The organism is Pseudomonas sp. ASL3, assembly GCF_056680425.1.
Genome location: NZ_CM155281.1, coordinates 1,530,001 through 1,587,671, shown reverse-complemented (window position 1 = coordinate 1,587,671; position 57,671 = coordinate 1,530,001). Strand labels below are relative to the sequence as shown.

Sequence of the window (57,671 nt, the reverse complement as noted above, 5' to 3'; positions counted from 1 at the left end):
ACATTGGTATCTTCTTTGACTTTTTGGAAGTCAGCGCTGGCCTGCTGCAATGCCTGCTCACTGCTCTGATGCCCCGCACAGCCATAAAGGCCAGCCGAACCCAACAACATGAACACACTGATCACGCGAGGGATACGATTCACTGAGCGACTCCCTCAACTTCTCCCACTTGCTTGCGCAGGCGATTGAGCCGGGTATTGAGTTGGCTCAATTGCTCCTGACTCTTCTCGGTCAGAACCCGGGCTTCGGCGAGCCGCGCATCGAGTTCCGACTGCTCGGCCTGCATCCGCGCGTCCTTGAAAGACTCGTCAGCCATGTCGGCGTGGGCCTGAATCAATTTCGACTGAGCCAGTGTCATCTCTGGCATTTCTTCGGTGGCGCCCACCGCTTTGGCTTGTTCGACCGCCTGGTCGGTCAGTCGCAACTGTGCGATCGGTGCCGGATCGTTGGCACAGCCGACCAGGGCAGCAAGGGCCGTGGCGACGAATAAAGGTCGAATACTCACGAAAACATTCCTACTTGTTTGAGACGCTCGCCGGCTGCAACAATTGCGCGTTCCAGAGCTCTAGATTGCGCTTCACCGCTTCACCTGCCAGGCCAGAAGCGGCCAATTCTGTCATCTTTCTCGCCAACTGTCCGCGCAACCACGGTTCATTGCAGGCCGAGTTGAACGACAATCCCAGATACAGGCCCGGCTTATCCAGTGGCAAAGGCTGGGCAATAACGGCCGCCGACAACCCCAGGGTATGGGTCATCGCCAACCCGGCGTAGCGACCCGCCAGTACGTATTCGACCTGACCCAGCATCAGTTTTTGAAATGCCTGGGTCAGATTCGCCGTGTGTTCCAGGCTGAGATGCTCCGTGACTGCCGCCTCGAAGGGCGGAGTCAGGCGGATCCTTTCCGACATCGCACCCGGATGGCCGTGCAGATCGGCCAGCGCATTGAATGGCTGCGCATGATCGCTCCGGGTCCAGACCAGGATTTCGTTCTGGGTGATTGAAGGATGGATGTAATCCAGCGACTCGAGTTCGGATGCCATCAGTGGCGCATCGGCCAACAGGTCCATGCGTCCGCTGCGCACTTCGTCCAGCGCCTGACTGCGCTTGCCGGCATACAGCAATTCCACTTTCAGGCCAATTTCCTGCGCAGCCTGTTTGAGCAGATCGGCATTGGCCCCCATCAGGTGTTTCGGATCCTGAGGATCACGCCAGAGATAAGGTGGCGCATCGGGGCTGCCGGTCACGATCAGGCGCTCACACTTGCCCGCAGCAAAACCCGACGTCGGCAACATGAACAGGCCTAAAAGAAGCGATGGCAATAGCAGCCGAGGCTTGCTCATGGGTCAATCCTTAATCGAATCCAATAAAAAACCCGCTCATCAAAGACCGTGGAAGTCTGCGGCGCATCGAAGTACTCGGCGCACCGCCAGTTCACACAGCCCGAAATGAACGGGTTCTCTTTATAAGTTAAGAGCCTGGATTAAACCAGCTTCTCAAACTCAGGTATGGCTTCGAACAAGTCCGCCACCAGACCGTAATCGGCGATCTGGAAGATCGGCGCTTCTTCGTCCTTGTTGATCGCAACGATCACTTTGGAGTCTTTCATACCAGCCAAATGCTGGATCGCGCCGGAAATACCGACCGCGATGTACAGCTGTGGCGCAACGATCTTGCCGGTCTGACCGACCTGCATGTCGTTCGGTACAAAACCTGCGTCGACTGCGGCGCGAGAAGCACCGACAGCAGCGCCCAGCTTGTCGGCCAGAGCGTACAGGTGTTTGAAGTTGTCGCCGTTCTGCATGCCACGACCGCCGGAAACGACGATTTTGGCAGCGGTCAGTTCGGGACGATCGGACTTGGCCAGTTCTTCGCCAACGAAGGTGGACTTGCCTGCATCGTGAGCCGCCGCAACCGTTTCAACCGAAGCCGAACCGCCTTCAGCCGCCACCGGATCAAAACCGGTGGCACGCACGGTGATCACTTTGACCGCAGCGCTCGATTGCACGGTAGCGATGGCGTTACCGGCGTAGATCGGACGCTTGAAGGTGTCAGCGCTTTCAACGGTGATGATCTCGGAGATCTGATCGACATCCAGCTGCGCGGCAACCCGTGGCAGGATGTTTTTACCGTTGGCAGTGGCCGCAGCCAGGATGTGGCTGTAACCAGCTCCCAGCTCAGCAATCAATGGCGCGACGTTTTCTGGCAACTGATGCGCGTAAGTCGCGTTATCAGCCACCAGCACTTTCGAAACACCCGCGATTTTCGCAGCGGCTTCAGCCACGGCACCCACGTTGGCGCCCGCCACCAGCAGGTGAATATCACCACCGATTTTTGCAGCGGCAGCCACGGTATTCAGGGTTGCCGGAGCAACGACACCGTTCTCATGTTCAGCAATAACCAAGATAGTCATTTAGATTACCTTCGCTTCGTTTTTCAGTTTATCGACCAGCTCAGCCACCGACTTGACCTTGATACCTGCGCTGCGTACCGCTGGCGCTTCGACTTTCAGGGTCTTGTTGGTGGAGGCGGTAGACACGCCCAAAGCGTCCGGAGTCAGCACTTCAAGCGGCTTCTTCTTGGCTTTCATGATGTTTGGCAGCGAGGCGTAACGTGGCTCGTTCAGACGCAGGTCGGTGGTCACAATCGCCGGCAGGCTCAGGGAAACCGTCTGCAGGCCGGCGTCGACTTCACGCGTGACGCTGACTTTATCGCCCGACACTTCGACCTTGGAGGCGAAGGTGCCCTGGGCGTAGCCGCTCAGCGCCGCCAGCATCTGGCCGGTCTGGTTGTTGTCGCTGTCGATGGCCTGTTTGCCCAGGATCACCAACTGCGGTTGTTCTTTGTCGACCACTGCCTTGAGCAGCTTGGCCACCGCCAGGGAGTTCAACTCATCGGCGCATTCAACGAGGATGGCGCGATCGGCACCCAGTGCCAGAGCGGTACGCAGCTGCTCTTGAGCAGTGGTCGGACCGATGGAAACGACGACGATCTCGGTCGCGACGCCTTTTTCTTTCAGGCGTACGGCTTCTTCCACAGCGATTTCGCAGAAGGGGTTCATCGACATTTTGACGTTAGCGAGATCGACGCCGGAGTTGTCCGCTTTGACGCGAACCTTGACGTTGTAGTCGACCACTCGTTTGACAGCTACAAGAACCTTCATGGATTCCTCGTTACTCTCCGGTGAAAAGAAAGTCGCCCGGGCGGACCTGGCGATTGATACACGTCGGTAAAAAGGACACCTCTAAAAACAACTGCACCTGTGCAGGCAGTACCCATCAAGGCATGTAAACTACGCAATCCGCGGTTTGTCGCCGAAATTGCCTGCACCGCGCTCGCAACGCTTTTTAGAGGTGCCCTTGAAACCAGCGGTCAGCCTACGGCGAGCGCAAAACCGCCCGTATCTTGACCGGAACGTCTTTTCTGGTCAATACGGCAAAATGGCCAGTCATAAGCCGCGCCTCTTTGATTTATCTGGCCTACAGCAAATTCAAACAAACGTTTGTATTGGACCTGCGCGACGGTGTAGATATAATGCGCCCCTTTGCGACGCGGATGGCAGCGAATGTCACTTGCGCCCCGCTTCACTCGCTTCATATAAAAAAATACTGTTGAGCCTTGAGTAGGAGATAGCCTGTGGAACGCGAATACATGGAATTCGACGTGGTCATCGTCGGTGCCGGCCCCGCGGGCCTTTCCGCCGCATGCCGCCTGAAACAGAAGGCTGCCGAAGCCGGGAAGGAAATCAGCGTCTGCGTGGTGGAAAAAGGTTCCGAAGTAGGCGCTCACATCTTGTCCGGTGCCGTGTTCGAACCTCGCGCCCTGAACGAATTGTTCCCGGACTGGAAAGCACTCGGCGCTCCGCTGAACACACCGGTCACCCGCGACGATATCTTCGTACTCCGAAGCGCCGACAGCGCCACCAAAGTGCCTGACCTGTTCGTGCCCAAGACCATGCACAACGAAGGCAACTACATCATCTCCCTGGGCAATCTGTGCCGCTGGCTGGCTCAGCAGGCGGAAAACCTCGGTGTCGAAATCTACCCGGGCTTCGCCGCTCAGGAAGCACTGTTCGACGAGAACGGCGTGGTCCGCGGGATCATCACCGGTGATCTGGGCGTCGACCGCGAAGGTCATCCCAAAGAAGGCCTCTACACTCCCGGCATGGAACTGCGCGGCAAATACACGCTGTTCGCCGAAGGTTGCCGTGGTCATATCGGCAAGCAGCTGCTCAAGCGCTTCAACCTCGACACCGAAGCCGACGCCCAGCATTACGGCATCGGCCTGAAAGAAATCTGGGAAGTCGATCCCGCCAAGCACCAACCGGGTCTGGTGGTGCACACCGCCGGCTGGCCTTTGGACGTGATGGGCACCGAGAACACCGGCGGCTCCTTCCTTTATCACCTGGAAAACAATCAGGTGGTGGTCGGTCTGATCGTCGACCTGTCCTATAGCAACGCGTTCCTGTCACCCTTCGATGAGTTCCAGCGCCTCAAGCACCACCCGGTGCTGAAACAGTATCTGGAAGGCGGCAAGCGCATCAGCTACGGCGCCCGCGCCATCTGCAAGGGCGGCCTGAATTCGCTGCCGAAAATGGTCTTTCCCGGCGGCGCGCTGATCGGTTGCGACCTCGGCACCCTGAACTTCGCTAAGATCAAGGGCAGCCACACGGCGATGAAATCCGGCATGCTCGCCGCGGAGTCGGTCGCGGATGCACTGTTCGCCGGCAAGGAAGGCGGTGATGAACTGACCACGTACGTCGAGGCGTTCAAAGCCAGCTGGCTGTACGAGGAACTGTTCGCCAGCCGCAACTTCGGCCCGGCCCTGCACAAGTTCGGTCCGATCCTCGGTGGCGCGTTCAACTTCATCGACCAGAACCTGTTCGCGGGCAAGATCCCGTTCACCCTGCACGACACCAAGCCGGACTACGCCTGCATGAAGCTGGCCGCCGACTCGACGAAGATTGCCTACCCGAAACCGGATGGCAAGCTCAGCTTCGACAAACTCAGCTCGGTCTTCCTCTCCAGCACCAACCATGAAGAAGAACAGCCTTGCCACCTGAAGCTGGCCGACCCGAGCATCCCGATCGGCACCAACCTGCCGCTGTATGACGAACCGGCACAGCGCTACTGCCCGGCTGGCGTGTATGAAGTGATCACCCAGGAAGACGGCGAGAAGCGCTTCCAGATCAACGCGCAGAACTGCGTGCACTGCAAGACCTGCGACATCAAAGACCCGTCGCAGAACATCACCTGGGTGGCACCTGAAGGCAGCGGCGGCCCGACTTACCCGAATATGTAGGTTTGCAGCGACAAGCTTCAGGCTTCAAGTGGCAAGAGAAAGGCTCCTTCGGGGGCCTTTTTTTCGCTGACAGTAAACGCAATCCTTTGTAGGAGCGGGCTTGCCCGCGATTAGCTTGATGCGGTGTGTCAGTCACGCCGCCATCGCGGCGGGACGCGTAGTTGCAAGCCCGCTCCTACAAGGGATCCGTGATCAACACATTCTTTTGAACATCCGGCGCAGAGAATGTGTCAGACAACCACATGCCTGCAGGATCAGGCATATCACCCGGAGAAATGGTCATATTCGGCAACGCTCTGCGCAGCCAAAATGGTCCGCTACACCCCAGTCATTGTCTTGCGAGGTTCAACATGATCAAAGCCATCGGTTACGCCGCTCAAACGTCGACCGCTCCCCTTGCCCCCATGACCTTCGAGCGCCGCAGTCCGCGAGCCGATGATGTGGCGATCGAGATTCTTTACTGTGGCGTCTGCCACTCCGACATCCACCAGGCACGCAACGAATGGGGGTTTGCCTCGTATCCATTGATGCCCGGCCATGAAATCGTCGGCAAGGTCAGCGCCATCGGTGCGAACGTCAGTCGCTACAAGGTCGGCGATGTCGTCGGTGTTGGCTGCCTGGTCGATTCCTGCCGCCATTGCGAAGCCTGTGAAGCCGATCTCGAGCAATACTGCCTGGAAGGTCCGACACAGACTTACGCGTCCCGCGATCGCGTCGACGGCAGCCTGACCATGGGCGGATACTCCAGCAGCATCGTGGTCAGCGAACGCTTTGTCGTGCGCATTCCCGAGAAACTGGACCTGGCCAGCGCAGCGCCGATTCTGTGCGCCGGCATCACCACCTACTCGCCGCTCAAGCATTTCGGCGTCAAACCGGGCCACAAGGTCGGCATCCTCGGCATGGGCGGTCTGGGCCACATGGGCATCAAGTTCGCCAAAGCCATGGGCGCGGAAGTCACGCTGTTCACCCGTTCCGAAGCCAAGGCTGAAGAAGGCCGTCGTCAGGGCGCCGACCATGTGATCGTGTCCACCGATGCCCAACAGATGAAAGCCGTTGCCGGCAAGTTCGATTTCCTGCTGGACACCATTCCGGTGCAACACGACCTCAACCCCTACCTGCAAACCTTGCGTTTCAATGGCGTGCACATCCTGGTCGGGCTGGTCGAGCCGATTACCCCCCCAGTGAATGCGGTCAATCTGGTGATGAAACGCCGCGTGCTGGCCGGCTCGATGATCGGCGGTCTGGCGGAAACCCAGGAAGTACTGGATTTCTGCGCTGAACACGACATTACCTGCGACATCGAGATGTTGGACATCAACAACATCAATGAAGCCTTTGAGCGCGTGGTCGCGGGCGATGTGAAGTACCGCTTCGTGATCGACATGGCGACCTTGAAAGCCTGATTCAGGCTTTCGCCCCCAACTCGGCCGAGAGTCGCGCTGCGGTCTGTTTGATCAGCGGAATCAACTCGGCCATTTTCTCCAGGGGCATGTAAGGCACGGTACTGGCGATACTGATGCCGGCAACGATGGCGTTGCTGGCATCCCTTACTGGCGCCGCGACACAGCGAATCGACGGTTCGTTGTCTTCCAGATCGAATGCGTAGCCGCCCGCTACATAGTCCAGCATTCGTTGCTGGAACTGCTCCCAGGACTGCTCCTGATGCTGTGGCCACACGGCAGGCTTCCCATCCACCGGCAGGCTGATCTGATACAGACGCTGCCACTCGTCCTGCGGGCAATCGATCATCAACGCCTTGCCAATCCCGGTGCGCGCCAGCGGCATACGGTGGCCGACCCGCGAGCGCATTTCCGGGCCATTGCGGCCGGGGTTCTTGTGCAGGTACAGCACATCGTCGCCCTCACGAATCGCCAGGTGCACGGTATCGCCGGTCAGCGCTGACAACTCGTCGAGGTACGGACGCGCCAGAATCGCCAGCGGTACTTCTTCGCGAGCCTGAAAGCCCAGCTCGATCAGCTTGGGCCCCAGCAGGTAGCCGACGTGCGGCAAGACCCGCAGGTAACGCTCGTCTACCAGACAACTGACCAAACGGTGGGTCGTGCTGCGCGTGGTACCGATGATCCGCGCGATTTCCTTGAGGTCACGGGCGCCGCTGGCCACGGCCTGGACCACGCCCAAGCCACGAAGCAGGGTCTGGGTGCCAGTGGGCGCGGTGTCCTTGGGGGCGCCGCTTTTCGCAGGGTCGATTGAATCGTGCTGCATATCACGCCTTATCAAGTCAGAAAGCTGGCGGCATTATCGTCGCCAGCTTGCAGCGGTTACAACTCGATGCGTTCGACCTTCCCCACCAACAGGATGTACGACAGCGCACCCAGCAGCGCCAGCACCGCGACGTAGGTGATCGCCGGCGCAAAGGAATCCCCCGACGCCAGAAAGCCGATCACGATGGGCGTGGTGATCGCCGCCAGGTTGCCGATGAAGTTGAAGGTGCCTCCGGTCAATCCCAGCAAGCGCGCAGGTGCCAGGGTGGAGACCAGCGACCAGGTGATCGAGGCCAGCCCGTTACCGAAGAATGCCAGCGCCAGAAAGGCAATCACCAGCGGCGTCGACTCGACGTAGTTGGCGCCGATGATCGAGGTTGAAATCAACAGCCCGCCAATAATTGGCAGCTTGCGGGCAAACCCCACGCTACTGCCGCGACGGATCAGCCAGTCGGAGAAAAACCCCGAGCACAGCACACCGATAAACGCGGCGAGAAACGGCAGTGACGCCAACAGACCGGACTTGATGAAGTCCATGCCGCGGTACTTCACCAGGTAGGTCGGGAACCAGGTCAGGAAGAACCACAGCGTCGAGTTCAGGCAGAACTGGCCCAGGTAGATGCCCCAGAGTTTGCGCTTGCTCAGTACGATCCCCAGATCCAGCCAACTGAAACCACGTTTGTTTTTCTCGGTGCTGGCCTGAATGTCCACCAACCCGCCGCCGTCGCGAATCAGCTCGATTTCCGCTTGATTGACACCTTTGAAGTCACGCGGCTCGCGATAGATCAGAAACCAGATCAACGCCCAGACCACGCCCACAACGCCAGTACTGACGAAGACCATGTGCCAGCCGAACTGCGTCTGCAACCAGGCCAGCACCGGCGTCAGGAACGCCAGACCGACAAACTGCCCAGACGTGTAGAAGCCAATGGCGGTCGCCCGCTCACGCTCAGGGAACCAGGTGGTCACCACGCGGCTGTTGATCGGATAAGCTGGCGCTTCGAGAGCGCCCACCGCCATGCGCAGAACAAACAGCGCGATAAAACTGGCAGCAAAGCCGAGCATGATGGTTGCCAGTGACCACAGCAGTAGCGCGACGCTATAGAGAATGCGCGGTGGCACGCGGTCCACCAGCCAGCCACCGGGGATCTGCATGGCGGCGTAGGTCCAGCCGAACGCGGAGAAGATCAAGCCGACATGAATCGGATCGATCCCCAGCTCGGTGGTCAATGCCGGGGCGGCAATCGACAGGTTGCTGCGATCCAGGTAGTTGATCACTACCGTGATGAACAACAGCACCATGATGAAAAAACGCTTGCGGCTTGGCGTCACAAGCGACGCCTTGCCTGTGAAGGCTTGAGATTGCATGGGGGTGCCTCTTTTTTATGGTTATTAAGGCTGGGGATCGACACCCCTGTAGGAGCTGCCGAAGGCTGCGATCGGCTGCGAAGCAGTCGTAAAGTTGATTACGATTGAACGCCGTGCCGACGTTATCGCAGCCTTCGGCAGCTCCTACAGGGGATTAGTGGCGACCTGTTACCACTCGGCAAAACTGCCGTCGGCATGGCGCCAGATCGGGTTGCGCCAGCGATGACCGATGGCAGCGCGCTCCTTGACGTATTCCTCGTTGATTTCAATGCCCAGACCCGGCCCGTTGGGGATCTTCACGAAGCCCTTGTCGTAGTCGAACACTTCCGGGTTTTTGATGTAATCGAGCAGGTCGTTGCTTTCGTTGTAATGGATGCCCAGGCTCTGTTCCTGGATAAACGCGTTGTAGCAGACCGCGTCCAGTTGCAGGCAGGCGGCCAACGCAATGGGCCCCAGTGGGCAATGCAGCGCCAGGGCGACATCGTAGGCTTCGGCCATGTTGGCGATTTTGCGGGTTTCGGTAATCCCGCCAGCGTGCGAGGCATCGGGTTGAATGATGTCGACGTAGCCTTCGCTCAGTATCCGTTTGAAATCCCAGCGCGAGAACAGCCGTTCCCCAAGGGCAATCGGCGTGCTGGTCAGCGGCGCCAGTTCCTTGAGGGCTTCGTAGTTTTCGCTGAGCACCGGCTCTTCGATGAACATCAGTTTGTACGGATCAAGCTCCTTCATCAGCACCTTGGCCATGGGCTTGTGCACCCGGCCATGGAAGTCGACGCCGATGCCGACGTTGGGGCCGACCGCATCACGTACGGCGGCGACGTTGGCCAGCGCCAGGTCGACTTTTTCGAAGGAATCGAGAAATTGCAGCTCTTCGGTACCGTTCATCTTCACAGCGGTGAAACCACGTTCGACGGCTTCTTTGGCGGCGCGTGCGGTGTCCGCCGGGCGATCGCCGCCAATCCAGGAATACACACGGATCTTGTCGCGCACCTGGCCGCCGAGCAAATCGCTGACCGAGACACCCAGAGCCTTGCCCTTGATGTCCCACAGCGCTTGATCGATCCCGGCCAGAGCGCTCATATGCACTGCCCCACCGCGGTAAAAACCGCCGCGATAGAGCACGGTCCAGATGTCCTCGATGTTGCGCGGATCCTTGCCAATCAGGTAATCGGATAGCTCATCCACCGCCGCCGCGACGGTGTGCGCACGCCCTTCGACCACGGGTTCGCCCCAACCGGTCACGCCTTGGTCGGTTTCGATCTTGAGGAATAACCAGCGCGGCGGGACGATGAACGTGGTGAGTTTGGTAATTTTCATGTGTGCCTTCTCTTATTGGATGCAGCGCTCAGGGCGCCTGATCAGCTCAATTCATTCCATGCCGACACATAGGCCTTGGCCCGCTCGGCAACATCAGCCGCGCTCATGCCCGGTTTGAACAACCCGGAACCAAGGCCGAACCCGGCCACGCCGGCATCGATAAACACCTGCATGTTGTCCGGGGTGATCCCCCCTACCGGGATCAGTGCCGTGCCGGCCGGCAATACCGCCAGCAACGCCTTGACCACCGCCGGGCCCATCTGCTCGGCCGGGAACAGCTTGAGCACGTCCGCACCCTCAGCCAGTGCGGCGAAGGCTTCGGTCGGTGTGGCGACACCCGGCGACAGAAACAACCCCGCCGCTTTGGCCGCGCGCAGCACCTTGGGATCGCTGTGTGGCATGACGATCACCTGGCCGCCCGCCTCCTTGACCAGGCCGACCTGCTCAGGCGTCAGCACCGTGCCAGCACCGATCAGGCAATCGGCGGGCAGCGTCGAGCGCAGAATGCGGATGCTGTCGTAGGGTTGTGGTGAGTTGAGCGGTACTTCGATGACCCGGAAACCCGCCTGATACAACACCTCGCCGATGGACGCCGCTTCTTCCGGGCGCAAGCCGCGAAGGATGGCGATCAAGCCGTTTTTAACCAGTGTTTGTTTAAGCATGTCAGACCTCTGCAAGAGTGGGATTGAGCAAGTTGGCCTGCACCGCCAACTGCCACAAACCGCGTTCGGTGGCCTGTTCGGCCAAGGTCACCTGAGCGAAACCGCAGGCGGCCAGCGCACGTGAATAACGCGCGCACAGCTGGGTATTGCCAATCAGGATGATGGGAGGCAGTGGTGTTCCGGGCTGCGGCCGCTGCAAAGCAGCAAGCGCGACCAGTTCGTGGCCGATCAACAGGCCGGACAGATAGTCGGGTTGCGCGCGAGCGCTGAGTTCGCCGGTCAAACCGAGGGTCCGACAGCTGAACATCGTCGACAGCGGCCCCGCTGCGCCATCGCTCGACAGCGCAATCCTCACGCCGCGATCAAAGGCTTCGGCGTCGAAGGTGTCGCTGGCCTGCATCGTGCGGCCGAGGATGGTATGGGTACTGAGCGCGGCGTAGACCTCGCCGGTCATGAAGGTATCGAAATGGACAATGCAGCCCTCGGCGACCTGCACCCATTTCGAATGACTGCCAGGCAAACCGATCAACAACGACTGGCGGGGCGTTGCGCTGGGCAGACTGGCGAGAACGCCCAATACCTGGGTTTCTTCGCCGCGCATCACATTGGGCAAGGTCGAGCGCTGCAGCACGCCGGGAACGATGTGTACATCGACCCCACGCAGACTACGCACAGTCTGCAAGGCGGCGCTGAGGCCGGCGACATCCGCCGGGGTTTCCCGATACACCGCCTCACGCCAGCCCTGGGCGCTGCCAACCATGCCGCAGGCAATCACTGGTGTCCCGGGTTGCGCGTCGAGCCAATCACCGCACGCCTGATCGAACGCCAATTCGAATCCATCGGCACACATCACGCCAGCAATCAGCCGTGGCGCGGTCGGCAACTGCATGATGCCCGCGCTCAATGAGCGCTGTTCCAGCACCTGGCCGTGTTCGCCGAGCAGATAGGCACGAAGAGAGGTCGTCCCCCAATCGAGCGCGATCAATTGCGCTTGCATCGCTTCACCTGTTTTATTTTTCGGATATGAAGTCATGCGACGACTATAAACCTGAAGCACAACTTATCTCAATATGTAAATTCATATCCCATATATCGGGATATTAAAAGTGACGTGCAAACTGACTCGCCAAGCGGGCATTATTCGGGCGACAGTTCATCCACCGGCCAGGACGACCGCAATGAAGCCATTCCAGGTGCTCGACAGTGTTCGGGGGTTGTTTGCCCTGTTCATCGTGGTGCATCACTCCCACGTGCTGCAAAGCGTCACGGAGTTGGCGCTGTTCAGGAACGCCAACTATCTGGTCGAGTTCTTTTTCGCGCTTAGCGGCTTTGTGCTCTCTCAGCAGTACGCCAGCGCACTGGGTTCAGGGCAGGCATTGCGGCAGTTCATGATCACCCGCACCTGCCGTGTGTACCCGCTGCATGTGGTGATGCTGGTGGTATTCATCGGTTTCGAGGGCATCAAGCTGATCACCTCCAGCCCCAGCTTCGGCGGGGATCGCGCGCAGGGCGAGATACTGCCCAACCTGCTGCTGCTACAGGCGTGGTGGCCTGGAGCCAATGCACTGTCGTTCAATTACCCGTCATGGTTCGTCAGCGTCCAGTATTACGTGTGGCTGCTGTTTGGCTTGATCGCCCTGGCTTTGCCCAGACACTCGGGCAAGGTCTTCGCTGCCATCGCCGCGTTTGCCTTGCTGGCGCTTTATTTCAAGGGCACGCCACTGACCGATAACGTGTTGAGGGGCTTGGGTTGCTTCTTCGCTGGCGGCGTGACGTATCAGGTCTACAACCGGCTGCAAGGTCTGCGTCTGAGCCTGCTGCTCGGCAGCGTGCTGGAGGTGCTGATCCTGACAGTGATCTATCTGGTAATGACCCGTAGCGACACCCCACAGGACGCCCTGCTGGGCTTGTTGTTCTGCCTGGCGGTCGGAGTGTTGGCGTTCGAAGCCGGCTGGATCTCGACGCAGTTACGCAGAGGTCTGTTTACCTGGCTGGGCACGCGCTGGTTTTCGATCTACATGACCCATGCGGCGGTAATTTTCGTGACGTCTATCGGTGTGATGGTGGCGGCCAAGGTCACCGGTCGGACACTGATGATTGATCTACCCGGTGAAATCGTGGGGCTTACTACTCGTTACATCAGCACGGGTAGCGTGGTGCTCGACAATCTGCTGATCGTCGTTGAGCTGGTGGTGGTGCTGGGCGTTTCAGCGCTGACCTACCGCTACATCGAACGGCCCGGCATGGCGCTGGGCAGGAAATGGAGCAAGGAACGTATAGAGGCGCACGCCTGACCTGCCGCCTTCAACCCCTGTAGGAGCTGCCGAAGGCTGCGATAAGGCCGGAACGGACTTCCCTAGATAAACCTTCGCAACCGGTCCCCGGTTGATCGCAGCCTTCGGCAGCTCCTACAGGGGAATTGTGTCGGGCATCCAGTTTTCGGCGTACCCCCATCCGTGAGCGAATTCATTCGAGAGGGCGATTTGCCAAGCAATAAAAAACCCGCGTCTCGATTGAGAAGCGGGTTTTTCATTTGGAGTCGTTAGCGGATCAACGTTCCAGCAGGATTCGCAGCATGCGGCGCAGCGGTTCGGCCGCGCCCCACAGCAACTGGTCGCCGACGGTGAATGCGCCCAAGTATTGCGAGCCCATGTTCAGCTTGCGCAGACGACCGACCGGGATGTTCAACGTGCCGGTGACGGACGTGGGGCTCAGCTCCTGAATGCTCGCCTCACGGTGGTTCGGCACCAGCTTCACCCAAGGGTTGTGCTGGCTGATCATGCCTTCGATATCGGCAATCGGCACATCCTTGTTCAGCTTGATGGTCAGCGCCTGGCTGTGGCAGCGCATGGCACCGATACGCACGCAGATACCGTCCACAGGGATCGGGCTCTTGAAGCGACCCAGAATCTTGTTGGTCTCGGCCTGGCCCTTCCACTCTTCGCGGCTCTGGCCGTTCGGCAGTTCCTTGTCGATCCAGGGGATCAGGCTGCCAGCCAATGGCACGCCGAAGTTTTCCGTCGGGAAGGCTTCGCTGCGCATGGCTTCAGCGACCTTGCGGTCGATGTCGAGAATCGCGCTGGCCGGGTTGGCCAGTTCGTCAGCCACGGCGGCGTGAGTGGCGCCCATCTGCTTGATCAGTTCACGCATGTTCTGCGCGCCGGCACCGGAGGCCGCCTGATAGGTCATGACGTTCATCCACTCCACCAGACCGGCTTCGAACAAGCCGCCCAGGCCCATCAGCATGAGGCTGACCGTGCAGTTGCCGCCGATGTAGTTCTTGGTCCCGGCATCGAGCTGCTGGTCGATAACCTTGCGGTTCACCGGGTCCAGCACGATCACCGCGTCATCCTGCATCCGCAGGCTGGAAGCGGCATCGATCCAGTAACCCTGCCAACCGGCTTCGCGCAGCTTCGGGAACACCTCATTGGTGTAGTCGCCACCCTGGCAGGTCAGAACCACGTCGAGGGTTTTGAGCTCTTCGATGCTGTAAGCATCCTTCAGGGGCGCAGTATCCTTGCCCACGGCCGGGCCTTGGCCACCGACGTTGGAAGTGGTGAAGAACACCGGTTCAATCAGATCGAAATCCTGCTCTTCCAGCATCCGCTGCATGAGCACGGAACCGACCATACCGCGCCAACCGATCAGACCTACACGTTTCATCGCAACTACACCTTTTACAAAAAAGTGGGGCCGCTGCAGTGCAGCGGGCCCGAGATATTACAGATTGCGCAGCGCGGCGACTACCGCATCGCCCATTTCCTGCGTACCTACCTTGACGTTGCCGGCCGACCAGATGTCGCCAGTACGCAAACCTTGATCCAACACCAGGCTCACCGCCTTTTCAATCGCATCAGCCGCAGCCAGCAGGTTGAAGCTGTAACGCAGCATCATCGACACCGACAAAATCGTCGCCAACGGGTTGGCAATGCCCTGCCCGGCGATGTCCGGGGCCGAGCCGTGGCAAGGCTCGTACATGCCCTTGCTGTTGGTATCCAGCGACGCCGAAGGCAGCATGCCGATGGAGCCGGTGAGCATTGACGCCTGGTCGGAAAGGATGTCGCCGAACATGTTCTCGGTGACGATCACATCAAACTGCTTGGGCGCCCGCACCAGTTGCATGGCGGCATTATCGACGTACATGTGGCTCAGTTCGACGTCCGGGTAATCCTTGGCAACCTGTTCGACCACTTCACGCCAGAGCTGGCTGGCCTCCAGGACGTTGGCCTTGTCCACCGAACACAGTTTCTTGCCACGCAGCCGGGCCATGTCAAAACCTACGCGGGCGATCCGACGGATTTCGCTCTCGCTGTAAGGAAGTGTGTTGTAACCCTCACGCTCGCCATTGTCGAGTGTACGAATGCCTCGTGGGGCACCGAAATAGATACCACCGGTCAGTTCACGAACGATCAGGATATCCAGGCCAGACACCACTTCCGGCTTCAAGGTGGACGCTTCGGCCAGTTGCGGATACAGAATCGCCGGACGCAGGTTGCCGAACAGCTTCAGTTCCGAGCGGATTTTCAGCAGGCCTTTTTCCGGACGAATCGCACGGTCCAGCGTGTCCCATTTCGGACCGCCGACAGCACCGAGCAGTACCGCATCAGCCGCCTGCGCGCGAGCCAGGGTTTCATCGGCCAAGGGCACGCCATGCTTGTCAATGGCCGCGCCACCGATCACGTCGTGGCTGAGCTCGAAGCCCAACTGATACTTGTCATTGGCCAGTTCCAGCACCTTGACCGCTTCGGCCATGATTTCAGGACCAATGCCATCACCTGGGAGAATCAGAATCTGCTTGCTCATGCTTTCCTCAATTCATTCAAACGGCGCCTGAAAGTGCGCCTGAAAAGATAACCGTCACTGTTCTTGAAAGAACAGCAGACTAACGCTCGGCCCACAACACCAGCACATCGGTGCTGAACGAGCCGTCGTCAGTAATTTCGAAATACTCGCGCACTTCTGCGCCCATTGCCTGCTGCAAATCGAGAATCGCGACCCGAAGCGCCGGTGGCGTGCGCATGCGCTCGACCCAGGAGGTGTATTCCAGGCGCAGGCGTTGGCGGCTGTGGCTACGGGTGAATAAACCGGCCTCGCTGACGTGGCGCAACCACTCACCCGCAGAATAATCGCGTACGTGACTGGTGTCGCGCAGCACTTCAACGCTTTGCAGGTAGGTATCGAACAGCGGACTGCCCGGCGACATGACGTCGATGAACGCCGCGACACCACCCGGTTTCAGCACCCGACGCACTTCACGCAAGGCCAGACCCAGATCGCTCCAGTGATGCGCCGAGTACCGACTGAACACGAAATCGAATTCGCCATCCTCGAACGGCAAGCGCTCGGCCGCTCCACACACGATCCGTACGTTATTCAAACCACGCTCGGCTGCAGCACTGGCAACCACATCGAGCATCTGCTGCGACAGATCGTAAGCCACCACTTCGCCCACCGACGGCGCGACATTGAAACTCACGTGTCCTGCGCCACAGCCCAGATCCAGCACTCGCGCATCGCCACGCCCGGCCACTTCAGCCTGTAGCAGAGCAAACTCGGTGCCTTGAGCGTGCACGGCGCTGCTCAGATAGGCCGCGGCCTGATCACCGAATTGACGCTGGACGACTTGGGTGTGGGCGGTGTTGGTCATGGGAGATTCCTTGAATTTTTTATCTGTCAGGACGCTATCGCGGGCAAGCCCGCTCCTACAGGGGTACGTGTTCAGTCTGTGGGAGCAGGCTTGCCTGCGAATAGATTGATCAGTCGCGAAACAGCCACGGCTGGCTAGCACGGTGTTTGCTCTCGAAAGCAGCAATGGCCTCGCCATCCATCAGGGTCAGACCGATGTCGTCCAGGCCGTTGAGCAGGCAATGCTTACGGAAGGCATCGACCTCGAAGGTCAGGACTTTGCCATCAGGACGGGTCACGGTCTGTGCTTCCAGATCGATGTTCAACTGGTAGCCCGGATTAGCCTCGACCTGCTGGAACAGCTCATCGACTTCCGCGTCGCTGAGGATGATCGGCAGCAAACCGTTCTTGAAGCTGTTGTTGAAGAAAATATCGGCATAGCTCGGTGCGATGATGCTGCGAAAGCCATATTCTTCCAGCGCCCATGGCGCGTGTTCACGGCTGGAGCCGCAGCCGAAGTTCTCGCGGGCCAGCAATACACTGGCACCTTGATAACGTGCGTTGTTGAGCACGAAATCCTTGTTCAGCGGGCGCTTGGAGTTGTCCTGATACGGCTGCCCCACATCCATGTAACGCCACTCGTCGAACAGGTTCGGACCAAAGCCGGTGCGCTTGATCGACTTGAGGAACTGCTTGGGAATGATCTGATCGGTGTCGACGTTGGCACGATCCAAAGGAGCGACAAGGCCGGTGTGCTGAGTAAATGCTTTCATGCTGGGCTCCTTAGTGTTGGATCAAGTCACGGACGTCGACGAATCGACCGTTGACCGCCGCCGCTGCCGCCATGGCCGGGCTGACCAGGTGGGTGCGGCCACCGGCACCTTGACGGCCTTCGAAGTTGCGGTTGGAGGTGGACGCGCAATGCTCGCCGGACTCCAAACGGTCCGGGTTCATCGCCAGGCACATGGAGCAGCCTGGCTCACGCCATTCGAAACCGGCCTCGATGAAGATCTTGTCCAACCCTTCTTTTTCAGCCTGCGCTTTCACCAGACCCGAGCCCGGCACCACGATGGCCTGCTTGATGGTGGAAGCGACTTTGCGACCTTTGGCAATGTCCGCTGCCGCACGCAAATCTTCGATACGCGAGTTGGTGCAAGAGCCGATGAACACACGATCCAACTGGATATCAGTGATCGCCTGATTGGCTTTCAAGCCCATGTACTTCAGCGCACGTTCAATCGAGCCACGCTTGACCAGATCGGTCTCTTTGGCTGGGTCCGGCACATTTTGATCAACGGCCAACACCATTTCCGGCGAGGTGCCCCAGCTGACTTGTGGCTTGATCTGGGCGGCATCGAGCTTGACCACGGTGTCGAATGTCGCGTCGGCATCGGACACCAGGTCTTTCCAGGCTTCAACGGCCAAATCCCATTCCGCGCCTTTCGGAGCGAACGGACGGCCCTTCACGTAAGCGATGGTTTTCTCATCGGTCGCCACCAGGCCGACGCGAGCGCCTGCTTCGATGGACATGTTGCAGATGGTCATGCGCCCTTCGACGGACAGGTCACGAATCGCGCTACCGGCGAACTCGATGGCGTGACCGTTACCGCCGGCGGTGCCGATCTTGCCAATCACGGCAAGTACGATGTCTTTGGCCGTCACGCCGAACGGCAATTTGCCCTCGACCGACACCAACATGTTTTTCATTTTCTGCGCGACCAGGCACTGCGTAGCAAGCACATGCTCGACCTCGGACGTACCGATCCCATGAGCCAACGCGCCGAACGCGCCGTGGGTCGAGGTGTGCGAGTCGCCGCAGACCACGGTCATGCCCGGCAAGGTTGCGCCCTGCTCCGGGCCAATGACGTGAACGATGCCCTGACGCGGGTCGTTCATTTTGAATTCAGTGATGCCATATTCGTCGCAGTTGTCATCGAGGGTCTGCACTTGCAGGCGCGAGACCTGATCGACGATGGCCTCGATACCACCTTTGCGTTCAGGCGTGGTCGGCACGTTATGGTCCGGGGTGGCGATGTTGGCATCGATCCGCCATGGCTTGCGCCCGGCCAGACGCAGACCTTCGAAGGCTTGCGGCGACGTCACTTCGTGAATGATGTGACGGTCGATGTAGATCAGCGCCGACCCATCGTCGCGCTGTTTGACCACATGCGAATCCCAGAGCTTGTCGTAGAGCGTTTTGCCGGCCATCAGACGTTTCCTCATCAACTTGTTTCTATGCCGGTTATCGAGGCCCGGATTTTTTAACCCGTTAGCCCAATAACCTCTCGGCTTGTGAGGTGAATCCTATGAGGTATGATTAAATAACTCAAATTCATATTTTTCATGCTTTGGATAACCAACTGGAATACAACTATGGATCTGGCCAATCTCAACGCGTTTATTGCCATTGCCGAGACCGGAGGCTTCTCTGCGGCGGGGGAACGCCTGCACCTGACGCAGCCGGCGATCAGCAAACGAATCGCCGGTTTGGAGCAGCAACTCAAGGTCCGTCTGTTCGACCGCCTGGGCCGCGAAGTCAGCCTGACTGAGGCTGGCCGGGCCTTGCTGCCCAGGGCCTATCAAATCCTCAGCGTGCTGGACGACACCCGCCGGGCGTTGACCAACCTGACCGGCGAGGTCAGCGGGCGCCTGACTCTGGCCACCAGCCATCACATTGGCCTGCATCGCCTGCCGCCTCTATTAAGGGAGTTCACGCGGCGATACCCCGAGGTGGCGCTGGACATCCAGTTTCTCGACTCGGAAGTGGCCTACGACGAAATCCTCCACGGCCGCGCCGAGCTGGCGGTGATCACCCTCGCCCCGGAACCGCACACGCTGGTCAAGGCGGTGCTGGTCTGGGACGACCCGCTGGATTTCGTCGCGGCCCCCGAGCATCCTCTGGTCAACAGCGGCGCCGTGAGCCTGATGGACGTCGCACGTTATCCCGCGGTGTTCCCCGGCGAAAATACCTTCACCCACCACATCGTCAGCCGCTTGTGCGAAGCTCAGGGCTTGAAACCCAACATTGCCATGAGCACCAACTATATGGAGACCATCAAGATGATGGTCTCCATCGGCCTGGCGTGGAGCGTTTTGCCCCGCACCATGCTCGACGATCAGGTGGCGCGCATCCCGTTACCGGGCATACAGCTCACGCGCCAGCTAGGCTACATCGTGCACACCGAACGAACCTTATCCAATGCCGCACGGGCGTTCATGGCTTTACTGGACGCGCAGATAATTCAACCCTGCCAGGCCTGACAAGTGCTAAAAGGATCGACGTGTTTGCCAACTTTCTCAAGGTTTGTTGACCGATGCCCAAAACTGCTGAAAGTCTCCCGTTCCTAGCGCTCAGTCAGGCAGCTGACCTCAGCGAGTCGGAAAAGCGCTTTGCGACCCTGTACAACCTCAGTCCCAATGTCGTGCTCCTGACCCGCCTGGAAGACGGCTTGATCTGCGAGGCCAACCGACATTTCGAAAGCCTGCTGGGCTGGCCGATCAAGGACATTCTGGGCCGCACCACCCTGGAAATAGGCCTGTGGGTTCAGCCGGCACAACGCCTGCAAGTACTCGAACTGGTTCAGGGCAAACCCAAACCGATCAGCCTCGAAGTCCAATTACACGCCAACAATGGCCGTGTGCACGATGGCATTCTCTGCGCACAGAAGATCGAGCTGGACGGTTGCGCCTATATTCTCAGCACGTTTCTCGATAACACCGAACACAAACGCGCCGAACAGGCCCTCAAAGAAAGCCAGGAGCGCCTTGATCTGGCGCTGGATTCGGCGCAATTGGGCACCTGGGACTGGCACATCCCCACGGGCATGTTGTATGGGTCGGCCCGCGCCGCGCAATTGCACGGCCTGGAGCCCGAACCCTTTCATGAGTCGTTCGATGCTTTTTTCGAGGGTGTACCGGGCGAAGACCGAAACACCATGCGCCAGGCCTACCGCAGTCTGCGTGAGGGCCCGGCGGGCAATTACCAGATCACCTACCGCATTCAACTGGAAAACGGTACCACGCGCTTCCTCGAAAGCCGTGCCCGTCTCTACCGTGACGCCAACGGTGAACCGCTGCGCATGGCCGGCACGTTGCTGGACATCACCGAGCAGGTCGAGCGCGAACAACGCTTGAGCAGTTCCGAAGAAAAATTCGCCAGCCTGTTTCAGGCCAGTCCCGATCCGGTCTGTGTCACCCATTTCGAAACCGGCCAGTTCATCGAAATCAACCCCAGCTTCACCCAGACGTTTGGCTGGGAAGCCGATGAAATCATCGGCCTGAGCGTCGGTGAAGTCCGTTTCTGGGCTGACCCTGCGCACCGCCTTCAACGCAACCAGCAGATCCTCCGCGACAACGGCCTGGACAATTTCGAGGTGTTCCTGCAGAACAAGGACGGCGAACAGCTGACCTGCATCACCTCCAGCCGCTTGATCGTGGTCGACGACCAACCGTGCATCGTCACCACCCTACGCGACATCACCCAACAGCAGCGTGCCGAAGCCGCGCTCAAGGCCAGCGAAGAGAAATTCGCCAAAGCTTTTCACTCCAGCCCCGACGCCATCACCATCACCGAGCGAGATTCGGGTCGCTATCTTGAGGTCAATGACGGTTTCTGCCGTTTGACCGGCTACAGCAGTGAAAGCGTGCTGGGGCGCACCGTCTACGAAGTAGGCATCTGGGCCGACCCCAAGCAGCGCGCCTTGCTGATCAGTGATTTGCAGGAAAAAGGCCGGGTCCATCACCGGGAAATGCAGGGGCGCAATAAAGACGGAGAGCTCCTCACGGTCGATGTGTCGGTCGAACCCATCACCTTGAACGAAACCGCGTGCCTGTTACTGACGGCCCGCGACGTCAGCCAATTGAAGAACGCCCAGGCGCAGATCCAGCATCTGGCCTACCACGACCCGTTGACCGACCTGCCCAATCGCGCGTTGCTGATGGATCGCCTGAGCCAGCAGATCGCCCTGCTCAAGCGCCACAACCTGCGCGGTGCCCTGCTGTTTCTCGACCTCGACCATTTCAAGCACATCAACGATTCCCTTGGGCATCCGGTGGGCGACAGCGTGTTGAAAATCATCACGGCACGGCTGGAGGCCAGCGTGCGCATGGAAGACACCGTGGCGCGCCTGGGCGGGGATGAGTTCGTGGTCTTGATCAGCGGCCTGCACGGCACGCGGGCCGAGGTCACCCATCAGGTGCGTGGTCTCGCCGACACCCTGCGCGAACTGTTGGCCCAACCGATGTTCCTCGACGGCCAGCGCTTGCAGGTCACCCCGAGCATTGGCGTGGCCTTGATCCCGGATCACGGCTCGACCCCGGCCGATCTGCTCAAGCGCGCCGACATTGCCCTGTACCGGGCCAAGGATTCAGGGCGTAACACCACACAACTGTTCCACAGCACCATGCAAAAAGCCGCCAGCGAACGCCTGCGCCTGGAAAACGATCTGCGCCTGGCCCTGGCGCGCGGCGAGTTCAGTCTGCATTACCAACCGCAGGTGGACGCACGGGACGACCGCATCGTCGGCACTGAGGCGTTGCTGCGCTGGCAACACCCGCAACTGGGCGCTCTGGCACCGACCCAGTTCATTCAGGTGCTGGAAGAAAGCGGGATGATTCTGGAAGTCGGCACCTGGATTATCGATGAAGCGTGCAAGGCCGGTGGTCAGCTATTGCGCGAAGCGTTGATCGACCCGGACGACTTCAGTATGTGCGTCAACATCAGCCCCCGACAGTTTCGCCAGAATGACTTCGTCGAGCGCGTCGAACGCAGCCTGCGTACTCACCACCTGCCCGCCAGATTGCTCAAACTGGAGATCACCGAAGGCATCGTGATTCAAAACCTGGACGACACCATCGCCAAAATGCGCCGCCTGAAGAAAATGGGGGTCAGCTTCGCCATGGATGATTTCGGCACGGGTTATTCTTCATTGACCTACCTCAAACGCCTGCCGGTGGACGCACTGAAGATCGATCAATCCTTCATCCGCGACGCAACCACCGACCCCAACGACGCCGAAATCATCCGCGCCATCGTCGCCATGGCTTCCAGCCTGAACCTGGCAGTGATTGCCGAAGGCGTGGAGAAGCCGGAACAATTGCGGTTTCTTGAGCAACTGGGCTGTCATTTGTATCAGGGGTATTTGTTCAGTGAACCGTTGGGATTGGCGGACTTTGTGGCGATGCTGAGTCAGGAAAAAGAACTGTAACCCCGGCTTGAGCGGAATAAAGGAAGGCGCCCATCGGGCGCCTTCCTAGTTTTTAGCGCTTCAATCAATGTTGCAGCACTTTCTGCTCATTGATCGGGATACGCTTGGCCTTGGCTTCTTCTGGCACAAGACGCACCAGATCGATATTCAGCAGACCGTTTGCCAGGCCGGCGTTTTGCACCTCGATGTGGTCAGCCAGGCGAAAAGACAGTTTAAACGCGCGCTGAGCGATGCCTTGATGCAAATAAGTCACGTCGGGCGCGGTGTTTTCGCGCTTACCGCCGCTGACGGTCAACACGCCGTTCTCCACTTGCAGTTCCAGGTCTTCTTCCAGGAAACCCGCAGCTGCGATGACGATGCGGTATTGGTCTTCAGCGTGCTTCTCGACGTTGTATGGAGGGTAGCTACTGGCCGAATCATTGCGGGCAGCGGCCTCGAACAGGTCATTAAGACGATCAAAACCAACGGAGTGGCGGAACAACGGAGCTAAAGAAAAAGTAGTGGTCATGATACTTCTCCTGAAAATCAGCAAGGGTTAAATTCGCGACCCTATTTCGGCATCGCATAATTCCTAGATAAGGATCGCCATTTGATTTTCAAGAGAGGGGTTTCAGAATTTTATCGAATCCCTTGTAGGAGCTGCCGAAGGCTGCGATAAGGCCGGCACGGCCTTCAAAAGATCAACCGCGCAACCGGTTCCCGGTTGATCGCAGCCTTCGGCAGCTCCTACAAGGGATCGTATTTTCACTGAGGACCTCAGGCAGCTTCGCGCTGATTTACGCCCAGCAACCGCCCGATGCGCTCGCAGTCGGTTTCACGTCGCAGTTCGTTGAACAGCAGGGTCGCTTCGGGATAGCTCTTGGTCAGCAACGCCAACCATTGCTTCAAGCGGCCCGGCGCCTGGATCAGGGTCATTTTGTTCACCGCCTGCTGCCAGAAATCCAGCAGGAAGGGTTGCAGTTCCGACCAGGACATCTCGACCACTTCATCACCCGCCTCGGCGGCAGCGATCTGCCGCGCCAGATCCGGGCGCGCCACCAGTCCGCGACCGATCATGATGTCTCGGGCGCCGCAGATTTCCCGACAGCGGCGCCAGTCGTCGACGGTCCAGATCTCGCCATTGGCGACCACCGGTACCTTGACCACTTCCTGAATACGCGCGATCCATTCCCAGTGTGCCGGCGGCTTGTAACCATCGACCTTGGTGCGGGCATGGACCACGATCTGCTCGGCACCGCCATCGGCCAACGCGCGGGCGCAATCGAGGGCGCCCTCCGTGCTTTCGTAGCCGAGGCGCATTTTCGCCGTCACCGGGATATGCGCAGGCACCGCCCGACGTACGTGGCTGACGATGGTGTGCAGCAATTCAGGCTCTTTGAGCAGGATCGCGCCACCCCGAGAGCGATTGACGGTCTTGGCGGGGCAACCGAAGTTCAAATCCAGCACGGGCGCGCCCAGCTCGCAGGCCAATGCAGCGTTCTCGGCCAGACACACCGGATCAGAACCCAACAACTGCAGGCGCAAGGGCACGCCCGCGTCGGTTCTGGCACCTTTGTGCAGCTCCGAGGCGTATTTGTAGAAGTAGTGAGCGGGCATCAGACGCTCGGACACACGGATGAATTCGGTTACGCACCAGTCGATGCCGCCAACCTGAGTCAGCACATCGCGCAGGATGTCGTCGACCAACCCCTCCATGGGCGCCAAGGCAATTTGCATGGGTCACACTCGAAAAAAGTCCGGCAGTTTACGGGGCGGCTGCCGGATTGGAAACGCTTATACGCTGTTTGGCTTCACGCCTGGAGGTTTATCAGTGCCGGGCCGTAGCCTTCGATGAACTCGGCAGGCAGGCGTTTGGGCTTGCCGCTGGACAGCTCGATGCACACAAAGGTGGTTTGCGCGCGCAGCAAGGTCATACCGTCGCTCGGGCGCTTCAATTGAAACCGGCGGGTCATCTTCAGTCGCTGATCCCAATCGACGATCCAGGTCGCCAATTGCAGCTCATCGTCTTCATAGGCGCTGGCCAGGTAGTCGATTTCATGCCGGACCACCGCCATGGCCCGGTCGATTCGGCGGTATTCGCTCAAGTCCAGGCCAAGCTGCTGCGAATGTCGCCACGCGCAGCGCTCCAGCCAGGTGACGTAGACCGCGTTGTTGGCGTGGCCCAACCCATCGATGTCGTCGGCCGTCACGCACAGGTCAATGACGAATGGCGTTGCCAGATCCCAGCTCATGCTCGCTCCTTCATGCTCACTCCGATGGAAAACAACTCGCGAGCAGTGTAGCGGAAGCTCAGGCAGATTGGCGTTGCGGGTGCGCACTGCCAGCCAGGAGCGCCAGTACCCCTTCGATCATCTTCGGATCAGCCAATACACGCTGATGGCCGCCCTGCTTGAGGCGCAGCAAGCGGCTATCGAACCAGGCGTCGTGAATCAACTCGGCTTCGTCGACCGACACCATGGCGTCATCCTCGGCATGCACGATCAAGCCGGGCATGGTCAGTTCATAGCGGCTGACATCCAGCGCAGACACCGCCATGCCCACGTCATGCTCAAACTGCCTGATGAACGAAGAGCGCGCCACAGGCGGCAATCCAACCCGACGGGCAAAGCCACGCAGCACACCCAATATTCGGCTGGGCGCGGCGATGCTCACCAGCGTTTCGCTGCGCAGCCCCATTTGAGTCGCCAGCAGCGCGCTGGCGCCGCCCATGGAGTGCCCGATCACGGCTTTGAGCGGCGGCAGTTCCGCCGAGGCTTCCAGCAGCGCCCTGGCAAACAGCACCACATGGGCCTCTCGACCCGGTGACTGGCCATGCGCCGGGCCGTCCAGCGCAACGGCGGTGTAGCCGGCAGCGACCAAGGCATCGATCAGACTGGCGAACTGCGTGGGACGCCCTTCCCAACCATGCATGAGCAGCACCGTCGGACCCGAGCCCCAACGCAGGGCCGAGAGACCAAAACGCAAGGTGATTCGCTCGGCACGGGCCAGCAAGGGCAACTCCCACTCCCGCGGTGCCAGATTTCGTGGCGTGGTGAACGCCAGATGCATTTTCGCCGCAACCACCTTGGGAGCTAGTCGGCCTAACGTGCCATTGACTCCGCGAACCCAGCCTAAACTGTTCATCGTTTATCTCCCGCCAGTCTGCATCGTTCGAGTTACAGCGTTCAACTTCAGGGTTTCAGTCAGCACACCGCCGACTTGGCGGCTCGAAGCACCCGGTCCGACAACTCACCCGGGCCCAACGCCCGCGCCAGAGCCAGCCCACCCAACATCAGCGCGAGATCAGCCAGCACCGTGTCGGTTTCTTCCGGGCTGTCGGACAATTGCGCAGCCATCAATTCAACATGCTCGGCCAACGCCGCACGAAAGCTCTCAGGCAAGCGCGTCAGCTCACCTACGGTCGACGGCAATGGGCAGGCCTGCTCGGAAGCATCTCGATGTTTACGTGACAAGTAGAAAGCGGCCAGCAGCGCACGACGCTCCTCGCCCGGCAATTCACCATCGATGCCGGCCAGCGCGTCGCGACGCCGTGCAAGCAACTGATTGAAGGCCTCCAGCATCAAGGCTTCCTTGCTTTCAAAGTGCGCGTAGAAACCACCCACGGTCAGGCCTGCGGCGCCCATCACTTCGCTGACGCTGGGCTCAATGGGGCCTCTCTGGATAAGCGCCGAACTGGCTGCCTGAAGGATGCGTTCGCGGGTTTGTGCTTTTTTGTCGTTCATTCCGGCCTCCGAATATTATGGAAATAATATTATTCTCATAATAAATATTGGCAAGCAGAATTTTCTGCCGCTGGTCGGCAAGACTGCACGCGGGCAAGACAAGGGAAACTAGCGAAGGATTTGATGCAGAAGGAAGGGGGATAACAAACGGCACAAAAAACAAAAAGGGCCATTCAATAATTGAATGACCCCCAAATCCCGTAGAACGGGTAATCGTGGCGTCCCCTAGGGGACTCGAACCCCTGTTACCGCCGTGAAAGGGCGGTGTCCTAGGCCACTAGACGAAGGGGACGCAAAACCTTCTATACAACGTGATCAGGCTGAGTCTGATCGATTCAAGGCCGGTGTGGCCAAACCTTGAACTGTACAATTTGGTGGAGCTAAACGGGATCGAACCGTTGACCTCTTGCATGCCATGCAAGCGCTCTCCCAGCTGAGCTATAGCCCCGAATTTATCGCCTCGCGGCGGAGCAGTCTTTCACAACTGCTTCTTGAAACTGGCGTCCCCTAGGGGACTCGAACCCCTGTTACCGCCGTGAAAGGGCGGTGTCCTAGGCCACTAGACGAAGGGGACATAAACCTTCTGTGCAACATGATCAGGCTGAACCTGATCAATTCAAGGCCGGTGTGGCCAGACCTTGATCTCTACAAAGTGGTGGAGCTAAACGGGATCGAACCGTTGACCTCTTGCATGCCATGCAAGCGCTCTCCCAGCTGAGCTATAGCCCCACGTTGTGGACGGGGCGCATGTTAAGCGCGAGTCGGTAACCTGTCAAATTTATTTTCAACAAATTTCAAACTTTTTCGTCGGCATAACAATCACTTACCGTCCAACCCCCGTAAATCAGGGGGCACAGCGGTCACTGTGCCCCCTACTCCAGACGGACACAAGGACCATCAACTGCCTGGCAAGCGCTTCAGGCGATAGCGCCCAGAAGCTTTTCCCATTCCTTGTTTTCTTTCTTCGAAACGCCGCCGAGCAAATCGATCGCCTGGCGCAGACGGAAGCGTGTCAGGTCCGGGCCGAGGATCTCCATGGCATCGGTCACCGACACCGAGTTGGCCTGGCCGGTAATTGCCGCGAACATCAACGGCATGGCGTCACGCAGCTTGAGCTCCAGGTGTTCGACCACGGCTTGAATGCAGCCGGTGATCGGATCCTTTTCCCACTGACGCAAGGTCTCCAGCTTCCACAGGATCAACTGCATCACCTGGCGAACCTGATCCGCCGACAACTTCTTGTGCTCGAACAGCTTGACGTCCGGAGCGACACCCCCTGCGAAGAAGAAGCTGGCCAGTGGCGCGACTTGACTGAAGGTTTCCACGCGCCCCTGAACATGGGGTGCGATTTTCATCATGTACTCCGGGTTCAGCGCCCAGGTCTGCAAGCGACTGGCGAACTCTTCCACCGGCAACTCGCGCAGCCATTGGCCATTGAGCCAGGACAGTTTCTCGATATCGAAGATCGGCCCGCCCAGGGACACCCGCGACAGGTCGAAGTTGTCGACCATTTCCTGCAGGGAGAACTTCTCGCGCTCGTCCGGCATCGACCAGCCCATGCGCCCCAAATAGTTGAGCATCGCTTCAGGCATGAAGCCCATGCGCTCATAGAACGTCACCGAGGTCGGGTTCTTGCGCTTGGACAGCTTGCTCTTGTCCGGGTTACGCAGCAGCGGCATGTAGCACAGCTGCGGCTGTTCCCAGCCAAAGTATTCGTACAGCAGGATCAGCTTCGGTGCCGACGGCAGCCACTCTTCGCCACGCAGGACGTGGGTGATGCCCATCAAGTGGTCGTCGACGACGTTGGCCAGGAAGTAGGTCGGCAGCCCGTCGGTCTTCATCAACACTTGCATGTCCATGCGATCCCACGGGATCTCGACGTCGCCACGCAGCATGTCCGGCACCACGCACAGGCCTTCGCTTGGCACTTTCATGCGGATCACGTGCGGCTCGCCAGCGTCCAGGCGACGCTGTACTTCTTCTTTCGACAGCAACAGGGCGCGACCGTCGTAGCGCGGGGTTTCACCCTTGGCCATTTGCTCGGCGCGCATCTGGTCAAGCTCTTCTGCGGTGCAGAAGCACGGGAAAGCGTGACCGAGTTCTACCAGTTGCTTGACGTATTTCTGATAAATATCGCCCCGCTCGCTCTGCCGATACGGGCCGTGCGGGCCGCCGACGTCCGGGCCTTCGCTCCACTCGATCCCCAACCAGCGCAACGCATCGAAAATCTGCTGTTCGGACTCACGTGTCGAGCGCAGTTGATCGGTGTCTTCGATGCGCAGGATGAACTCGCCGCCATGCTGCTTGGCAAAGCAATAATTGAACAATGCGATGTAGGCAGTGCCAACGTGGGGGTCGCCAGTGGGCGATGGCGCGATGCGGGTGCGGACGGTGGTCATGGAAGATCTCGAATAGGTCGAACAAGCGGCGAATGTTAACAGGCGCACCCCCCACGGCTCCAGCACAGGGGCGCAATCAAGTACAAGACAGACACAAGGCAAAACGGACTAAATGAATACCCAAACATCAACCACGGTCATTATTCAGGCACACGGCTACTTGCTAGAATTAAACACTGATAAATTCGCTTACATTTCAAATAATTCAGAATGCCCATGCCCGTCAAACTTAAACGCCGCCTGTATGTGTTTTTCACGATTGTCCTGCTGATCGCCCTCGCCCTTTTTGCTCAATGGTTCTTTAGAGGGCGCTTCTACGAAAGCACTGACAACGCGTATGTACAGGGCGAAATCACCCGGATCTCCAGCCAATTGGGCGCCCGCGTCGACGACGTGTTGGTGCAGGACAACCAGCACGTCGAGAAAGGCCAGTTGCTGGTCAAGCTGGACGCTGCGGACTTCCAGATAGCTGTCGACCGGGCGAAGGCGATGCTCGCCACCCGTGAAGCCGAGCGCGTTCAAGCGCAAAGCAAACTGACCCAGCAAGGGAGCATGATTGCCTCTGCCGAAGCGCAAGTGGCGGCGACCCAGGCGACCTTTGGGCGCACACAAATCGATTTGAATCGGGCGCAGACCTTGCGCAAACCCGGCTTCGTTTCCGAAGAACGCGTCACCACCCTCTCCGCCGACAGCCATATCGCCCGCTCACAGGTCACCAAGGCTCAGGCCGACGTGCAGGGCCAACGGCAAGAGGTCGTCGCCCTGTCGGCTGAAACCAAGCGTCTGGATGCGCAGATCGCCAATGCCCGCACCGACCTCGCCCAGGCTGAACTCAATCTGCAACGCAGCGAGATTCACGCGCCGATCAGCGGGATGATCGGCCAACGCGGTGCGCGCAATGGCCAATACGTGCAAGTCGGGGCGTATTTGTTGTCGATCGTGCCGGACCAGGACATCTGGATTCAGGCCAACTTCAAAGAAACCCAGATCGGCCATATGCAGCCCGGGCAAACAGCGGAGCTGACCTTCGACGCCTACTCCGATACCCCCATCGAAGGCAAGGTGGACAGCCTGTTCGCCGCCTCCGGCGCGCAATTCAGTCTGCTACCACCGGACAACGCCACCGGTAACTTCACCAAAGTGGTGCAGCGTATTCCGGTGAAACTGACCTTTGCCGCCGACAACCCTTTGCACGGCAAGATCCGCCCCGGCATGTCAGTCACGGTCAAGGTCAAGATCAAAGCCAACGGCGCTGACAATGGTCGGTGATCAACTAATCCGCCCCGTTGGCGAGCCGAGCCGACGGGACTGGATTGCGGTCATGAGCGTGATGTTGGGCGCCTTTATGGCGGTGCTGGATATCCAGATCACCAACTCTTCGCTCAAGGACATTCAGGGCGCACTGTCAGCGACACTGGAGGAAGGCTCGTGGATTTCCACCTCCTATCTGGTGGCGGAAATCATCATGATCCCGCTCACCGCCTGGCTGGTGCAGTTGCTGTCAGCGCGGCGCCTGGCGGTCTGGGTTTCGTGCGGATTTCTGCTGTCCTCCATGCTCTGCTCCATGGCCTGGAGCCTGGACAGCATGATCGTGTTTCGCGCCCTGCAGGGCTTCACCGGTGGTGCGCTGATCCCGCTGGCGTTCACCCTGATCCTGATCAAACTACCCGAGCATCATCGCGCCAAAGGCATGGCCCTGTTTGCGATGACGGCGACGTTCGCGCCCTCGATCGGCCCGACGCTGGGTGGCTGGCTAACGGAAAACTATGGCTGGCAATACATTTTCTACATCAACATCCCGCCCGGCCTGCTGATGATTGCCGGCTTGCTCTACGGCCTGGAAAAGAAAGCCCCGCACTGGGAACTGCTGAAAAGCACCGACTACGCCGGCATCGTCACGCTGGGCATTGGTCTGGGCTGCCTGCAGGTGTTTCTGGAGGAAGGCCACCGCAAGGACTGGCTTGAGTCCGATCTGATTGTGAGCCTGGGCAGCGTCGCCCTGGTCAGCCTGATCACCTTCGTGATTCTGCAACTGTCCAAACCCGAGCCTTTGATCAATCTGAGGATTTTGGGCGAACGCAATTTTGGCCTGTCGAGCATCTCCAGTGTCGGGATGGGCGTGGGTTTGTACGGTTCGATCTATCTGTTACCGCTGTACCTCGCGCAAATCCAGGGCTACAACGCGCAGCAGATTGGTCAAGTGATCATGTGGATGGGCGTTCCGCAGCTGTTTTTGATCCCGCTGGTGCCGCAACTGATGAAAGTGATGCCGCCGAAACTGCTGTGTGCCTTGGGTTTCGGGCTGTTCGGGTTTGCCAGCCTCGCTTCCGGGGTGCTCAACCCGGATTTCGCCGGGCCACAGTTCGATCAGATCCAGATCATTCGCGCCCTCGGCCAGCCGCTGATCATGGTCACTGTTTCGTTGATTGCCACCGCCTATACCCAGCAGAAGGACGCGGGCTCGGCGTCGAGCCTGTTCAATATCCTGCGCAACCTGGGGGGCGCCATTGGCATTGCCCTGCTCGCCACACTGCTCGATGCCAGGACCAAGGTCTATTTCGATTATTTGCGCGAAGCCATCGTCCCGAGCAATCCCCAAATCGCCGAACGCCTGGCCTTGCTCACGGACAAGCTGGGTAATGAAACGGCAGCCTTGGGTAAACTCAGTGAAATAGCGCACCAGCAGGCAGCGATCATGGCCTACAACGATGCGTTCCATTTTGTCGGGATTGCGCTGGGGGTGAGCATGATTGCAGTGCTACTGACCAAGGCGCTGCCCGCCGGGATCAAGGGTGGGGCTGCGCATTAGGCCCTCCCCTATATATCTGGAACACACAAAACCTGTAGGAGCGCGCTTGCCCGCGATCGGCTGCGGAGCAGTCGCAAAATCAGCGAACTCGATTCTGGCAGTAGAACTGTGCCCAGTATTTTTGGGACCGCTTCGCAGTCCATCGCGGGCAAGCGCGCTCCTACATGGATCGGCGTCCAGATCGATCACACCACCAACAACCGCTCACGCAGTTTGCCGATCTCGTCGCGCATTTGTGCCGCGGCCTCGAATTCGAGGTCGCGGGCCAGTTGGTACATCTTCTCTTCCAGTTGACGAATGCGCTTGCTGACCTCGCCAGGTGAGCGCAGTTCGGCTTCGTACTTGGCGTTTTCTTCGGCGGCCTTGGCCATGCCTTTGCGTTTCTTGCTACGCGAGCCCGGCACCGTGGCGCCTTCCATGATGTCGGCAACGTCCTTGAACACGCCTTTGGGGGTAATGCCGTGTTCCAGGTTGTAGGCAATCTGCTTGTCGCGGCGACGGTCGGTTTCGCCAATCGCCCGCTCCATGGAACCGGTGATGCGGTCAGCGTACAAAATCGCCCGACCATTAAGGTTACGCGCGGCGCGGCCGATGGTCTGAATCAGTGAGCGTTCGGAGCGCAGGAAGCCTTCTTTATCGGCATCGAGAATCGCCACCAGCGACACTTCGGGCATGTCCAGGCCTTCACGCAACAAGTTGATGCCCACCAGCACGTCGAACGTGCCCAGACGCAGGTCACGAATGATTTCGACTCGCTCCACGGTTTCGATATCCGAGTGCAGGTAACGCACGCGAACCCCATGGTCAGCCAGGTAATCGGTCAGGTCTTCGGACATGCGTTTGGTCAGCGTGGTGACCAGCACCCGCTCGCCCAGCGCGACACGCTTGCCGATTTCGGAGAGCAGATCATCGACCTGGGTCAGCGCCGGACGAATCTCGATTTGCGGATCGATCAGGCCAGTAGGCCGCACCAACTGCTCGATCACCCGGCCAGCGTGCTCGGCTTCGTAGTTGCCGGGGGTGGCCGAAACGAAGATGGTTTGCGGGCTGACACTTTCCCACTCATCAAAACGCATCGGTCGGTTATCCAGCGCCGATGGCAGGCGAAAGCCGTATTCGACCAGGGTTTCCTTACGAGAGCGGTCGCCCTTATACATCGCGCCCACCTGCGGCACGCTGACGTGGGATTCGTCGATCACCAGCAGCGCGTCGGCCGGCAAATAGTCATACAAGGTGGGCGGCGGCGCCCCGGATGGACGCCCGGACAGGTAGCGTGAGTAGTTTTCGATGCCATTGCAGTAACCCAGCTCGAGGATCATTTCCAGATCGAAGCGGGTGCGCTGCTCCAGGCGCTGCGCTTCCACCAGCTTGTTGTTGCTGCGCAGGTACTCCAATCGCTCCTGAAGCTCGACCTTGATCCCCTCCATCGCGTCGAGCAGGGTTTCCCGGGGCGTCACATAGTGGCTTTTCGGGTAGAAGGTGAAGCGCGGCAATTTGCGGATCACTTCACCGGTCAGAGGATCGAAGGCAGAAATGTTCTCGACCTCGTCGTCGAACAGTTCGATGCGGATCGCTTCGAAGTCCGATTCGGCCGGATGGATATCGATCACGTCGCCCCGCACACGGAATGTCGCCCGGGCAAAATCCATGTCATTGCGGGTGTATTGCAAATCGGCCAGACGGCGCAGCAGAGCGCGCTGGTCGAGTTTGTCGCCGCGATCGACGTGCAGCACCATCTTCAGGTACGTCTCGGGACTGCCCAGACCGTAAATGCACGACACCGTGGTGACAATGATTGCGTCTTTGCGCTCCAGCAGTGCCTTGGTCGCCGACAGCCGCATCTGCTCGATGTGGTCGTTGATCGAGGCATCCTTCTCGATAAAGGTGTCCGAAGACGGCACGTAAGCTTCTGGCTGGTAGTAATCGTAATAAGAGACGAAATATTCGACCGCGTTGTTCGGGAAGAACGCTTTGAACTCACCGTACAACTGCGCCGCCAGGGTTTTGTTCGGCGCCAGCACCAGGGTCGGACGCTGCACTTGCGCGATCACGTTGGCGATGCTGAAGGTTTTGCCCGAGCCAGTCACGCCGAGCAATGTCTGGTGTGCCAGCCCGGCTTCGATCCCTTCGACCATCAGGCGAATGGCTTCCGGCTGATCACCGGCTGGCTGGAAACGGGTTACGAGCTGAAACTCAGACATAGGTTACCTCTGGGTTCATTCCGGCACGCAGAACAGCGCAGAAATGAGAAAACCGCGAACGACCGATGCCGCCGGGAAAAGACGTGAAGACACTACAGATGGAGTCGCTGACATCACCTTTCAAGCGACCAATCCTACAAGCCGTTAAAGCATTGCTGTTGCAATTTGACCAGTAGCAGAAAAATAAACTGAAAAACCCGAAAAAACGCCCTCCAGCCTGTCGCAGCGCGACACGATGGCCTCTATACTAACTCCCCGTTTGTGCACCGCTCTAGTGCATTCGGCCGGAGCGTTGTATCCCCTTCACTCCTCCATCCAGAGCCGCCGCAAAAATGAGCCTGTTCTCCGCTGTCGAAATGGCACCACGCGATCCAATCCTGGGCATCAACGAAGCATTCAACGCCGATACCCGGACCGATAAGGTCAATTTGGGCGTCGGGGTCTACTGCAACGAAGAGGGGCGAATTCCACTCATGCGCGCCGTTGCCGAAGCCGAGACCACTCGCGCGGCTCAATACGCAGCTCGCAGTTACTTGCCGATCGATGGCATCGCCGCTTACGACCAGGCCGTGCAAAAACTGCTGTTCGGCGCCGAGTCGCCACTGCTGGCTGCCGGTCGCGTCCTGACCGTCCAGGCCGTCGGCGGTACCGGTGCCTTGAAAATTGGTGCTGACTTCCTCAAGCAGCTCAAGCCCGGTGCAGTCGTGGCCATCAGCGACCCAAGCTGGGAAAACCACCGTGCCCTGTTCGAGACCGCCGGTTTCCCGGTGCAGAACTACCGTTACTATGATGCGACCAGCCATGACGTGAACCGTTCAGGGATGCTGGAAGATTTGCAGAACCTGCCTTCCGGCTCGATCGTGGTCCTGCACGCCTGCTGCCACAACCCGACCGGCGTCGACTTGAGCCCCGAGGACTGGAAGAAAGTCCTGGAAGTGCTTAAAGCCAAAGACCACGTGCCGTTCCTGGACATGGCGTATCAAGGCTTCGGCGACGGCATCGAAGAAGACGCCGCTGCCGTGCGTCTGTTCGCTGAATCGGGCCTGACCTTTTTTGCCTCCAGCTCGTTCTCCAAATCGTTCTCGCTGTATGGCGAACGCGTTGGCGCATTGTCGATCGTGACTGAATCGAAAGAAGAAACCGCACGAGTACTGTCCCAGGTCAAGCGCGTGATCCGCACCAACTACTCCAACCCGCCGACCCATGGCGCGACCATCGTCTCTGCCGTGCTGAACAACCCTGAGCTGCGCGCGGTGTGGGAGCAGGAACTGGGCGAAATGCGTCTGCGGATTCGCGGCATGCGTCAGGCCATGGTCGAGAAACTGGCTGCCCAAACCGATCGCGACTTCAGCTTCGTCGGTCGTCAACGCGGCATGTTCTCCTACTCCGGGTTGACCAGCGAGCAAGTCGGCCGCCTGCGTAGTGAGTTCGGCATCTACGCGCTGGACACTGGGCGGATCTGCGTTGCAGCACTGAATCAAAGCAACATCGATGCAGTGACCAAGGCGATTGTTCAGGTGATTTAAGCGGTATTGGGTAGTACATCAAGGGAAGTCAGTGCGAGCTGACTTCCCTTTTTCGTTAGCAGGAGCTGCCGAAGGCTGCGATCACCCCGGGGTCGCGTCCGACGGAACCGGTCGCTTTCTTGAGACCGCTGAAGGTCGTGCCGGTCGAGCGCGACCCCGGCCTATCGCAGCCTTCGGCAGCTCCTACAGGGGGTTTCATCGTGCGGACGATCATCAACCCTTCTTGCGATACGCCATCGAATCATCAATACGCTTGAGGATGTAATCCCCCGCCGCCACCGGCGTGTACAGGCTCGTGACCGAATCGATACCAAGGTCGCAAGGATCGACCACCGCGCTGTAAGTCGGGTCGAAAAAGGTGGCGATGGAATAGCGTTCATGACCTGATTTATTGATCACTCGGTGCAAGGTCGAGCGGAAGCGGTTATTGGACCAATGCGCCAACAGATCACCCACATTGACCACCAGGCTGCCAGGGATCGGCGTGGCGTCGATCCAGCTATTGGAGCTCAATTCGCGCACCTGCAAACCACCGCTGTTGTCCTGATAGAGCAAGGTGATGCAGCCGTAATCAGTGTGCGGCGCAACCCCGAATTGGTCGGCCTCGGCCATCGGCGGATGCGGTGGGTAATAGACCATCTGCGTCCGTTGCAGCGGTTTGTGGTATTTGCCGCCGAAGAAGTCGCTTTCGATGCCCAACCCTGTCGCTACCGCCGTCAACAGATCAGCCCCGGCCTTGCCGATTTCCGCGTAGTACTCAGCCAACGCGCCGCGAAGCTCCGGCATGAACGCCGGCCATTGGTTCGGCCCGCGCAGCGCTTCACCGGCGACCACGCAAGGATCATCCTCAGGCAACTCCAGCCCCATGCTGAAGAATTCCTTGAGATCAGGCTTGGTCGCCTCATACATGGTCGCGCCACCCAACGCGTGCCAGCCACGATGTCGATTATTCACCGCCACCTGGCGCTTGGTCTCGGCCGGATAGGCGAAGAACTGCGCAGCCGCCGCCATCGCGCGATCGATCACGTCCTGCGGGACGCCATGATTGATGATGTAGAAGAAGCCGATTTCGCTGCAGGCCTGGCGAATGGCGTCACCGGCCCGGCGAATACTCGCCGGGTCACCTTCGCGAACACCGGACATATCGATCAAGGGGAGATTGGCGTCAGGGGTCATGCTCGCTCCTGTTTATACGGGTTATGCAGTGCTGGAATCAAAATTCAGTCAGGGACCTGACGAACCGGTATATACAGGACTAAGCATTTACTGTGCCGCCTGCTTCATCTATTGCTGTAAACCCTGGACCAAAGCCTAACGTCTCTTCCGACACCGTCGAACCTCGCCCCATCTCCCGTCACTGCGGGGTTTCCCTTCGCCCCAACAGTGTGCGGAGCGACCTCAATGAGTGCAACTTTTGGTGACACCGTTCAGCAGAAACGCTTCGAGCGATCCTGCTCGATCCTTGAAAAACAGGCTCAGGAACGCGGTTTACGGCATGTTACCGGCGAACTGGCCTGCATCTTGCCTTACCTGTATATACAGGCCTATGTGGCTTTGTTTTCCTTCACCGAACTCAGGACAGTCCTCATGCAAGCGTCTCTACTTCTCACGCCCGGCCACTTCACCCTTGAACAACTGCGCGCTGTCTATCAGCAGCAAAGCCCGTTCGAACTCGATCCCACCGCGCGTGAAGCGGTAGACGCCAGCACGCGCACGGTCAATGAGATCATCGCCAACAAGCGCACGGTGTACGGCATCAATACCGGCTTCGGTTTGCTGGCCCGCACCTCGATTGCCACTGACTCGTTGGCCAAGCTGCAACGCAACCTGCTGCTGTCTCACTGCACCGGCACCGGTCCTTTGCTGGATGACGCCAGTGTCGCGTTGATCATGGCGCTCAAGGTCGGCTCGCTCGCGCGTGGCTTCTCCGGGATTCGCTGGGCAGTGATCCAGGCATTGAGCAAGCTCTATGCCGCCAAAGTCTACCCGTGCATTCCGTCCCAGGGTTCGGTGGGCGCTTCGGGCGATCTCGCACCGCTGGCGCATATGTCTGCCGTATTGATCGGCGTTGGTCGGGTTCGTCATCAGGGGCGTGAAATGGACGCCGTCGAAGGCCTGGCGTTGGCGGGTCTGGAACCGATGGTGCTGGGTCCGAAAGAAGGTCTGGCGTTGATCAACGGCACCCAAGTGTCGACCGCCCTCGCCCTGCGCGGCCTGTTCGCCACCGAGAAGCTGTTCAGCGCCGCCGTGGTTGCCGGTAGCCTGAGCGTGGAAGCACTGAAAGGTTCGGACGTACCTTTCGACCCACGAATTCAGGCGGTGCGTGGACAACCGGGGCAAATCGATGCGGCGCGGTTCTACCGCGAACTGCTGGCCCACAGCGAAATCCGCGAGTCCCACCGTGACTGCGCGCGCGTGCAAGACCCCTACTCTCTGCGCTGCCAGCCGCAAGTGATGGGCGCGTGTCTGGACCATATGCGTTTCGCCGCAGGCGTGTTCCTGCGAGAAGCCAATGCCGTATCGGATAACCCGCTGGTGTTCAGCGCCGACGGCGACGTGCTGTCCGGTGGCAACTTCCACGCCGAACCGGTAGCCATGGCCTCCGACGTGCTAGCGCTGGCGATCTCGGAAATCGGCGCCCTGTCGGAACGACGCATTGCGCAATTGGTCGATCCTGCGCTGTCCGGTCTGCCAGCGTTTCTGGTGCGTGAGGGCGGCTTGAACTCCGGTTTCATGATCGCTCAGGTCACCGCCGCAGCCCTCGCTTCGGAGAACAAGACCCTTGCCCACCCGGCATCGGTGGACAGCTTGCCGACCTCCGCCAACCAGGAAGACCACGTATCGATGGCGACCTTCGCGGCACGTCGTCTGCTGGACATGGCCGGTAACAGCAGCGCCGTGGTGGCGATCGAACTGCTCGCTGCCGCGCAAGGTATCGACTTGCTCGCGCCGCTACAGACCTCGGAAATGCTCAGCGAAGTGCTGACGATGATTCGCGAAGAAGTCCCGCACTACGATGAAGATCGCTATTTCGCGCCTGACATCGCAGCCTCGCGGGCCTGGGTCGAAGACGGTGTGTTTGGCCGCTGGTTGCCGTTCCAACGCTTGCACGGTTAAGTGCGCTGCGTTCGCCGGGCATCAAGTCCGGCGAACGCCTATTGTCTGCCTAACGTTTTGCAACGGTGCCGCCTTAGGAGCGTCCATGCGTCGCTATCATTCAGGTCCGGATTTTCGTCGCGCACTCAGCATTGCCGAACTGGCATCGATGGCCCGTCGACGGCTACCACAATTCGCCTGGGAATACCTGGAAGGTGGCGCTGAAGAGGAATTGACCCTCAAACGCAACCGCCAGGCATTCGCAGAGATTGGCCTGCTGCCCCAGACGCTGGTGCCCTGCCATAACACGCACACCCAACGGTCGTTGCTGGGCGCAACCTTGCCGCTGCCCTTGGCCATCGGCCCGACCGGTTACAACGGCATGCTCTATCGCGATGCCGATATTCTTTTAGCGCGGGCCGCCACTGAGCGCGGCCTGCCCTTCACCCTCAGCACGGTGTCCACCAGCTCGCTGGAACAGGTGGTCGCGGCGGTGCCTGAGGTCAATTTATGGTTCCAGCTGTATTGCCTGCGCGATCCTCAGGTGCAGCACGACCTGCTGCAACGCGCCAACGCCGTCGGTTGCAAGACCCTGCTGCTGACCAGCGACGCCGTGCTACTGGGCAATCGCGAGTGGGACAAACGCAATTTCGCCCGACCGCGACAGCTAAGCCTGCGCAACAAGCTCGATGTGCTGTGCCATCCGCGCTGGATCAAACAGGCGCTGTGGCCACACGGCCTGCCAAATCTGAGCAACATCGAACGCTATTTACCGCCAGAACAACGCAACATTGAAGGTGCCGCGCACTTTATTGGTGCGCAAATGGACACCGGCCTCGATTGGGATGCTTTGGCGCGCCTGCGGGACCGTTGGCCTCAACAGCTGCTGCTCAAAGGCGTGCTGCATCCAGCGGATGCGGAAAAAGCCATCGCGCTGGGGCTCGACGGACTGGTGATCAGTAACCATGGTGGCCGCCAGCTCGACGGCGTGCCCGCCAGCATCGACTGCCTGCCGGCGATTGCTGCGGTGGCCAAAGGCAAGCTGGCGTTGCTGCTCGACAGCGGCATCCGCCGTGGCACAGACATTCTCAAGGCCTGCGCGCTGGGCGCCGATGCAGTTCTGCTGGGGCGCGCTACCTTGTATGGGGTGGCTGTCGGCGGTCAGGCAGGCGCCGGGCATGCCCTTGATCTGCTGGCGCAGGAATTGCGCCTGGCCCTGTCCTTGCTCGGCCAACCGGACATGAGCCAGCTTGGCAGTCATGACTTGCGCTTAAACATGCGTCTTTCCCCTCCCACCTCTTCTTTCTCCGTGAGCTGAACCGATGAACGATCTGCAACAAACCCTCGAGCAATTGCGCGCAGCGCTGGGTGACGCAGCGGTAGTCACGGGCGCCGCGATCAATCAACGCCACTACAGTGACTGGACCGGCCACGCCCCGGCCTGCCCGGCAGCAGTATTGCTGCCACGCACCACGGAGCAGGTCGCCGCCGCTTTGCGCATCTGCAATGCAGCGCAGCAACCGATCGTGCCCCAAGGTGGCATGACGGGTCTGGCCGGTGGCGCGGTGCCTCGGGCCACCGACATCGCCTTGTCCCTCGAGCGCATGCGCGGCATTGAGGAAATCGACTCGGCAGCCGCAACGGTCAGCGTCTGGGCCGGCACCACCCTGCAAGAGGTCCAGCACGCCGCGCTCGATGCAGGGTTCCTGTTTCCACTGGACCTGGGCGCGCGCGGCTCATGTCAGATTGGCGGCAATATCGCGACCAACGCTGGCGGCAATGCAGTGATCCGTTACGGCATGACTCGCGATCTGGTACTGGGCCTGGAAGTGGTCCTCGCCGATGGTCGCGTGCTCAATCTGCTGAACAAGATGATCAAGAACAACTGCGGTTATGACCTGAAACAGTGCTTTATCGGCAGTGAAGGCACGCTCGGGGTGATCACCCGCGCCATTTTGAAACTCGCACCCTTACCCGGCGAAACCACCACCCTGCTCTGCGCCCTGCCCGATTACGCCAGCGCGGTGAGCCTGCTGCGTCGAGTGCAACGCAGCGCTGGCACGCCGCAAGCCTATGAACTGATGTGGCAGGATTTCTTCCGCCTCGGAGTCTCCTGGCTGGAAACCCCCGTGGCGCCTATGTCGCAGGATTATCCACTGTACGTGCTGTTCGAATCCGCTGGCCCGCGCGAGTTGCTGGAGCAGACCCTGGAAGAGGCAATCAATGCCGGCGAAGTGGTCGATGCGGTACTGGCCAGCTCACAGACCCAGGCCCGCGCGCTATGGAAGATTCGCGAAGCGACCGGCGAGTTTCCGCTGCGCATGACCCCACTGAACTTCGACGTCAGCCTGCCCATTGGCCAGATCGGTGACTTCGCCGAACTGTGTCGTCAACGCCTTGAGCAGCGCTGGCCGGGTAACCATAGCGTGTATTTCGGCCACATCGGTGACAGCAATCTGCACCTGACCGTGGACTGCGATTCGTTGCCGCAGCCAGCGCCTATCCTTGAGGTAGAAGAGCTGGTCTATACCGCAGTCGGCGAATTGGGCGGATCGGTGTCCGCCGAACATGGCATCGGCCTGCTCAAGCGCGAGTTTCTTCATCATTCGGTGAGCGCCGAGGCACGCCTGGCGATGCGACAACTCAAGGACTGCTTCGACCCTAACGGCATACTCAATCCAGGGAAAATCCTCGGCTGAAGGTGATGCGCGGTTGTATATACCAGTATGGCACGCTAACTGCAGTATCAAAGCGCCACAGACTGTAATCCTTACACAACGATCATGAAAACCGACACAAGAACCGACACAAGAACCGACACAAACCACCAGCGTTCACTGCATCTGATGAAGGAGTTACCCAATGCAACTCGATTCTCTGTTCAGTAAAACATTCAACGGCCTGTGCGTTGCCATGGCCTTGGCCATCGTTCCCTTGGCGGCGCATGCCGATCAACTGGCCGATGTGAAGAAAGCCGGTGAGCTGGTCGTGGGCACCGAACTGCAGTTCGCACCGTTCGACTTCACCGAGAACGGCAAACAGAAAGGCATGAACGCCGAGCTGTTCGAACAACTGGGTAAAGAACTGGGGGTCAAGGTCAAGTTCCTCGACCTGCCGTGGCCGAGCGTATTGCCAGGCCTGGAAGCGAAGAAATTCGACGTGGTTGCTGGCCCGATCATCGTCACCAAGGCGCGTAAAGAGCGCTATCACTTCGTGATGCCGATCGCTGAAGCGACCGTGGCCCTGATGATCGGCGCCAAAGATGACAGCATCAAAAAACCTGAAGACATCGCCGGCAAAATCGTCGGCGCAGGCAAAGGCTCGGCACAGCTCGAAGAACTGAAAACCTTCGCCGCCACCCTGCCGAAAAAGGTAGAGATTCGCGAGTACATCGACAACAACCAGGCCTACGCCGACCTGGCGGCCCATCGCATCGTCGCTGTCGCCAACTCTCTGCCAAACGTGTCCTACGTCGCCGCGGAGAAATCGAATCTATACAAAGTGGTCATGCCTCCGTTCGGCAAGAAATCCTACTTTGCCTACCTGGGACGCAAGGATGACGACGCCAATAGCCTGATCGCAGCCCTCGATGCCGCCATGCTGAAAATGCATAGCGACGGCCGTCTCGCCGCCCTGCAGAAAAAATGGCTGGGTGCCGAAATGGACGTGCCAAAAGCTGACTTCGCCCCTACCTGGTAAACCGGGCTTGCAGGTTCGATGAACAGATCGTCGGCTCAGCCGGGTCGGCGATCATCGATGTTGGAGGCATGACGATGTTCGATTGGCCTTTACTGCTGCAAAACCTGCCTTTGCTGCTGAACAGTCTGCTGGTGACCCTCGAAGTGTCCGTCGCGGCATTGGCCATTGGTTTTGTCGTCGGCGTTATCGTCGGCAGCCTGCGATTGTCGCCCGTGCCGCTGCTCAGACGTCTGGGTGGCGCCTATATATTCGTGTTCCGCGGCATTCCGCTGCTGGTGCAATTGCTGTTCATCTATTATTTCCTGCCGCGCATCGGCCTGCCCAACGTCTCGCCCACGGTGGCGGCGGTGATCGGCCTGTCGCTGGCGGCGGGGGCGTATATCGCAGAAATCATGCGCGGTGGTTTTCTCGCCATTCCCGGCGGGCAACTGGAAGCCGCCGGCCTGCTGGGCCTGAGCTCAGGACAAATGCTGGTGCGTATTCGTGTGCCCCAAGCCGTGCGCCTGACCCTGCCGGCGCTGATCAATGAAATGATCCTGCTGATCAAGGCGTCGTCGCTGGTGTCGGTGGTGGGCCTGGCCGACCTGACCCGCACCGCGCAGAACATAGCAGCCAGTGACTACATGTTCGTTCAGGACTACCTGATGCTGGCGGGCTTCTACTGCCTGATCAACATCCCGTTGGCATTCTGTGGCGACCGGTTGGAACGCCATCTGAAGGAGCGCAGCGCATGATCTTCGATCCCCATATCGTTACCGATCACCTGGGCGATATCGGCGGAGGCTTCCTGGTCACGCTCGGTACCTGGTCGTCCGGGGTCGTGCTCGGTCTGTTGCTGGGCATGCTGATCGCGGTGGCCCAGCTGTTCGGCAACAACCTGGTGCGCACGCCATTGCGGGTGTTCATCGAGATCATTCGAAGTACGCCGTTTCTGGTGCAATTGTTTCTGGTGTACTACGGCGGCCCGTCATTCGGCCTCAGCCTCGACCCGATCCCGGCCGGGGTACTCGGTCTGGGCATTTATGGCAGCGTGTATTTCGCCGAGATCTTCCGCGGCGGCTTCGAGTCCGTCAATCGCGGTCAGTTGGAAGCCGCCGACTGCCTGGGCATCAGCCGCCTGCAATGCATCGTGCGCATCCAGATCCCACAGATGCTGGTGATTATCCTGCCGGCGCTGGTCAATATGGTCAGCGTGCTGTGCAAGGAAACCGCTGTACTGTCGATCATCACCATTCCTGAAATGACCATGGTCCTCACCGGCATCGGTTCGGAAACCTTCGCGTTCGTCGAAACCCTGACGATGCTGTGCATCGGTTATCTGGTGTTAGTGGAAGCCTGTTCACGCCTGGGCATGTTCCTCGAAGGACGTGTCGGGCACTTCATGCAGAAGCAACCGCGATGAACAACCTCCTCCCCGTCACGCCAACAGACCCATACTTATCAGCATTGCAAGAATCAGGTGAAGCGATGAAGACTCCCGAGGCACTCTCCGACAACCGCGAGCCCATGCTGAAGCTGCACAACGTCGGTAAAAGCTTTGGCACGCTGCGCGTACTCAAAGGTATCGACTTGCAGGTCCGGCATTCTGAAGTGGTGTGTCTGATCGGCCCGTCCGGCTCGGGTAAAAGCACCCTGCTGCGCAGCATGGCGTTTCTCGAAGAGTACGACGAAGGCGAGATTTATATCGAAGGCCAACTGCTCGGCTGGGTGCCGGAGAATGGCAAAGGCCGCAAGCGCGCGGCGCAGTCGCAGATCAACCTGGTGCGGCGCAATGTCGGCATGGTCTTCCAGCAATTCAACCTGTGGCCGCACATGACCGCGCTCGGCAACGTCAGTGAGGCGTTGTTGCGAGTGCGCAAACTGTCTGCCGATGACGCCCGGCAACGGGCCATGGCGATGCTCGATAAAGTCGGACTCGCACACAAGGCGGCGACTTATCCGGCCCAGCTGTCCGGTGGTCAACAGCAACGCGTGGCGATTGCCCGGGCGTTGGCCATGGAGCCGCACATCATGTTGTTCGATGAACCGACCTCGGCGCTCGACCCGGAGCTGGTCGGTGAGGTTTTGCAGGTCATGAAAACCCTGGCCAAAGAAGGCATGACCATGGTCGTGGTCACCCACGAGATGGGCTTCGCCGCGCAAGTGGCCGATTCGGTGGTGTTTCTCGATCAGGGTGAACTGGTTGCACGCGGCACCCCGCGCGAAATATTTCACAACGCCGAACATCCGCGTCTGCAGCAATTCCTGCAGAACTACCTGGACCGCAACGCCTTCTGGCAGGACAACAAAGAAGTGAGCCCCGCATGAACGCTACCGATCTGCACCTGTTGGCCCGCGCCGAAGTGCGTGACCTTGCCAGCTACAACGCCGGCCTCAGCTCGGATGCAGTGCGCAAGCGCTTCGGCCTGACCCGTGTGGCCAAACTCGGCAGCAATGAAAACCCGCTGGGCCCGGCACCCGCTGTCGCCGCCGCCATGGCCCAGGCCTGTAGCGAAATCGCCCTGTACCCAGACGCCAGTTGCCTGGCATTGCGCGCCGCGCTCTCGGAAAAACTCGGCGTGCCGGGCAATCAATTGGTGTTTGGCAATGGCTCGGAAGATCTTCTGAGCATCATCAGCCGAGTGTTTCTCGATCATGACGACGAAGTGGTGACGGTGGTGCCGTCCTTCGGTTTGCATTTCATTTACCCGTTGGCAGCCGGTGCCCGCGTGGTGGGTGTGCCGATGACTGCCAGCGGCGCCTTCGACGTGGCCGCGATGGTCGACGCGCTGACACCGCGCACGCGTCTGCTGATGTTTTCCTGCCCGTCCAACCCGGTCGGCTCCACTCTCAACGCCGATGAATTGCAGCAACTGCTCGACGCATTGCCCGCGCACTGTTTGCTGGTATTCGACGAAGCCTATTACGAATACGCGCAGTTCGAGGCTGATTACCCGAATTGCCTGAGCCTGATCCAGGCCAGCGGCAAACCGTTCATTTTGCTGCGGACCTTTTCCAAAGCCTACTCGCTGGCGGGCCTGCGCATGGGGTACGGCATCGTCAGTGATCCCGTACTGGCGGACCTGATCGACCGCTTGCGCACGCCCTTCAACATCAACCGAGTGGCACAGGCCGCCGCCGTCGCGGCCTTGGCCGATGATGAGCACCTGCACGCCACCCTCGAACATGTCGCCCGCGAACGCCAACGGATGGCCGCTGCATTACAGGCGCTGGGCATCGACAGCGTGCCGTCGATGGCCAACTTCCTGTTTTTCTCCACGCCCTTCAACGCCGAAACGGTCAATCAGGCACTGCTGCGTCAGGGCGTGATCATCAAACCCTGGCGTGAGGCCGGATATACCCAGTATTTGCGGGTATCGGTGGGCAATCGTGAGGATAACGACCTGTTCCTCGAAGCCTTGGCGAACATACTCACCGAACAACAGACGCGGAGCGCCTGATGACTAACACTGCACCGCAAGCCCTGTATCGGCGGGCGAAGGACTTTGTGCAAGGCAAGCTTCGCTCCGGCGAATGGAAGCCCGGCGACCTGATCCCCTCGGAAAACCGTCTGGTGCAGGAACTGAGCATGTCGCGCATGACCGTCAACCGGGCCTTGCGCGAACTGACCGAAGAAGGCCATCTGGTACGGGTTTCGGGGGTCGGCACCTTCGTCGCCGAAAGCAAGCCACAGTCGAACCTGCTGCGCATCACCAACATCGCTGACGAGATCATCGCCCGCGGCCATCGCTACTCCTGCCAGGTGTTGCATCTGGGCCGCGAAGCCGCCTCGATGGCCGTGGCGGCGGCCTTGGCGATGCCCACCGGCACCTCGGTTTTTCATCTGCTGTGCGTGCATTGCGAAGAAGGCGTGCCGGTGCAACTGGAGGACCGTTACGTCAATCCCGAGCTGGTGCCCGAGTTTCTTCAGCAGCAGTTCGGCGAACAGCTGCAACCGGCCAGATATCTGCTGCAGGTAATCCGCCCCGACGAAATGGAACACATCGTCGAAGCCAGCCACCCCAGCAGCGATGAAAGCCGACACATGCAGATCGACGCCAACGAACCCTGCCTGGTGCTGCTGCGCCGAACCTGGAGCAGCAACAAGATCGTGACCTACGTGCGCCTGATCCATCCCTCCTCGCGCTATCGGCTGGGCAGCCGCATGCCGGTCAATGGCGCGCATCGCGATAGTTGAGTTCGCCCCCTGTGGTCACGGTATTCGCCGCCCGATACAACCCGTTGCTCAATACACTCAAATGAAAACAATTCCAGCCTTTCAGGTGGCGTATTTTTCAATTCCAACTACCGTAATTAGGGCGTCCGTGGCGGCTACAGGCTGTGGACGCAAAAACCGGCCCGTCTAGCTGTCGCGCCTCAACCGTTTTAAACGATTGAGTTCTGCCAGGAGCGCAGACCTGATGCTGGCTCTCGAATATGACCCCTCGCAAAACGCCCTTTATCACCCGGAAGCACAGCCTTCTATTTTTGCTTCAGTGCCAACCCGCGACCCCCTATCGTTGGCCGTCGAGGCTGCCAGGCTGGCCTATCTGCGCTTCGAAGACGTTCAATCCGACAAGCCCACATTAGCGACCCTGCTTTGCGCGCAAGGATTCGGACCACCCGTCTTATTCAGACATGCACCAACAGACAGCGAAGGCTTCGGCACCCTGCGCGATGATGGCAGTGCACTTCTGGCCCTGCGAGGCACGCAAATTGACCACATAAAAGACGTGATCTCGGGTGCGCAAGTAGTGCGTATGGCGTGGCCACTTGGACCCGGCAAAGTACACAGCGGATTTGCCAAGGCCGCTTTGGGGCTGTGGCCTTTCATCCAGAAGTGGCTGAACGATACCGCCCACCAACGCACCTCGTTGACCATCACCGGCCATAGCCTGGGCGCCGCCATCGCGACCTTGCTCGCCGAGCCCGCAAGGGCGGATTTTCTGGTGACACTTGGATCGCCACGCGTCGGCGACCATGACTTTACCCAGGGCCTGTCAGCCCATAAAAAACTGCGCATTGCGCGGCTGGTCGACTGTTGTGATGTGGTCACCGAATTAGTGCCCGCCAGTCTCGGTTTTGACCATGTACACGGGCTTGCCTATATCGACCGTTATGGCGTCATGCAGGCTTCCTTCTCAGCGGCGCTGATTCACCAGGATCAGCAGAAGGCTCGCTTCGATTACCTGACGCGGTATGCCCACGATGCCGAGAACGTATTCTTACGGGAATGGGCGGATCACTCTCCCATTAACTACGTGCGTGCCTTCTGGTGAACAGGCTGTGAAGTAGCAGATATCTCAGCCTCATTGACCGTTCCTGCTCGCTAACCGCCGGGGCCTGGCCTACCATCGCCCCGGCCTGTGGTTTTACGCAGCGCCCGATGCTTAAAGGAATGGATCATGATCGACCAACACCGCATGCAGTCCGGCCGCCTTGATGGCGCCCGGCATTCACAGGAAGGGGTCGAACAATGAGCCTCGACGGGATCGCCCTACCCAAAGGCGTGGGACCAGACGCCGAAAAGCTGTTGGACGCCATCACTCAGGCAGGCTCGGCAGATGACTTGAACCGGGCCGGTGGTAAAGCCGAAGGGTTCGTCCTGGGACTGGAGAGCGGCAAGACAATCAAAAGCCAGATCGCGGAACGTCTTTACGTGGCGTTTGACGATGCGTGCAGCCAACGATTGACGGAACTGTCTGCTTAAACTAACAGCGGTTCGTTTCTTTAAACGAGCCCCATAAAAAAGGCGCTGCATGACAGGGCCTTTTTTATAACGTTATTACCGGCGCACGTTATCCCCACACCGAAAACAACTAACGTTTAATTATTAGAGCACCCGGTGCCCGGTGTCAGGTATTCAAGCGTGTGCGAGGCGCCTGCAGAGTCCAGATAGTTCATTCGAACCGGTACGGGGTCCTGTGAGCAGGCCGTTTGATCATCGCTGACCGATATAACCTTCGCAATATCCAGCTTCATTGAATAGTTGTAGTTCTCTACCGCAGATTGCTGCTGGGCGGCCTCGTCGTGTTTATCATTGGCCATGCTGACGGTGGACACGCAGGCTAATAACAACAGCAGTGACGCTTTCATGTTTGCATTCCTCTTACTTCAGAGTTGGCAAACAGCAGTGTTCATCACAAGGTACTTGGACGCTTGAGTGATCCACCTGTTTGCAGGGGGTTGCTGGTTGGCAGGGAGAATAGTAGGCGGTCAGTACGCTTAGTTACAGCGCCTATAGGGATAAAGACTATCTGCTTTTTTGGTAACAATAGCGTTGCGTTCAGCTACACACAGCCAAGTTCCACCGGAACAATAGGCAATACGTCGTAGATATTCGATATCCATGAAGTATCGTGCATCAACACTCGCCAGTCAGCTGCTCGAAGGCCTCTTCGATTTCGCTGACATTCGTCGGCCGCACCAGCCGGGCGAGCGTCTGACCGTCACGCAAGAAGACCAGCGTTGGCCAGAGCTTGACCTGGAATGAACGCCCCAGTCGCCGACTACTGCCGTCTTCGATTTTCAAATGGCGGACCTGTGGATAGTCAGCAATGACTTTCGCGAGCAGCGGTTGGGCGGCAAGGCAATGGCCGCACCACGGCGCACCGAACTCGATAAGGGTCGGACCTTCCAGCGCATCGGCCGCGGCGCGGGTGGGTTCGGTTGCGGCGTAGACCGTGGTCATGCTCATGTCGCTCTCCTCACAGGATGACTGCGCCAAGCACTACAGATGCAGACGCTTCCGGCATCTTCCTCGCTGCTCGACCCTCGTTTCAACAACCTTCTCCCTTCTTTCAGCTTAAGACGCTTTGATTGCCCGGCCGAGCTGATTTTCGTCGGCTGACCAGTGGCGAACAGAGTGACTTGCATAATGAAATCCACAGCATTATATTATGATCATAATTTAACGATTCCAACCCTTCAGAGAGGGCGGTCATGAAGAGAAAAAGCTTTGAAAACATGCGCTGTCCGATTGCTCGCAGTCTTGAGCACGTCGGCGAGTGGTGGAACATTCTGATTCTGCGCGATGCCTACTACGGCTTGAGCCGCTTCGACGAATTCCAGAAGAGCTTGGGGATCGTGCCCACTACCCTGACCCGTCGGCTCAACGATTTGATCGAAGGTGGACTGCTCGAACGCCGCCTTTACAGCGAAAAACCACCCCGTTACGACTATGTCCTCACCCAACGCGGGCGTGATTTCAGGCCGGTCATGCTGACCTTGATGGCCTGGGGCAACAAGCACTTCGCCCCCGAAGGCAATAGCGTTTTTCTGGCCGACGAGGCCAGCGGCGAAGCGGTCGACCTGGTGCTGACAGACGCCAGGACCGGCAAAAAAATCAACCGTGAACAGCATGCCATCCATGCCGGCGAGGCCGCCGACGAGATGCTGCTCAAGCGTCTGGAAAACGGCCGCCAGCGCCGCCTGGCCCAGCTTGAATCGATACCCGCCTCCTCTGAATCCAACAGGTAATCCTGCGATGAATAGCTCAATTGCGCTGGGTGATATCGACACCGCGATCACTCCGAAAAAAAGTTGGCCGGCACTGCTCAAGCGCGTGCTGTTGCTGGTGGTGCTGGCAATCGCGCTGGTACTGGCGGTGGTGTACGGTGCCCATTGGTGGACCGTCGGACGCTTTATCGAATCCACCGACGATGCCTACATCGGTGGCGATGTCACTGTGATCGGGCCGAAGGTGACCGGTTACATCACTGAACTGAAAGTCACCGACAACCAGCTAGTGCACGCTGGCGAACTGTTGGTGAAAATCGACGATCGTGATTACCTCGCTGCCCTGAACAAAGCCGAGGGCGCGGTAGCCGCGCAGGAAGCCTTGCTGGCCAATCTGGAAGCCACCGAACAGCTGCAATACGCGGTGATCGGCCAGGCCAAAGCCAGCATCGACGCAACCAACGCCGAAACGGTTCGCTCCCGTGACGATCAGGCCCGCTATCAAAAGCTGGTCAGCCAAGCAGCGGTGTCCGTCGAGAGCGCACAACGTGCCGATGCCACATTCAAAACGGCCCAGGCCAACGGTGCCAAGGCCCAAGCCTCTATGCTCGCGACCCAGCGCCAGATCGCGGTGATCGCCACTCAGAAACAACAGGCCCGGGCCGCGTTGATGCAAGCCAAGGCCGAGCGGGACATGGCGCAATTGAATGTGGGCTACACCGAACTGCGCGCCCCGGTCGATGGGGTCATCGGCAACCGCCGGGCCCGGGTTGGTGCCTTCGCTGCCGCCGGTTCGCAACTGCTTTCGGTCGTGCCGGTCAGCGGTCTGTGGGTCGACGCCAACTTCAAGGAAGACCAACTGGCCCATATGGTTCCAGGTCAGGCCGTGACCATTCATGCCGATGTGCTTCCGGGTCGCGCATTCCATGGTCATCTGGACAGCCTCGCCCCGGCAACGGGCTCGCAGTTCAGCGTACTGCCGCCGGAGAACGCCACCGGCAACTTCACCAAGATCGTGCAGCGTGTGCCGGTGCGGATTCTCCTCGATCAGGCCGACGGTACCCTGGGCAATTTGCGTCCTGGTTTGTCAGTGACGGCTGAAGTCGATACCCATGCCGGCTCAACCGACTTACAAGGCCACCGTCTCGCCTCGAATCAGGCCAGCGCACCATGAGCGCCGTCCCCGCAACGCCAGCCAAACCTTTTGACGCAGCGTCGATGGCCACCGCGGCCAAAGTATTCGCCTTCGCGACCATGTGCATCGGCATGTTCATTGCGCTGCTGGATATTCAGATCGTCTCTGCATCGCTGCGTGACATCGGCGGTGGTCTGTCGGCAGGCACCGATGAAACGGCCTGGGTGCAAACCAGCTACCTGATCGCTGAAATCGTGGTCATTCCGTTGTCTGGCTGGCTGTCGCGGGTGTTCTCCACACGTTGGTTGTTCTGCGCCTCAGCGGTCGGCTTCACCATCGCCAGCCTGCTCTGCGGCGCGGCCTGGAACATTCAGAGCATGATCGTATTTCGTGCCCTGCAAGGCTTCCTTGGCGGCTCGATGATCCCAATGGTGTTTACCTCGGCGTTCATGTTCTTCACCGGCAAACAGAAGGTCATCGCAGCTGCGACCATCGGTGCCATCGCCTCGCTGGCGCCGACTCTGGGACCGGTCATCGGCGGCTGGATCACCGATGTGTCGTCCTGGCACTGGTTGTTCTACATCAACCTGGTGCCCGGTATTTTCGTCGCGGTGGCGGTGCCGATCCTGGTGCGCATCGACGAGCCGGACCTGTCGCTACTCAAGGGCGCGGATTACCTGAGCATGGTGTTCATGGCATTGTTTCTCGGCTGCCTGGAGTACACCCTCGAAGAAGGCCCGCGCTGGAACTGGTTCAGCGACAGCACGATCCTGACCACGGCCTGGATTTCCGGACTCTCCGCCCTCGCCTTCATCAGCCGCACCCTGATGGTCAGCAACCCCATCGTCGATCTGCGTGCCTTGAAAGAACGTAATTTCGCCCTCGGCTGCTTCTTTTCCTTCGTCACTGGCATCGGCCTGTTCGCAACGATTTACCTGACGCCGCTATTTCTGGGCCGGGTACGCGGCTACAGCGCGCTGGACATCGGCCTGGCGGTTTTCTCCACCGGCGTATTTCAGATCATGGCGATTCCGCTGTATGCCTTCCTGGCCAATCGCGTCGATTTGCGTTGGATCATGATGGCCGGGCTGGGGCTGTTCGCGTTGTCGATGTGGGATTTCTCGCCGATCACCCACGACTGGGGCGGCCATGAACTGATATTGCCTCAGGCATTGCGCGGTATTGCCCAGCAACTGGCGGTGCCACCCGCTGTCACGCTGACCCTCGGCGGGCTGGCCATGTCGCGACTCAAACAAGCGTCGGGCCTGTTCAATCTGATGCGAAACCTGGGCGGCGCCATCGGTATCGCCGCCTGCGCGACGATTCTGAATGACCGCACCAACCTGCACTTCACGCGTCTTGCCGAACATCTGAACAGCAGCAACGAAGCGATGAATCAATGGCTGAGCCAGGTCGGCAACAACCTCGCCACCCTCGGCCAGACTGGCAGCGAAGGCACCACTGCGGCCTTGCATCAACTGTGGCTGCTGACGTACCGCGAGGCACAGACGCAAACCTATTCCGACGCGTTCCTGGCGATCATGGTGTGTTTCATCATCGCCACCGCGATGGTCCCGCTGATGCACAAGGTGGTGCCACCCGCCTCTCCTTCCCCCGATGCCCATTGAGACCACCCTGGACACGCTCATCCTTTTTCGCACCTTGAGGACCGGACAATGAAAACCCTGGCGACTCGCTTCAAAGGCTCCAAGCTGTTTGCATTGACCGCACTGTTCGTTGCGCTGGCAGGCTGCGCCGTCGGCCCTGACTACCAAAAACCGACGAACACGCTGACCGCTGACTTCAACAATCAGTCGCTGTTGCAGCAACGCGTCGGCGAAGTACCGGCACCGTCTTTGGACAGCTGGTGGACTGGCTTTTCAGATCCCGAGTTGACCACTATCATCCAGCGCGTGCTCCAGCAGAACCTGGATCTGGCGGTTGCCATGGCCAGGGTCGATCAGGCCCGCGCTGCCGCTCATGAAGCCGGCGCTGAGCGTTTGCCGCAAGGTAGCCTCGACGCGCAAGCCGTGCGTCAACACCAATCAGTGAAAAGCCCGTTGGGCGAGATCGGCAACGCGTTGCCCGGCTACCAACGCAATCAGACGCTTGAAAGCATCGGCGCTGGCGCCAGCTGGGAGACCGACCTCGCGGGTGGCCTTCAACGTGGCGAAGAGGCCGCAGTCGCCGAGGCCCAGGCTGCCGACGCCACCCACGCCGGCGTGCGCATTTCCGTCGCCGCCGAAGCCGCCGATGCCTATTTCCGGGTGCGTGGCGCTCAACAACGAATCGCCCTCGCCCAGGAGCAAGTACAAACCGAAGACAACCTCCTCGCTCTGGTGCAAGCCCGCATGGGCAGCGGCCTGGCGACCAACCGTGAGCAAGCCCAGGCCCAGGCGTTGGTGTTGCAAGCCCGAGCCACCTTGCCGCCGTTACACACTGAACTGGCCATGCAGCTCAATCGTCTGGACGTGTTGATGGGCGTGCAACCGGGCACCTATGCCCAAGAGCTGTTGAGCAGCTCACAAACCTTTCGCGTGCCGACCATCACCGATACCAGTGGACCGGCCAGCCTGTTGCGCCGTCGTCCCGACGTGATTGCCGCCGAGCGCAAACTGGCCGCGTCCAACGCGCGCATCGGCCAGGCAGTTTCCGAGTATTACCCCAAGGTTTCACTGGCCGGTTTGCTCGGTTTCGAAAGTCTGAAGAGTGGCGAACTGTTTTCTGCCGCCGCATTCCAGCCGCAAGCCGTGATTGGTCTGCACTGGCGCTTGTTTGATTTTGGACGGGTCGATGCTGAAGTCGCCCAGGCCAAAGGCGCTAACGCTGAAGCCCTGGCTCAGTACCGCCAGTCCATGCTGCGCGCCACCGAAGATGTCGAGAACGCCATCGTGACCCTGACCCAACTTGAACAGCAGCGCACTGAGGTGGATCAGGAAGTCGCCGCCCACAAGGTCGCCCGAAGTGCCGCACAGGATGCTTACAAAGGTGGCGCCATCAGCCTGGTCGAAGTGCTCGATGAAGACAGGCTGCTGCTCACCGCCCGCGATCAACTGGCGCAACTGCACGCCAATGACGCCCGCGCAGCCGTCGCAACCTTTCGCGCATTGGGTGGTGGTTGGTCGCAGGACACTTTGTCAGCCAGGAATTGAGGCGTAGCGCAGTTCCATTGTGGGAGCGAAGCCAAGCGCGGCAAGCTCCGCAGTTTCAGGACTTGGGCGCGAGATCAGCCATGCCTTTAAGCAACTCAATGGGCATCGGAAAGACGATGGTCGAGGTGCGGTCGTTGGCAAGCGCGCCCAGCGTCTGCATATAACGCAGTTGCATGGCACCGGGTTGCCGGCCGAGCACTTCAGCGGCTTCTGCCAACTTCTGTGAGGCCTGCAACTCGCCTTCGGCATGGATCACTTTGGCGCGACGTTCACGTTCAGCCTCGGCTTGCCTGGCGATGGCGCGAATCATCGACTCGTTGAGGTCGACGTGTTTGATCTCGACGTTCGCCACCTTGATGCCCCAGGCGTCGGTCTGTGCATCGAGCACCTTCTGAATGTCGACGTTGAGCCGCTCACGCTCGGCGAGCAGTTCATCCAGCTCATGCTTGCCCAGCACTGCCCGCAACGTCGTCTGCGCCAGTTGGCTGGTGGCCATGAGGAAATCCTCGACCTGAATGATCGCCCGCTGCGGGTCGAGCACCCGGAAGTAAAGCACCGCATTGACCTTCACCGAGACGTTGTCACGGGTGATTACATCCTGCGGCGGCACATCCAGCACAACCGTGCGCAGATCGACCCGGACCATCTGCTGGACCACGGGAATCAACAGGATCAGGCCCGGTCCCTTCACCTGCCAGAACCGCCCGAGTTGAAACACCACCCCGCGCTCGTACTCACGCAAGATGCGAAAGGTCGCAAGCGCCATCAGTACCAGTAGCAACACCAACGTACCAAAACCCAGTTGCACAAACATCATCAGTCTCCTTTTAGAGGTGTCTCTGGCACCCCCGTGACCTCCAACAGCAGGCCACGGCGCGCCACTACCCGGACCCGTTGACCGGGCCGTAACGGTGCTTGACTCAACACCTGCCAGTGTTCTCCTTGCAGTTGCACCCAGCCACCCAAGGGGTCGTCCGAATGCAACGCGGCTATCGTGACAATGCTGCCCACCAGGCCCGCGTCACCACTGACGACCTGACGCTGCCGAGACTTGAGTGCCACCCCGACCAAGCCGATGAGACACAGAGCGCTGACCACCGCCAAGGTGATGATCAACGGCAGTGCGATAACGAATCCCGGTGCTCTGGTGTCCATCAACATGGTTGCGCCACCGATGAAAGCGACGATGCCGCCAAAGCCGATCACCCCGAAACTTGGCAAGAACGCTTCTGCCACCATCAGGGCCATTCCGAGCATGATCAATCCGATACCGGCATAACTGACCGGCAACAACTGCAAGGCATAAAGCGCCACAAGCAAACAGATGCCACCGATCACACCACCCGCCGTCGAGCCCGGATTGAGGAGTTCGAAAATCAGACCGAAGACGCCGACCATCAGCAGAATCAACGCCACGTTGGGGTTGGTGATGACCATCAGAAAGCGGATACGCCAGTCTGGATCATCACGAACCACCACCGCGCTCGCGGTATGCAGTTGAATGTCTCGGCCGTCCACGTTCAGTTTTTTGCCGTCCAACTGCCCGAGCAGATCGCTCAAATCTTTCGCCTGGTACTCGATGACTTTAAGCGTCAGGGCTTCAGAGTCCGTCAGGCTGACGGCTTCACGAACGGCTTGCTCGGCCCACTCAGCGTTACGCCCGCGCAATTGCGCCAGCCCACGTAAAAAAGCCGATGCGTCGCTGATTTGCTTACGCGTCAAGGTGTCGGTCTCAGGCGATTCCGGGGGGGCCGGCTGGACACCAATCTGAATCGGTGTGGCGGCGCCCAGATGAGTACCCGGTGCCATGGCCGCGATATGGCTGCCGTAAAGAATATAGGTGCCGGCACTCGCGGCCCGGGCGCCGCTGGGCGAGACATAGCTGGCCACGGGCACTGGACTGGCGAGGATGGCTTGCACGATCACCCGCATCGAGCTTTCCAGCCCCCCCGGCGTATCAATGGCGAGTACCACTAACTGCGCGTGCTCTTCCGCCGCTCGGGTCAAGCCATTAACCACGTACTCAGCACTGGCCGGGCCAATGGCATCGTCCAGCGTCAGAACCCTGACCGAACCCTCCGCCGCAGTTGCCCCCGCCGGCAGCCCGAGCAGCAGCATCAACACAAGCACATGGCGCCACCAGCGACTGCTCACAGGGCCCTCCCGAACACGTCTCGCCGACCGTCATCTATCATCTTAGTTGACGTCAGCCCCGGACGAGCACAGTTCGCTCAACGTGCTGCAAGCCGTTAAATTGAATGAAAACTGATGGCCGAACCTTAAGGGCAAGTGGTTCGGATTGCCACCTGCTCGAACTTTTTTCCGCGCAAAAACAAAACCCCTGTCTGCGTAAGCAGACAGGGGTTTCGGAATTTAATCTTGACGATGACCTACTCTCACATGGGGAAACCCCACACTACCATCGGCGATGCATCGTTTCACTGCTGAGTTCGGGATGGGATCAGGTGGTTCCAATGCTCTATGGTCGTCAAGAAATTCGGTAGCCAGTTCGTGGGCCCTTGCGGGTTCACGCGCCAGCGAATGGGGATGTGATAGATTTGTGGGTGTTGCCAATTTTCGACGTGTGTCGTCTTCACACACCGCAATCTGGCCCTTCTTTCGAAGCAAGCAGATTGCTTGGGTGTTATATGGTCAAGCCTCACGGGCAATTAGTATGGGTTAGCTCAACGCCTCACAGCGCTTACACACCCCACCTATCAACGTCGTAGTCTTCGACGGCCCTTCAGGGGACTCAAGGTCCCAGTGAGATCTCATCTTGAGGCTAGTTTCCCGCTTAGATGCTTTCAGCGGTTATCTATTCCGAACATAGCTACCCGGCAATGCCACTGGCGTGACAACCGGAACACCAGAGGTTCGTCCACTCCGGTCCTCTCGTACTAGGAGCAGCCCCTCTCAAATCTCAAACGTCCACGGCAGATAGGGACCGAACTGTCTCACGACGTTCTAAACCCAGCTCGCGTACCACTTTAAATGGCGAACAGCCATACCCTTGGGACCGGCTTCAGCCCCAGGATGTGATGAGCCGACATCGAGGTGCCAAACACCGCCGTCGATATGAACTCTTGGGCGGTATCAGCCTGTTATCCCCGGAGTACCTTTTATCCGTTGAGCGATGGCCCTTCCATACAGAACCACCGGATCACTAAGACCTACTTTCGTACCTGCTCGACGTGTCTGTCTCGCAGTCAAGCGCGCTTTTGCCTTTATACTCTACGACCGATTTCCGACCGGTCTGAGCGCACCTTCGTACTCCTCCGTTACTCTTTAGGAGGAGACCGCCCCAGTCAAACTACCCACCATACACTGTCCTCGATCCGGATAACGGACCTGAGTTAGAACCTCAAAGTTGCCAGGGTGGTATTTCAAGGTTGGCTCCACGCAGACTGGCGTCCACGCTTCACAGCCTCCCACCTATCCTACACAAGCAAATTCAAAGTCCAGTGCAAAGCTATAGTAAAGGTTCACGGGGTCTTTCCGTCTAGCCGCGGATACACTGCATCTTCACAGCGATTTCAATTTCACTGAGTCTCGGGTGGAGACAGCGCCGCCATCGTTACGCCATTCGTGCAGGTCGGAACTTACCCGACAAGGAATTTCGCTACCTTAGGACCGTTATAGTTACGGCCGCCGTTTACCGGGGCTTCGATCAAGAGCTTCGCGTTAGCTAACCCCATCAATTAACCTTCCGGCACCGGGCAGGCGTCACACCCTATACGTCCACTTTCGTGTTTGCAGAGTGCTGTGTTTTTAATAAACAGTCGCAGCGGCCTGGTATC

At 59.2% G+C, this 57,671-nt stretch carries 49 protein-coding genes, 4 tRNA genes, 2 rRNA genes and 1 pseudogene (2 of these 56 only partly in view); 23 read left to right on the top strand and 33 right to left on the bottom strand.

Going from position 1 to position 57,671, the window contains the following annotated elements:
• From AC1MEE_RS07180 to AC1MEE_RS07160, 5 genes are all read right to left on the bottom strand, one after another.
• Positions 1-143 carry the start of an OmpA family protein gene (locus AC1MEE_RS07180; protein WP_480414623.1) on the bottom strand. 670 nt of this gene lie to the left of the window's left edge, so the window shows 143 of its 813 coding nt (coding positions 1-143); it begins with the start codon at positions 141-143; its stop codon lies off the left edge, out of view.
• Positions 140-505, bottom strand: coding sequence for a DUF4398 domain-containing protein (locus AC1MEE_RS07175; protein WP_480414622.1), 366 nt, complete (start codon positions 503-505; stop codon positions 140-142). Before AC1MEE_RS07175 ends, AC1MEE_RS07180 begins: the two co-directional genes overlap by 4 nt.
• Before the next feature lie 10 nt (positions 506-515).
• Positions 516-1,340: a substrate-binding periplasmic protein gene (locus AC1MEE_RS07170; RefSeq protein WP_480414621.1), complete on the bottom strand. Its 825-nt coding sequence runs from the start codon at positions 1,338-1,340 to the stop codon at positions 516-518.
• A 140-nt stretch (positions 1,341-1,480) separates the two neighbouring features.
• On the bottom strand, positions 1,481-2,410 hold the full coding sequence (locus AC1MEE_RS07165) for an electron transfer flavoprotein subunit alpha/FixB family protein (protein WP_480414620.1): 930 nt from the start codon (positions 2,408-2,410) through the stop codon (positions 1,481-1,483).
• Entirely contained in the window at positions 2,411-3,160 is a 750-nt protein-coding gene (locus AC1MEE_RS07160) for an electron transfer flavoprotein subunit beta/FixA family protein (protein WP_480414619.1), read from the bottom strand.
• A 473-nt stretch (positions 3,161-3,633) separates the two neighbouring features.
• Between AC1MEE_RS07160 and AC1MEE_RS07155 the strand changes: the two genes are divergently transcribed.
• A complete protein-coding gene (locus tag AC1MEE_RS07155; protein ID WP_480414618.1) occupies positions 3,634-5,298 on the top strand; it encodes an electron transfer flavoprotein-ubiquinone oxidoreductase in 1,665 nt (554 codons plus the stop codon).
• A gap of 350 nt (positions 5,299-5,648) precedes the next feature.
• Positions 5,649-6,701, top strand: coding sequence for an NAD(P)-dependent alcohol dehydrogenase (locus tag AC1MEE_RS07150; RefSeq protein WP_480414617.1), 1,053 nt, complete (start codon positions 5,649-5,651; stop codon positions 6,699-6,701).
• Between the two features lies 1 nt (position 6,702).
• Here the strand turns inward: AC1MEE_RS07150 and AC1MEE_RS07145 are convergent, their stop codons facing one another.
• From AC1MEE_RS07145 to AC1MEE_RS07125, 5 genes are all read right to left on the bottom strand, one after another.
• Entirely contained in the window at positions 6,703-7,521 is an 819-nt protein-coding gene (locus tag AC1MEE_RS07145) for an IclR family transcriptional regulator (protein WP_480414616.1), read from the bottom strand.
• Positions 7,522-7,577: 56 nt separating this feature from the next.
• The gene (locus AC1MEE_RS07140) at positions 7,578-8,888 is read right to left on the bottom strand and encodes an MFS transporter (RefSeq protein ID WP_480414614.1); all 1,311 of its coding nucleotides are present in this window, start codon (positions 8,886-8,888) and stop codon (positions 7,578-7,580) included.
• A gap of 168 nt (positions 8,889-9,056) precedes the next feature.
• Entirely contained in the window at positions 9,057-10,205 is a 1,149-nt protein-coding gene (dgoD, locus tag AC1MEE_RS07135) for a galactonate dehydratase (protein WP_480414612.1), read from the bottom strand.
• Positions 10,206-10,246: 41 nt separating this feature from the next.
• Positions 10,247-10,867 (bottom strand): 2-dehydro-3-deoxy-6-phosphogalactonate aldolase, encoded by a 621-nt coding sequence (locus tag AC1MEE_RS07130; protein WP_480414611.1) that lies wholly within the window; start codon positions 10,865-10,867, stop codon positions 10,247-10,249.
• Position 10,868: 1 nt separating this feature from the next.
• Positions 10,869-11,864 carry a 2-dehydro-3-deoxygalactonokinase gene (locus AC1MEE_RS07125; protein ID WP_480414610.1) on the bottom strand — a complete coding sequence of 332 codons (996 nt, stop codon included), beginning with the start codon at positions 11,862-11,864 and terminating at the stop codon, positions 10,869-10,871.
• Positions 11,865-12,045: 181 nt separating this feature from the next.
• On the opposite strand from AC1MEE_RS07125, the gene AC1MEE_RS07120 reads away from it, so the two are divergent.
• A complete protein-coding gene (locus AC1MEE_RS07120; RefSeq protein ID WP_480414609.1) occupies positions 12,046-13,161 on the top strand; it encodes an acyltransferase family protein in 1,116 nt (371 codons plus the stop codon).
• A gap of 256 nt (positions 13,162-13,417) precedes the next feature.
• Here the strand turns inward: AC1MEE_RS07120 and asd are convergent, their stop codons facing one another.
• The 5 genes from asd to leuC form a co-directional block, all read right to left on the bottom strand.
• Positions 13,418-14,530 carry an aspartate-semialdehyde dehydrogenase gene (gene asd / locus AC1MEE_RS07115; RefSeq protein WP_480414608.1) on the bottom strand — a complete coding sequence of 371 codons (1,113 nt, stop codon included), beginning with the start codon at positions 14,528-14,530 and terminating at the stop codon, positions 13,418-13,420.
• Between the two features lie 57 nt (positions 14,531-14,587).
• The gene (gene leuB / locus AC1MEE_RS07110) at positions 14,588-15,670 is read right to left on the bottom strand and encodes a 3-isopropylmalate dehydrogenase (RefSeq protein ID WP_480414607.1); all 1,083 of its coding nucleotides are present in this window, start codon (positions 15,668-15,670) and stop codon (positions 14,588-14,590) included.
• Between the two features lie 79 nt (positions 15,671-15,749).
• Positions 15,750-16,514 (bottom strand): class I SAM-dependent methyltransferase, encoded by a 765-nt coding sequence (locus AC1MEE_RS07105; protein ID WP_480414606.1) that lies wholly within the window; start codon positions 16,512-16,514, stop codon positions 15,750-15,752.
• Positions 16,515-16,623: 109 nt separating this feature from the next.
• Positions 16,624-17,265, bottom strand: coding sequence for a 3-isopropylmalate dehydratase small subunit (gene leuD / locus AC1MEE_RS07100; RefSeq protein WP_480414605.1), 642 nt, complete (start codon positions 17,263-17,265; stop codon positions 16,624-16,626).
• A 10-nt stretch (positions 17,266-17,275) separates the two neighbouring features.
• Positions 17,276-18,700, bottom strand: a complete 1,425-nt coding sequence (leuC, locus tag AC1MEE_RS07095) for a 3-isopropylmalate dehydratase large subunit (RefSeq protein WP_480414604.1) — start codon at positions 18,698-18,700, stop codon at positions 17,276-17,278.
• 165 nt (positions 18,701-18,865) lie between these two features.
• Here leuC and AC1MEE_RS07090 point away from each other — a divergent pair, with 165 nt between their 5' ends.
• Together AC1MEE_RS07090 and AC1MEE_RS07085 are read left to right on the top strand one after the other, a co-directional pair.
• Positions 18,866-19,753, top strand: a complete 888-nt coding sequence (locus tag AC1MEE_RS07090; protein WP_480414603.1) for a LysR family transcriptional regulator — start codon at positions 18,866-18,868, stop codon at positions 19,751-19,753.
• Positions 19,754-19,860: 107 nt separating this feature from the next.
• A pseudogene (locus tag AC1MEE_RS07085) lies at positions 19,861-22,698 on the top strand (bifunctional diguanylate cyclase/phosphodiesterase); the annotation flags it as partial.
• 64 nt (positions 22,699-22,762) lie between these two features.
• On the opposite strand, the gene AC1MEE_RS07080 reads toward AC1MEE_RS07085, so the two are convergent.
• The 10 genes from AC1MEE_RS07080 to gltX form a co-directional block, all read right to left on the bottom strand.
• Positions 22,763-23,206, bottom strand: a complete 444-nt coding sequence (locus AC1MEE_RS07080) for an Hsp20 family protein (RefSeq protein WP_480414602.1) — start codon at positions 23,204-23,206, stop codon at positions 22,763-22,765.
• Between the two features lie 248 nt (positions 23,207-23,454).
• A complete protein-coding gene (locus AC1MEE_RS07075; RefSeq protein WP_480414601.1) occupies positions 23,455-24,414 on the bottom strand; it encodes a tRNA dihydrouridine synthase in 960 nt (319 codons plus the stop codon).
• Positions 24,415-24,488: 74 nt separating this feature from the next.
• Positions 24,489-24,929, bottom strand: coding sequence for an acyl-CoA thioesterase (locus tag AC1MEE_RS07070; protein WP_480414600.1), 441 nt, complete (start codon positions 24,927-24,929; stop codon positions 24,489-24,491).
• A 58-nt stretch (positions 24,930-24,987) separates the two neighbouring features.
• Entirely contained in the window at positions 24,988-25,821 is an 834-nt protein-coding gene (locus tag AC1MEE_RS07065; RefSeq protein ID WP_480414599.1) for an alpha/beta fold hydrolase, read from the bottom strand.
• A 59-nt stretch (positions 25,822-25,880) separates the two neighbouring features.
• A complete protein-coding gene (locus AC1MEE_RS07060) occupies positions 25,881-26,420 on the bottom strand; it encodes a TetR/AcrR family transcriptional regulator (RefSeq protein ID WP_480414598.1) in 540 nt (179 codons plus the stop codon).
• A gap of 216 nt (positions 26,421-26,636) precedes the next feature.
• Positions 26,637-26,712, bottom strand: a tRNA-Glu gene (locus tag AC1MEE_RS07055).
• Positions 26,713-26,792: 80 nt separating this feature from the next.
• Positions 26,793-26,868 (bottom strand) — tRNA-Ala (locus AC1MEE_RS07050).
• A gap of 50 nt (positions 26,869-26,918) precedes the next feature.
• Positions 26,919-26,994 (bottom strand) — tRNA-Glu (locus tag AC1MEE_RS07045).
• A gap of 79 nt (positions 26,995-27,073) precedes the next feature.
• Positions 27,074-27,149 (bottom strand) — tRNA-Ala (locus tag AC1MEE_RS07040).
• A 188-nt stretch (positions 27,150-27,337) separates the two neighbouring features.
• Positions 27,338-28,819, bottom strand: a complete 1,482-nt coding sequence (gene gltX, locus AC1MEE_RS07035; RefSeq protein WP_480414597.1) for a glutamate--tRNA ligase — start codon at positions 28,817-28,819, stop codon at positions 27,338-27,340.
• A 216-nt stretch (positions 28,820-29,035) separates the two neighbouring features.
• On the opposite strand from gltX, the gene AC1MEE_RS07030 reads away from it, so the two are divergent.
• Both AC1MEE_RS07030 and AC1MEE_RS07025 read left to right on the top strand, forming a co-directional pair.
• On the top strand, positions 29,036-30,088 hold the full coding sequence (locus AC1MEE_RS07030) for an HlyD family secretion protein (protein ID WP_480414596.1): 1,053 nt from the start codon (positions 29,036-29,038) through the stop codon (positions 30,086-30,088).
• Complete coding sequence (locus tag AC1MEE_RS07025) at positions 30,078-31,628, top strand: MDR family MFS transporter (protein ID WP_480414594.1); 1,551 nt, start codon at positions 30,078-30,080, stop codon at positions 31,626-31,628. Before AC1MEE_RS07030 ends, AC1MEE_RS07025 begins: the two co-directional genes overlap by 11 nt.
• A 185-nt stretch (positions 31,629-31,813) precedes the next feature.
• Here the strand turns inward: AC1MEE_RS07025 and uvrB are convergent, their stop codons facing one another.
• Positions 31,814-33,829 carry an excinuclease ABC subunit UvrB gene (gene uvrB / locus AC1MEE_RS07020; RefSeq protein WP_480414592.1) on the bottom strand — a complete coding sequence of 672 codons (2,016 nt, stop codon included), beginning with the start codon at positions 33,827-33,829 and terminating at the stop codon, positions 31,814-31,816.
• A gap of 332 nt (positions 33,830-34,161) precedes the next feature.
• Between uvrB and AC1MEE_RS07015 the strand changes: the two genes are divergently transcribed.
• A complete protein-coding gene (locus AC1MEE_RS07015) occupies positions 34,162-35,355 on the top strand; it encodes an amino acid aminotransferase (RefSeq protein ID WP_480414591.1) in 1,194 nt (397 codons plus the stop codon).
• Between the two features lie 213 nt (positions 35,356-35,568).
• Here AC1MEE_RS07015 and AC1MEE_RS07010 read toward each other — a convergent pair whose 3' ends face one another.
• Positions 35,569-36,531, bottom strand: a complete 963-nt coding sequence (locus AC1MEE_RS07010; protein WP_480414589.1) for an isopenicillin N synthase family dioxygenase — start codon at positions 36,529-36,531, stop codon at positions 35,569-35,571.
• A gap of 411 nt (positions 36,532-36,942) precedes the next feature.
• Between AC1MEE_RS07010 and hutH the strand changes: the two genes are divergently transcribed.
• The 11 genes from hutH (at position 36,943) to AC1MEE_RS06955 (ending at position 47,839) form a co-directional block, all read left to right on the top strand.
• Positions 36,943-38,472 carry a histidine ammonia-lyase gene (gene hutH, locus AC1MEE_RS07005; protein WP_480416172.1) on the top strand — a complete coding sequence of 510 codons (1,530 nt, stop codon included), beginning with the start codon at positions 36,943-36,945 and terminating at the stop codon, positions 38,470-38,472.
• Between the two features lie 85 nt (positions 38,473-38,557).
• Positions 38,558-39,769, top strand: a complete 1,212-nt coding sequence (locus AC1MEE_RS07000) for an alpha-hydroxy acid oxidase (protein WP_480414588.1) — start codon at positions 38,558-38,560, stop codon at positions 39,767-39,769.
• 4 nt (positions 39,770-39,773) lie between these two features.
• The gene (locus AC1MEE_RS06995; protein WP_480414587.1) at positions 39,774-41,150 is read left to right on the top strand and encodes an FAD-binding oxidoreductase; all 1,377 of its coding nucleotides are present in this window, start codon (positions 39,774-39,776) and stop codon (positions 41,148-41,150) included.
• A gap of 163 nt (positions 41,151-41,313) precedes the next feature.
• Positions 41,314-42,150 carry a transporter substrate-binding domain-containing protein gene (locus AC1MEE_RS06990; protein WP_480414586.1) on the top strand — a complete coding sequence of 279 codons (837 nt, stop codon included), beginning with the start codon at positions 41,314-41,316 and terminating at the stop codon, positions 42,148-42,150.
• Positions 42,151-42,224: 74 nt separating this feature from the next.
• Complete coding sequence (locus tag AC1MEE_RS06985) at positions 42,225-42,884, top strand: amino acid ABC transporter permease (protein ID WP_480414585.1); 660 nt, start codon at positions 42,225-42,227, stop codon at positions 42,882-42,884.
• Complete coding sequence (locus AC1MEE_RS06980; RefSeq protein ID WP_480414583.1) at positions 42,881-43,552, top strand: amino acid ABC transporter permease; 672 nt, start codon at positions 42,881-42,883, stop codon at positions 43,550-43,552. Before AC1MEE_RS06985 ends, AC1MEE_RS06980 begins: the two co-directional genes overlap by 4 nt.
• 65 nt (positions 43,553-43,617) lie before the next feature.
• Entirely contained in the window at positions 43,618-44,457 is an 840-nt protein-coding gene (locus AC1MEE_RS06975) for an amino acid ABC transporter ATP-binding protein (RefSeq protein WP_480414582.1), read from the top strand.
• On the top strand, positions 44,454-45,590 hold the full coding sequence (gene hisC, locus AC1MEE_RS06970) for a histidinol-phosphate transaminase (RefSeq protein ID WP_480414581.1): 1,137 nt from the start codon (positions 44,454-44,456) through the stop codon (positions 45,588-45,590). The genes AC1MEE_RS06975 and hisC overlap by 4 nt, the downstream gene beginning before the upstream one ends.
• Positions 45,590-46,327 (top strand): histidine utilization repressor, encoded by a 738-nt coding sequence (hutC, locus tag AC1MEE_RS06965; RefSeq protein ID WP_480414580.1) that lies wholly within the window; start codon positions 45,590-45,592, stop codon positions 46,325-46,327. The genes hisC and hutC overlap by 1 nt, the downstream gene beginning before the upstream one ends.
• A 223-nt stretch (positions 46,328-46,550) precedes the next feature.
• Positions 46,551-47,408, top strand: a complete 858-nt coding sequence (locus AC1MEE_RS06960) for a lipase family protein (protein ID WP_480414579.1) — start codon at positions 46,551-46,553, stop codon at positions 47,406-47,408.
• A 197-nt stretch (positions 47,409-47,605) separates the two neighbouring features.
• Positions 47,606-47,839: a hypothetical protein gene (locus tag AC1MEE_RS06955; RefSeq protein ID WP_480414577.1), complete on the top strand. Its 234-nt coding sequence runs from the start codon at positions 47,606-47,608 to the stop codon at positions 47,837-47,839.
• A 116-nt stretch (positions 47,840-47,955) separates the two neighbouring features.
• Here AC1MEE_RS06955 and AC1MEE_RS06950 read toward each other — a convergent pair whose 3' ends face one another.
• Together AC1MEE_RS06950 and AC1MEE_RS06945 are read right to left on the bottom strand one after the other, a co-directional pair.
• A complete protein-coding gene (locus AC1MEE_RS06950) occupies positions 47,956-48,225 on the bottom strand; it encodes a DUF2790 domain-containing protein (RefSeq protein WP_480414576.1) in 270 nt (89 codons plus the stop codon).
• 268 nt (positions 48,226-48,493) lie between these two features.
• Complete coding sequence (locus tag AC1MEE_RS06945) at positions 48,494-48,820, bottom strand: thioredoxin family protein (RefSeq protein ID WP_480416171.1); 327 nt, start codon at positions 48,818-48,820, stop codon at positions 48,494-48,496.
• A gap of 251 nt (positions 48,821-49,071) precedes the next feature.
• On the opposite strand from AC1MEE_RS06945, the gene AC1MEE_RS06940 reads away from it, so the two are divergent.
• From AC1MEE_RS06940 to AC1MEE_RS06925, 4 genes are read left to right on the top strand one after another with little or no spacing between them, the layout of a single operon-like run.
• A complete protein-coding gene (locus AC1MEE_RS06940) occupies positions 49,072-49,608 on the top strand; it encodes a winged helix-turn-helix transcriptional regulator (protein WP_480414575.1) in 537 nt (178 codons plus the stop codon).
• A gap of 7 nt (positions 49,609-49,615) precedes the next feature.
• Positions 49,616-50,761 carry an HlyD family secretion protein gene (locus tag AC1MEE_RS06935; protein ID WP_480414574.1) on the top strand — a complete coding sequence of 382 codons (1,146 nt, stop codon included), beginning with the start codon at positions 49,616-49,618 and terminating at the stop codon, positions 50,759-50,761.
• Positions 50,758-52,350, top strand: coding sequence for a DHA2 family efflux MFS transporter permease subunit (locus tag AC1MEE_RS06930; RefSeq protein WP_480414573.1), 1,593 nt, complete (start codon positions 50,758-50,760; stop codon positions 52,348-52,350). The genes AC1MEE_RS06935 and AC1MEE_RS06930 overlap by 4 nt, the downstream gene beginning before the upstream one ends.
• A 48-nt stretch (positions 52,351-52,398) precedes the next feature.
• On the top strand, positions 52,399-53,874 hold the full coding sequence (locus tag AC1MEE_RS06925) for an efflux transporter outer membrane subunit (protein ID WP_480414572.1): 1,476 nt from the start codon (positions 52,399-52,401) through the stop codon (positions 53,872-53,874).
• 55 nt (positions 53,875-53,929) lie between these two features.
• Here AC1MEE_RS06925 and AC1MEE_RS06920 read toward each other — a convergent pair whose 3' ends face one another.
• The 4 genes from AC1MEE_RS06920 to AC1MEE_RS06905 all read right to left on the bottom strand — a co-directional run.
• Positions 53,930-54,640, bottom strand: a complete 711-nt coding sequence (locus AC1MEE_RS06920) for a slipin family protein (RefSeq protein WP_480416170.1) — start codon at positions 54,638-54,640, stop codon at positions 53,930-53,932.
• A gap of 50 nt (positions 54,641-54,690) precedes the next feature.
• A complete protein-coding gene (locus tag AC1MEE_RS06915; protein ID WP_480414571.1) occupies positions 54,691-56,028 on the bottom strand; it encodes an NfeD family protein in 1,338 nt (445 codons plus the stop codon).
• A 223-nt stretch (positions 56,029-56,251) separates the two neighbouring features.
• Positions 56,252-56,367: ribosomal RNA gene (gene rrf / locus AC1MEE_RS06910) — 5S ribosomal RNA — on the bottom strand.
• A gap of 155 nt (positions 56,368-56,522) precedes the next feature.
• Positions 56,523-57,671, bottom strand: a 23S ribosomal RNA gene (locus AC1MEE_RS06905); it runs 1,742 nt beyond the window's last position.

Coding starts and splice junctions, on each gene's coding strand:
- AC1MEE_RS07170 (WP_480414621.1), bottom strand. CDS start 1,340: ATGAGCAAGCCTCGGCTGCTATTGCCATCGCTTCTTTTAGGCCTGTTC.
- AC1MEE_RS07165 (WP_480414620.1), bottom strand. CDS start 2,410: ATGACTATCTTGGTTATTGCTGAACATGAGAACGGTGTCGTTGCTCCG.
- AC1MEE_RS07160 (WP_480414619.1), bottom strand. CDS start 3,160: ATGAAGGTTCTTGTAGCTGTCAAACGAGTGGTCGACTACAACGTCAAG.
- AC1MEE_RS07150 (WP_480414617.1), top strand. CDS start 5,649: ATGATCAAAGCCATCGGTTACGCCGCTCAAACGTCGACCGCTCCCCTT.
- AC1MEE_RS07145 (WP_480414616.1), bottom strand. CDS start 7,521: ATGCAGCACGATTCAATCGACCCTGCGAAAAGCGGCGCCCCCAAGGAC.
- AC1MEE_RS07140 (WP_480414614.1), bottom strand. CDS start 8,888: ATGCAATCTCAAGCCTTCACAGGCAAGGCGTCGCTTGTGACGCCAAGC.
- dgoD (WP_480414612.1), bottom strand. CDS start 10,205: ATGAAAATTACCAAACTCACCACGTTCATCGTCCCGCCGCGCTGGTTA.
- AC1MEE_RS07130 (WP_480414611.1), bottom strand. CDS start 10,867: ATGCTTAAACAAACACTGGTTAAAAACGGCTTGATCGCCATCCTTCGC.
- AC1MEE_RS07125 (WP_480414610.1), bottom strand. CDS start 11,864: ATGCAAGCGCAATTGATCGCGCTCGATTGGGGGACGACCTCTCTTCGT.
- AC1MEE_RS07120 (WP_480414609.1), top strand. CDS start 12,046: ATGAAGCCATTCCAGGTGCTCGACAGTGTTCGGGGGTTGTTTGCCCTG.
- asd (WP_480414608.1), bottom strand. CDS start 14,530: ATGAAACGTGTAGGTCTGATCGGTTGGCGCGGTATGGTCGGTTCCGTG.
- leuB (WP_480414607.1), bottom strand. CDS start 15,670: ATGAGCAAGCAGATTCTGATTCTCCCAGGTGATGGCATTGGTCCTGAA.
- AC1MEE_RS07105 (WP_480414606.1), bottom strand. CDS start 16,514: ATGACCAACACCGCCCACACCCAAGTCGTCCAGCGTCAATTCGGTGAT.
- leuD (WP_480414605.1), bottom strand. CDS start 17,265: ATGAAAGCATTTACTCAGCACACCGGCCTTGTCGCTCCTTTGGATCGT.
- leuC (WP_480414604.1), bottom strand. CDS start 18,700: ATGGCCGGCAAAACGCTCTACGACAAGCTCTGGGATTCGCATGTGGTC.
- AC1MEE_RS07090 (WP_480414603.1), top strand. CDS start 18,866: ATGGATCTGGCCAATCTCAACGCGTTTATTGCCATTGCCGAGACCGGA.
- AC1MEE_RS07080 (WP_480414602.1), bottom strand. CDS start 23,206: ATGACCACTACTTTTTCTTTAGCTCCGTTGTTCCGCCACTCCGTTGGT.
- AC1MEE_RS07075 (WP_480414601.1), bottom strand. CDS start 24,414: ATGCAAATTGCCTTGGCGCCCATGGAGGGGTTGGTCGACGACATCCTG.
- AC1MEE_RS07070 (WP_480414600.1), bottom strand. CDS start 24,929: ATGAGCTGGGATCTGGCAACGCCATTCGTCATTGACCTGTGCGTGACG.
- AC1MEE_RS07065 (WP_480414599.1), bottom strand. CDS start 25,821: ATGAACAGTTTAGGCTGGGTTCGCGGAGTCAATGGCACGTTAGGCCGA.
- AC1MEE_RS07060 (WP_480414598.1), bottom strand. CDS start 26,420: ATGAACGACAAAAAAGCACAAACCCGCGAACGCATCCTTCAGGCAGCC.
- gltX (WP_480414597.1), bottom strand. CDS start 28,819: ATGACCACCGTCCGCACCCGCATCGCGCCATCGCCCACTGGCGACCCC.
- AC1MEE_RS07030 (WP_480414596.1), top strand. CDS start 29,036: ATGCCCGTCAAACTTAAACGCCGCCTGTATGTGTTTTTCACGATTGTC.
- AC1MEE_RS07025 (WP_480414594.1), top strand. CDS start 30,078: ATGGTCGGTGATCAACTAATCCGCCCCGTTGGCGAGCCGAGCCGACGG.
- uvrB (WP_480414592.1), bottom strand. CDS start 33,829: ATGTCTGAGTTTCAGCTCGTAACCCGTTTCCAGCCAGCCGGTGATCAG.
- AC1MEE_RS07015 (WP_480414591.1), top strand. CDS start 34,162: ATGAGCCTGTTCTCCGCTGTCGAAATGGCACCACGCGATCCAATCCTG.
- AC1MEE_RS07010 (WP_480414589.1), bottom strand. CDS start 36,531: ATGACCCCTGACGCCAATCTCCCCTTGATCGATATGTCCGGTGTTCGC.
- hutH (WP_480416172.1), top strand. CDS start 36,943: ATGCAAGCGTCTCTACTTCTCACGCCCGGCCACTTCACCCTTGAACAA.
- AC1MEE_RS07000 (WP_480414588.1), top strand. CDS start 38,558: ATGCGTCGCTATCATTCAGGTCCGGATTTTCGTCGCGCACTCAGCATT.
- AC1MEE_RS06995 (WP_480414587.1), top strand. CDS start 39,774: ATGAACGATCTGCAACAAACCCTCGAGCAATTGCGCGCAGCGCTGGGT.
- AC1MEE_RS06990 (WP_480414586.1), top strand. CDS start 41,314: ATGCAACTCGATTCTCTGTTCAGTAAAACATTCAACGGCCTGTGCGTT.
- AC1MEE_RS06985 (WP_480414585.1), top strand. CDS start 42,225: ATGTTCGATTGGCCTTTACTGCTGCAAAACCTGCCTTTGCTGCTGAAC.
- AC1MEE_RS06980 (WP_480414583.1), top strand. CDS start 42,881: ATGATCTTCGATCCCCATATCGTTACCGATCACCTGGGCGATATCGGC.
- AC1MEE_RS06975 (WP_480414582.1), top strand. CDS start 43,618: ATGAAGACTCCCGAGGCACTCTCCGACAACCGCGAGCCCATGCTGAAG.
- hisC (WP_480414581.1), top strand. CDS start 44,454: ATGAACGCTACCGATCTGCACCTGTTGGCCCGCGCCGAAGTGCGTGAC.
- hutC (WP_480414580.1), top strand. CDS start 45,590: ATGACTAACACTGCACCGCAAGCCCTGTATCGGCGGGCGAAGGACTTT.
- AC1MEE_RS06960 (WP_480414579.1), top strand. CDS start 46,551: ATGCTGGCTCTCGAATATGACCCCTCGCAAAACGCCCTTTATCACCCG.
- AC1MEE_RS06955 (WP_480414577.1), top strand. CDS start 47,606: ATGAGCCTCGACGGGATCGCCCTACCCAAAGGCGTGGGACCAGACGCC.
- AC1MEE_RS06950 (WP_480414576.1), bottom strand. CDS start 48,225: ATGAAAGCGTCACTGCTGTTGTTATTAGCCTGCGTGTCCACCGTCAGC.
- AC1MEE_RS06945 (WP_480416171.1), bottom strand. CDS start 48,820: ATGACCACGGTCTACGCCGCAACCGAACCCACCCGCGCCGCGGCCGAT.
- AC1MEE_RS06940 (WP_480414575.1), top strand. CDS start 49,072: ATGAAGAGAAAAAGCTTTGAAAACATGCGCTGTCCGATTGCTCGCAGT.
- AC1MEE_RS06935 (WP_480414574.1), top strand. CDS start 49,616: ATGAATAGCTCAATTGCGCTGGGTGATATCGACACCGCGATCACTCCG.
- AC1MEE_RS06930 (WP_480414573.1), top strand. CDS start 50,758: ATGAGCGCCGTCCCCGCAACGCCAGCCAAACCTTTTGACGCAGCGTCG.
- AC1MEE_RS06925 (WP_480414572.1), top strand. CDS start 52,399: ATGAAAACCCTGGCGACTCGCTTCAAAGGCTCCAAGCTGTTTGCATTG.
- AC1MEE_RS06920 (WP_480416170.1), bottom strand. CDS start 54,640: ATGGCGCTTGCGACCTTTCGCATCTTGCGTGAGTACGAGCGCGGGGTG.